At 69.4% G+C, this 56953-nt stretch carries 54 protein-coding genes, 1 tRNA gene and 1 riboswitch (2 of these 56 only partly in view); of the genes, 25 read left to right on the forward strand and 30 right to left on the reverse strand.

Annotated elements, in window-relative coordinates; all coding sequences use genetic code 11:
* The 9 genes from HCA44_RS16630 to HCA44_RS20795 form a co-directional block, all read right to left on the reverse strand.
* Window positions 1-548, reverse strand: the start of a protein-coding gene (locus HCA44_RS16630; RefSeq protein ID WP_169650372.1) for a hypothetical protein. Its footprint begins 847 nt before the window's first position; the window shows 548 of its 1395 coding nt (coding positions 1-548); its start codon is at window positions 546-548; its stop codon lies beyond the left edge, outside the window.
* Window positions 549-632: 84 nt separating this feature from the next.
* Complete coding sequence (locus tag HCA44_RS16635; protein ID WP_169650374.1) at window positions 633-1355, reverse strand: ESX secretion-associated protein EspG; 723 nt, start codon at window positions 1353-1355, stop codon at window positions 633-635.
* A 4-nt stretch (window positions 1356-1359) separates the two neighbouring features.
* Complete coding sequence (locus HCA44_RS16640; protein WP_206038264.1) at window positions 1360-2292, reverse strand: hypothetical protein; 933 nt, start codon at window positions 2290-2292, stop codon at window positions 1360-1362.
* 110 nt (window positions 2293-2402) lie between these two features.
* Window positions 2403-2891, reverse strand: a complete 489-nt coding sequence (locus tag HCA44_RS16645) for a hypothetical protein (protein WP_169650378.1) — start codon at window positions 2889-2891, stop codon at window positions 2403-2405.
* Between the two features lie 153 nt (window positions 2892-3044).
* The gene (locus tag HCA44_RS16650; protein ID WP_169650380.1) at window positions 3045-4037 is read right to left on the reverse strand and encodes an alpha/beta hydrolase; all 993 of its coding nucleotides are present in this window, start codon (window positions 4035-4037) and stop codon (window positions 3045-3047) included.
* Between the two features lie 177 nt (window positions 4038-4214).
* Window positions 4215-5042, reverse strand: a complete 828-nt coding sequence (locus HCA44_RS16655; protein ID WP_169650382.1) for an ABC transporter ATP-binding protein — start codon at window positions 5040-5042, stop codon at window positions 4215-4217.
* Window positions 5039-5848 (reverse strand): ABC transporter permease, encoded by an 810-nt coding sequence (locus HCA44_RS16660; RefSeq protein ID WP_169650384.1) that lies wholly within the window; start codon window positions 5846-5848, stop codon window positions 5039-5041. The genes HCA44_RS16655 and HCA44_RS16660 overlap by 4 nt, the downstream gene beginning before the upstream one ends.
* The gene (locus tag HCA44_RS16665) at window positions 5845-6807 is read right to left on the reverse strand and encodes an ABC transporter substrate-binding protein (protein WP_346764769.1); all 963 of its coding nucleotides are present in this window, start codon (window positions 6805-6807) and stop codon (window positions 5845-5847) included. Before HCA44_RS16665 ends, HCA44_RS16660 begins: the two co-directional genes overlap by 4 nt.
* Before the next feature lie 53 nt (window positions 6808-6860).
* Window positions 6861-7601 carry a TenA family protein gene (locus HCA44_RS20795; RefSeq protein WP_206038265.1) on the reverse strand — a complete coding sequence of 247 codons (741 nt, stop codon included), beginning with the start codon at window positions 7599-7601 and terminating at the stop codon, window positions 6861-6863.
* A riboswitch (TPP riboswitch) is annotated at window positions 7589-7683 on the reverse strand. Its footprint overlaps the gene before it by 13 nt.
* Window positions 7684-7813: 130 nt before the next feature.
* On the opposite strand from HCA44_RS20795, the gene HCA44_RS16670 reads away from it, so the two are divergent.
* Window positions 7814-9400 carry a carboxylesterase/lipase family protein gene (locus HCA44_RS16670; RefSeq protein ID WP_169650498.1) on the forward strand — a complete coding sequence of 529 codons (1587 nt, stop codon included), beginning with the start codon at window positions 7814-7816 and terminating at the stop codon, window positions 9398-9400.
* 327 nt (window positions 9401-9727) lie between these two features.
* On the forward strand, window positions 9728-10057 hold the full coding sequence (locus tag HCA44_RS16675; protein ID WP_169650388.1) for a hypothetical protein: 330 nt from the start codon (window positions 9728-9730) through the stop codon (window positions 10055-10057).
* On the opposite strand, the gene HCA44_RS16680 is transcribed toward HCA44_RS16675, so the two are convergent.
* Complete coding sequence (locus HCA44_RS16680) at window positions 9990-10703, reverse strand: Type 1 glutamine amidotransferase-like domain-containing protein (RefSeq protein ID WP_169650390.1); 714 nt, start codon at window positions 10701-10703, stop codon at window positions 9990-9992. The genes HCA44_RS16675 and HCA44_RS16680 overlap by 68 nt on opposite strands.
* Before the next feature lie 4 nt (window positions 10704-10707).
* On the reverse strand, window positions 10708-11547 hold the full coding sequence (locus HCA44_RS16685; RefSeq protein ID WP_169650392.1) for a maleylpyruvate isomerase family mycothiol-dependent enzyme: 840 nt from the start codon (window positions 11545-11547) through the stop codon (window positions 10708-10710).
* A gap of 164 nt (window positions 11548-11711) precedes the next feature.
* Between HCA44_RS16685 and HCA44_RS16690 the strand changes: the two genes are divergently transcribed.
* Window positions 11712-13244: an AMP-binding protein gene (locus HCA44_RS16690; RefSeq protein ID WP_169650394.1), complete on the forward strand. Its 1533-nt coding sequence runs from the start codon at window positions 11712-11714 to the stop codon at window positions 13242-13244.
* Between the two features lie 13 nt (window positions 13245-13257).
* Here the strand turns inward: HCA44_RS16690 and HCA44_RS16695 are convergent, their stop codons facing one another.
* Window positions 13258-13662, reverse strand: a complete 405-nt coding sequence (locus tag HCA44_RS16695) for a DUF488 family protein (RefSeq protein ID WP_169650396.1) — start codon at window positions 13660-13662, stop codon at window positions 13258-13260.
* Between the two features lie 45 nt (window positions 13663-13707).
* Here HCA44_RS16695 and HCA44_RS16700 point away from each other — a divergent pair, with 45 nt between their 5' ends.
* Window positions 13708-15102, forward strand: coding sequence for an FAD-linked oxidase C-terminal domain-containing protein (locus HCA44_RS16700; protein WP_346764765.1), 1395 nt, complete (start codon window positions 13708-13710; stop codon window positions 15100-15102).
* Window positions 15103-15105: 3 nt separating this feature from the next.
* Here HCA44_RS16700 and HCA44_RS16705 read toward each other — a convergent pair whose 3' ends face one another.
* Both HCA44_RS16705 and HCA44_RS16710 read right to left on the reverse strand, forming a co-directional pair.
* Entirely contained in the window at window positions 15106-15549 is a 444-nt protein-coding gene (locus HCA44_RS16705) for an HIT family protein (RefSeq protein ID WP_169650400.1), read from the reverse strand.
* Window positions 15546-16310 (reverse strand): NAD-dependent deacylase, encoded by a 765-nt coding sequence (locus HCA44_RS16710; protein WP_169650402.1) that lies wholly within the window; start codon window positions 16308-16310, stop codon window positions 15546-15548. The genes HCA44_RS16705 and HCA44_RS16710 overlap by 4 nt, the downstream gene beginning before the upstream one ends.
* Window positions 16311-16461: 151 nt before the next feature.
* Between HCA44_RS16710 and HCA44_RS16715 the strand changes: the two genes are divergently transcribed.
* Genes HCA44_RS16715 through HCA44_RS16725 form a run of 3 tightly spaced genes read left to right on the forward strand, consistent with a single transcriptional unit; the run spans window position 16462 to window position 19341 of the window.
* Window positions 16462-17583 (forward strand): NAD(P) transhydrogenase subunit alpha, encoded by a 1122-nt coding sequence (locus HCA44_RS16715; protein ID WP_169650404.1) that lies wholly within the window; start codon window positions 16462-16464, stop codon window positions 17581-17583.
* Between the two features lie 4 nt (window positions 17584-17587).
* A complete protein-coding gene (locus HCA44_RS16720; protein WP_169650406.1) occupies window positions 17588-17917 on the forward strand; it encodes an NAD(P) transhydrogenase subunit alpha in 330 nt (109 codons plus the stop codon).
* Entirely contained in the window at window positions 17914-19341 is a 1428-nt protein-coding gene (locus tag HCA44_RS16725) for an NAD(P)(+) transhydrogenase (Re/Si-specific) subunit beta (RefSeq protein ID WP_169650407.1), read from the forward strand. Before HCA44_RS16720 ends, HCA44_RS16725 begins: the two co-directional genes overlap by 4 nt.
* Window positions 19342-19437: 96 nt before the next feature.
* On the opposite strand, the gene HCA44_RS16730 is transcribed toward HCA44_RS16725, so the two are convergent.
* Together HCA44_RS16730 and HCA44_RS16735 are read right to left on the reverse strand one after the other, a co-directional pair.
* A complete protein-coding gene (locus HCA44_RS16730; RefSeq protein ID WP_169650408.1) occupies window positions 19438-20055 on the reverse strand; it encodes a hypothetical protein in 618 nt (205 codons plus the stop codon).
* A 58-nt stretch (window positions 20056-20113) separates the two neighbouring features.
* Window positions 20114-21286: an MFS transporter gene (locus HCA44_RS16735; protein ID WP_169650409.1), complete on the reverse strand. Its 1173-nt coding sequence runs from the start codon at window positions 21284-21286 to the stop codon at window positions 20114-20116.
* A gap of 114 nt (window positions 21287-21400) precedes the next feature.
* Here HCA44_RS16735 and HCA44_RS16740 point away from each other — a divergent pair, with 114 nt between their 5' ends.
* Window positions 21401-22429, forward strand: a complete 1029-nt coding sequence (locus HCA44_RS16740; RefSeq protein ID WP_169650410.1) for a phosphotransferase family protein — start codon at window positions 21401-21403, stop codon at window positions 22427-22429.
* Here HCA44_RS16740 and HCA44_RS16745 read toward each other — a convergent pair.
* Window positions 22414-23853, reverse strand: a complete 1440-nt coding sequence (locus HCA44_RS16745; RefSeq protein ID WP_169650411.1) for a malate:quinone oxidoreductase — start codon at window positions 23851-23853, stop codon at window positions 22414-22416. The two genes, HCA44_RS16740 and HCA44_RS16745, sit on opposite strands and share 16 nt — an antisense overlap.
* Window positions 23854-23949: 96 nt before the next feature.
* Here HCA44_RS16745 and HCA44_RS16750 point away from each other — a divergent pair, with 96 nt between their 5' ends.
* Window positions 23950-24849, forward strand: coding sequence for a LysR family transcriptional regulator (locus tag HCA44_RS16750; RefSeq protein ID WP_169650412.1), 900 nt, complete (start codon window positions 23950-23952; stop codon window positions 24847-24849).
* 3 nt (window positions 24850-24852) lie between these two features.
* Here the strand turns inward: HCA44_RS16750 and HCA44_RS16755 are convergent, their stop codons facing one another.
* Entirely contained in the window at window positions 24853-25329 is a 477-nt protein-coding gene (locus tag HCA44_RS16755) for a thioesterase family protein (RefSeq protein WP_169650413.1), read from the reverse strand.
* Window positions 25330-25438: 109 nt separating this feature from the next.
* Between HCA44_RS16755 and HCA44_RS16760 the strand changes: the two genes are divergently transcribed.
* Entirely contained in the window at window positions 25439-25960 is a 522-nt protein-coding gene (locus tag HCA44_RS16760; RefSeq protein ID WP_169650414.1) for an O-acetyl-ADP-ribose deacetylase, read from the forward strand.
* Here HCA44_RS16760 and HCA44_RS16765 read toward each other — a convergent pair.
* From HCA44_RS16765 to HCA44_RS16780, 4 genes are all read right to left on the reverse strand, one after another.
* Complete coding sequence (locus HCA44_RS16765; protein WP_169650501.1) at window positions 25945-26760, reverse strand: shikimate 5-dehydrogenase; 816 nt, start codon at window positions 26758-26760, stop codon at window positions 25945-25947. The genes HCA44_RS16760 and HCA44_RS16765 overlap by 16 nt on opposite strands.
* Before the next feature lie 74 nt (window positions 26761-26834).
* Window positions 26835-27575, reverse strand: a complete 741-nt coding sequence (locus tag HCA44_RS16770) for an HNH endonuclease family protein (RefSeq protein ID WP_169650415.1) — start codon at window positions 27573-27575, stop codon at window positions 26835-26837.
* Between the two features lie 99 nt (window positions 27576-27674).
* Window positions 27675-27992, reverse strand: a complete 318-nt coding sequence (locus HCA44_RS16775; RefSeq protein ID WP_169650416.1) for a hypothetical protein — start codon at window positions 27990-27992, stop codon at window positions 27675-27677.
* Window positions 27989-28939 (reverse strand): NADP-dependent oxidoreductase, encoded by a 951-nt coding sequence (locus HCA44_RS16780; protein ID WP_169650418.1) that lies wholly within the window; start codon window positions 28937-28939, stop codon window positions 27989-27991. The genes HCA44_RS16775 and HCA44_RS16780 overlap by 4 nt, the downstream gene beginning before the upstream one ends.
* 70 nt (window positions 28940-29009) lie before the next feature.
* Between HCA44_RS16780 and HCA44_RS16785 the strand changes: the two genes are divergently transcribed.
* The 8 genes from HCA44_RS16785 (at window position 29010) to HCA44_RS16820 (ending at window position 39378) form a co-directional block, all read left to right on the forward strand.
* On the forward strand, window positions 29010-31832 hold the full coding sequence (locus HCA44_RS16785) for a DEAD/DEAH box helicase (RefSeq protein WP_169650420.1): 2823 nt from the start codon (window positions 29010-29012) through the stop codon (window positions 31830-31832).
* 27 nt (window positions 31833-31859) lie between these two features.
* Window positions 31860-32645: an SWIM zinc finger family protein gene (locus HCA44_RS16790; RefSeq protein WP_169650422.1), complete on the forward strand. Its 786-nt coding sequence runs from the start codon at window positions 31860-31862 to the stop codon at window positions 32643-32645.
* A gap of 100 nt (window positions 32646-32745) precedes the next feature.
* Window positions 32746-34269, forward strand: coding sequence for a CoA-acylating methylmalonate-semialdehyde dehydrogenase (locus HCA44_RS16795; protein ID WP_169650423.1), 1524 nt, complete (start codon window positions 32746-32748; stop codon window positions 34267-34269).
* A gap of 7 nt (window positions 34270-34276) precedes the next feature.
* A complete protein-coding gene (locus HCA44_RS16800; RefSeq protein WP_169650425.1) occupies window positions 34277-35428 on the forward strand; it encodes an isobutyryl-CoA dehydrogenase in 1152 nt (383 codons plus the stop codon).
* On the forward strand, window positions 35425-36489 hold the full coding sequence (locus tag HCA44_RS16805) for an enoyl-CoA hydratase/isomerase family protein (RefSeq protein ID WP_169650427.1): 1065 nt from the start codon (window positions 35425-35427) through the stop codon (window positions 36487-36489). Before HCA44_RS16800 ends, HCA44_RS16805 begins: the two co-directional genes overlap by 4 nt.
* The gene (gene mmsB / locus HCA44_RS16810) at window positions 36486-37403 is read left to right on the forward strand and encodes a 3-hydroxyisobutyrate dehydrogenase (protein WP_240945586.1); all 918 of its coding nucleotides are present in this window, start codon (window positions 36486-36488) and stop codon (window positions 37401-37403) included. Before HCA44_RS16805 ends, mmsB begins: the two co-directional genes overlap by 4 nt.
* Window positions 37400-38176 carry an enoyl-CoA hydratase gene (locus tag HCA44_RS16815; RefSeq protein ID WP_169650431.1) on the forward strand — a complete coding sequence of 259 codons (777 nt, stop codon included), beginning with the start codon at window positions 37400-37402 and terminating at the stop codon, window positions 38174-38176. The genes mmsB and HCA44_RS16815 overlap by 4 nt, the downstream gene beginning before the upstream one ends.
* Before the next feature lie 80 nt (window positions 38177-38256).
* Window positions 38257-39378 carry a nitronate monooxygenase family protein gene (locus tag HCA44_RS16820; protein ID WP_169650433.1) on the forward strand — a complete coding sequence of 374 codons (1122 nt, stop codon included), beginning with the start codon at window positions 38257-38259 and terminating at the stop codon, window positions 39376-39378.
* Window positions 39379-39387: 9 nt separating this feature from the next.
* On the opposite strand, the gene HCA44_RS16825 is transcribed toward HCA44_RS16820, so the two are convergent.
* Window positions 39388-39897, reverse strand: a complete 510-nt coding sequence (locus tag HCA44_RS16825; RefSeq protein WP_169650434.1) for a MarR family transcriptional regulator — start codon at window positions 39895-39897, stop codon at window positions 39388-39390.
* 83 nt (window positions 39898-39980) lie between these two features.
* Between HCA44_RS16825 and HCA44_RS16830 the strand changes: the two genes are divergently transcribed.
* Entirely contained in the window at window positions 39981-40655 is a 675-nt protein-coding gene (locus HCA44_RS16830; RefSeq protein ID WP_169650436.1) for a universal stress protein, read from the forward strand.
* Window positions 40656-40667: 12 nt separating this feature from the next.
* On the opposite strand, the gene HCA44_RS16835 is transcribed toward HCA44_RS16830, so the two are convergent.
* The 5 genes from HCA44_RS16835 to HCA44_RS16855 form a co-directional block, all read right to left on the reverse strand.
* Window positions 40668-42722 carry a neutral/alkaline non-lysosomal ceramidase N-terminal domain-containing protein gene (locus tag HCA44_RS16835; RefSeq protein ID WP_169650438.1) on the reverse strand — a complete coding sequence of 685 codons (2055 nt, stop codon included), beginning with the start codon at window positions 42720-42722 and terminating at the stop codon, window positions 40668-40670.
* 121 nt (window positions 42723-42843) lie between these two features.
* Complete coding sequence (locus HCA44_RS16840; RefSeq protein ID WP_169650439.1) at window positions 42844-43995, reverse strand: sulfotransferase; 1152 nt, start codon at window positions 43993-43995, stop codon at window positions 42844-42846.
* A gap of 58 nt (window positions 43996-44053) precedes the next feature.
* On the reverse strand, window positions 44054-44854 hold the full coding sequence (locus HCA44_RS16845; protein WP_346764766.1) for an SDR family oxidoreductase: 801 nt from the start codon (window positions 44852-44854) through the stop codon (window positions 44054-44056).
* Window positions 44851-46014, reverse strand: coding sequence for a hypothetical protein (locus HCA44_RS16850; protein WP_169650440.1), 1164 nt, complete (start codon window positions 46012-46014; stop codon window positions 44851-44853). Before HCA44_RS16850 ends, HCA44_RS16845 begins: the two co-directional genes overlap by 4 nt.
* Before the next feature lie 290 nt (window positions 46015-46304).
* Window positions 46305-46377, reverse strand: a tRNA-Arg gene (locus tag HCA44_RS16855).
* 192 nt (window positions 46378-46569) lie between these two features.
* Here HCA44_RS16855 and HCA44_RS16860 point away from each other — a divergent pair.
* A complete protein-coding gene (locus tag HCA44_RS16860) occupies window positions 46570-48948 on the forward strand; it encodes a phosphoketolase family protein (protein ID WP_169650441.1) in 2379 nt (792 codons plus the stop codon).
* Between the two features lie 27 nt (window positions 48949-48975).
* On the opposite strand, the gene HCA44_RS16865 is transcribed toward HCA44_RS16860, so the two are convergent.
* Together HCA44_RS16865 and HCA44_RS16870 are read right to left on the reverse strand one after the other, a co-directional pair.
* Entirely contained in the window at window positions 48976-49707 is a 732-nt protein-coding gene (locus HCA44_RS16865) for a DUF305 domain-containing protein (protein ID WP_169650442.1), read from the reverse strand.
* 16 nt (window positions 49708-49723) lie between these two features.
* The gene (locus HCA44_RS16870; protein WP_169650443.1) at window positions 49724-50635 is read right to left on the reverse strand and encodes a DUF3105 domain-containing protein; all 912 of its coding nucleotides are present in this window, start codon (window positions 50633-50635) and stop codon (window positions 49724-49726) included.
* Between the two features lie 305 nt (window positions 50636-50940).
* On the opposite strand from HCA44_RS16870, the gene argS reads away from it, so the two are divergent.
* The 5 genes in view from argS to thrB are tightly spaced (at most 35 nt apart) and all read left to right on the forward strand, a layout consistent with a single transcriptional unit that may run on beyond the window.
* Window positions 50941-52593: an arginine--tRNA ligase gene (argS, locus tag HCA44_RS16875; protein WP_169650444.1), complete on the forward strand. Its 1653-nt coding sequence runs from the start codon at window positions 50941-50943 to the stop codon at window positions 52591-52593.
* The gene (gene lysA, locus HCA44_RS16880; RefSeq protein ID WP_169650446.1) at window positions 52590-54008 is read left to right on the forward strand and encodes a diaminopimelate decarboxylase; all 1419 of its coding nucleotides are present in this window, start codon (window positions 52590-52592) and stop codon (window positions 54006-54008) included. Before argS ends, lysA begins: the two co-directional genes overlap by 4 nt.
* Window positions 54008-55321, forward strand: a complete 1314-nt coding sequence (locus tag HCA44_RS16885; RefSeq protein WP_346764767.1) for a homoserine dehydrogenase — start codon at window positions 54008-54010, stop codon at window positions 55319-55321. The genes lysA and HCA44_RS16885 overlap by 1 nt, the downstream gene beginning before the upstream one ends.
* Window positions 55318-56400 carry a threonine synthase gene (gene thrC, locus HCA44_RS16890; RefSeq protein WP_169650448.1) on the forward strand — a complete coding sequence of 361 codons (1083 nt, stop codon included), beginning with the start codon at window positions 55318-55320 and terminating at the stop codon, window positions 56398-56400. The genes HCA44_RS16885 and thrC overlap by 4 nt, the downstream gene beginning before the upstream one ends.
* A 35-nt stretch (window positions 56401-56435) precedes the next feature.
* Window positions 56436-56953, forward strand: the 5' portion of a protein-coding gene (gene thrB / locus HCA44_RS16895; protein ID WP_169650450.1) for a homoserine kinase. Its footprint extends 424 nt past the window's final position; only the first 518 of its 942 coding nucleotides appear in the window; the start codon lies at window positions 56436-56438; the stop codon falls past the right edge of the window.

Genomic DNA, 56953 nt, shown 5'->3' on the forward strand with positions numbered 1-56953 from the left:
AGTTCGGGAACGGACGGGGGAGTGGACGAGTAGGTGAGCGGCACGGGGCTCTGACCGGTGGACTCGGCGCGCAGGAAAGACGGGTGCGCGACACCCCACACGTCGCGCAGCGCGGCGACCGCCATCGCTGCGAGCCGGTCCGAGCCGGTGCGTGGGCGGTCGACGAAGAACGCGGGCGACCCGTCGTCCGGCCGCTCGTGCGGTGTCCTCGTCGGCGGTAGCCAGCCCAGCTCGGTGAGCCGCCTTTCCGACACCCGCGTGAGCGTGCGCTGGGGATGCAGGAAATGGTTGGACGGCACCTCACATCGCACGATGCCGTCGCGCAACAGCATGAACTGCACACACGGGAGCAGCAGGCCCGTGCGATCCGCCTCGATGCTGTCGGCGAGGTCGTCGTAGCCGGGTGACAGGACCAGGACGTCGCCTGCGGTCATCGCCGCGATGTGGTCGGCGAGGCTGCGCTGGAACTGAACCCACGCGCGACTGACGGCACCGTCGAGGTCGAAACCGGGCACGTCGGATTCTCCCGGGGTGGGGGACTCCGACATCGACCCTGCCTTTCGTCTCGCTCGTCCGAGCTCTCGCCTATACCGTAGCGGTCGCCGGACCGTGGGGCGGCATTCTCCCGCCGCTCACCGTGCCTCGCCGACGTCGACGTGCCCGGTGATGCGGTGGAGCCCGGCCAGCAGATCCCACGAATCGCCGGGAACCACCGTGGCCGAGTCGCTTCCGTACACGAGGTAGCGGCCGTCGTCGGCGATGTCGCGCCACGCGATCCCGCCGAAGGTGGCCGGCCGGTGGCGCGGGCCGCGGATGACAGTGGCGACGCCCGAGCCCGACGCCGGCCGGTTGAGGGCGGCGACGAGGGCGCGGCGACGACGTTCGTCGGCGTGCGCGCCGCGCCGCGCCGTGACGGGGTGCAGCATGCCCGCTTCGACGAGTGGGAGTTGCGCGACCATCTGGCGGGCCAGATCGTAGGGCTCGCATCCGCGGATCGCGACGTCGCCGCCGATCTCGCTTGAGGGGCCCGCATGTTGGAGTGCGACGACACCGTGTCCGCGTGCCGCCGCACCGATCATGCGGATCGGCGTCGCATCCGATTCGACGTCGGGTGGGCCGCCGTGCCAGCCGAATACCTCGATGCGCCACTGTGGTTCGGCCAGGATCAGCACGGCCGCCTCGAGCAGCGCGTGCTCGGGCCGCGCGAACCGACTACGCAACGCGTGCTGTTCGGCGGCGAACGTGTCGGCGAACTCGTGGTCGCTCGACAGGCGGAACGGGAACGGCAAACGATCCTGACCGGTCGCCGCCCAGATCGCAGCGAACTCGGCGCTCGACAGCCCCCAGAAGCTCACGTGGTCACCGCTCGCCGATGACCGGCGGCGCGACCGGCGGAAGATCCCCCGTGAGCTGTGTTGTGTCGTCCATCTTTTCGAGAAAGACGGGTTCGACCGTCTCCGTGTCGTCGTCCTCCGGCTCGGCCGGGCGGGCGCTCGCGGCGGTGTCGGCGCGATGCGCCGCGACGACGCGCCGCCCGTACTGTGCTGCGAATCCGCCTGCCGCGCCTGCGAGTGCGCCCATTCCGGTGGCGGCGCCGCTGTCCATGGCCGGTGCCGCTGCGCTGGGCGAACCCGCGTGGTCCCCGGTGTCCTCGGGGACGCTGTGCGCCGCGTCGGCAGGGGTGACCGCACTCGCCGCCTCGTCGGCTGTGCCGCGCAGAGCCTCGTCGGCTGTGCCGCGCAGAGCCTCGTCGGCTACGCCGCGCAGGGCCTCTGCGGCATCGCGATGTGCGGGAGCGTACGTGTGGGTGAAGACGTCACGCGCTTCCTGCTCCGCGTTCGCCGCGTCGGCAGGTGCCTGCCAGTTCCACGGCAGCACCGAATTCCAGTCGAGCACCGGGTCCGGTGCGGGCGCCGCCTCGGGCATCGCGGCGACGACGGCCGACATCGCCGACCCGGCGTCGGCGACGATGCGCGCGATGCGCGCGATGCGGTGCGCGCCGTCGTCGAGAGCAGCGAGGGGGCCCGTGGTGTTCGACGACACCGCGGCGGCGCCGGTGCCGGTCCATCCCGCTCGCAGCGCCGCGTCGACCGACGCGCGGAAGCGTGCACTCGCGTCGTCGACATCGCGGGCGAGCGCGTCCCACTGTGCCGCCGTGTGTGCGGTGTCGGCGGGCGCGAGGGCCCGCGTGGCTTCCGCGAGACTATCGTGGTTCCACCGGTGATGGTGAAAGTTGGGGGTCGCACCCGAGCCCCCGGCCGCCCCGTCCGTATTCACACGCAATTCCGACACGCAGTACCTCCCATGCGACCGTTCGCACGGCGCGGTCGCCCTGCGAGCGCGGATCCCCCGATCCGGACCGGGGACACTCTACCGGCGCGCGGCGGTTCGGTCGGGTCGGCTCAACCCGCGCGCGTGGTGATCGGGGGAATCGTGATCGTCGGGGTCGTGGTCGTCGCGGGAGGCGTCGTGGTGGCGGCCGTGGCGGACGGGGGCGCCGGTGCGACGGTCGTGACGTCGACGTGCGTGGGCGGAGCCGATCCGGGATTGTCGGCGACCGGTTCGATCGTCCGCGGTGGTGCGGGTGGCACCGTCTGGGGTGTCGCCTGCGTGGTGGCCGGGCCCGTGGTGTCGGGGGTCGTCGTGCTCGAGCGGGGCGTGGTGGGCGCCGCGACCTGCCACGACGGCGACGGTGGGATCGACACCGTGTAGGCCACCGGTGTCGGACGGAAGCCGTCGGCGGTGTGCAGGCCGTCGCTCGCGAGAGGCGGGACGGGAACGTGTTGCGCCGGTCCCGCGAACACGCCGCCCGCGGCGCCGACCACGAAGCCGCCTGCCGAGAGCAGCGCGGCGAGAGCGAATGCGCCGGTCAGAACAGTCGTATCTTTCATGGGACCCGTCGTGTGCCGAATCGGTGCGCCGCGCGGTCGCGCGTGCGGGCACCCTGCCGGACCGGGAGACTACGCCACGACCAGCGGACGCGCCCCGCGAGCCCGGCGCGAAGCGCCTGCAGTGGCCTGTGCGTTCGAGGGCGGCCGGGCGACTCACGCCGTTGCGGCGCGCACGAATCGCGCGACCCGGCGTGTCGCGCGGCCACCCTCGGGGACGATGCCCGCGGCAGCCTGGAACACGTGCACCTGCTGTTCCCAGACCTCGAGCCGGCACTCGACGCCTGCCGAGGCGAGTCGTTCCGCCATCAGCACCGCGTCGGGGTACACCAACTCGTCGGACCCGACCTGGATCAGAGCGGGCGGCATGTCGGTGAGGCCGCCGTCGACGGGCGAGGCCGCCGGCTCGCTGCCGAACCGCGAGTCGGCCCGGTCCACGATGCCGCCCAGGGCCTCGAGCGCACGCCCCGGGAACATCGCGCATCGGTCCACATTCGGGTGCGCGAGCTTGCCCGCTGGATCGAGATCGGTGAGCGGCGACATCGCGATGTTCGCCGCCGGCCTGGGCAGGCCGGCGCGCATCGCGTCGAGAGTGACCGCGAACGTGAGGAATCCCCCGGCCGAGTCGCCCGCGATCACGATCCGCTCGGGCGGATAGCCGTGTGCGAGCAGCCAGCGGTAGCCGTCGAGGCCGTCGGCGACTGCCGACCGGATCGGCGCGTGCGGCAACATGCGGTAGGCGACGTTGAGCACGGTGGCATCGGCGCCGGCCGCGATGCGCGACACCAGATTGCGGTGCGAACGCAGCCCACAGCACAGGAACGCCCCGCCGTGGAGATAGAGCACCGCGCGCGGCGGCGACGCGGCGTACCCGGCGGGACGGAGGAGTTCTGCGGGTGCGTGGGGGAGTCGCACCGCGGTGCGGCGGACCGCGGCTACCCCGGGCAGGGAGTAGCCGAGCAGGTCTACCAGCCCGGCGGGCCACGGAAGGTCCGGATGCCGCGACCAGGCGTCGAGGAACGGCCGGACCGTGTGGCGCACCGTGTGCGACAGCAGTTGCGACTGCAGGCTCACTCCCGCGACCTCGACCGCGTCGACCGCGCGCGGTGCGGCTGCGTGGTTCGGCGCCCACTGTTCGGCTGTGCTCATCGCGTGCTCCGTGTGCGCATCGTTGCGCCCTCCTACCGGGCGTGGATGCGGTGGTGTTCCGGTGTGATCCACGCCACTGGAATCGACGCTACCCGCGAAATTCGGGACTCCAGGGGCGTGTGACGCGAAAGTGACGCACGGTGCACCGTCGGTGCAGGTAGGCCACCCGTGGTTTACCTATTCGATACGCGTGGCACGGGGCGGGGAGAGTGTCGCGCCGTGCAGTTCGCCGAGCAGGGAGCGCTCGAGGTCCGCGAACCGCGGGTCGGTGAGCACGTCGAGAGTGCGTGGCCTGCCGAGGTCGACGGTCACGACGCGCTGCACCCGCGCGGGTCGTGCCGACAACACGACCACGCGGTCGGCGAGGAACAGCGCCTCGCGTACGTCGTGCGTGATCATGACAGTGGTCCAATTGTGGCGTTGCCACACCGACTGCAGCCACGCGTGCATCTCCGAGCGGGTGAGCGAATCGAGTGCGCCGAACGGTTCGTCGAGCAGCAGCACCGGCCGATTCTGGACGACGGTGCGCAGCAGCGCCGCACGTTGCCGCATGCCACCCGAGAGCTGCCCCGGGCGGGCCGACTCGAAGCCCTCGAGGCCGAACACGGGGAAGAGGGCACGTGCCTGTTCGCGGGCGTCCCGGCGTGAGCTGCCGCGCACCTCGAGTGCCAGCGCGGCGTTGTCGAGGATCGTCCGCCACGGGAACAACAGATCGCGTTGCGGCATGTACGCCGCGCCGCCGGCGGTCGCGGGATGGCCGTCGACCGACACGGCCCCGTCGTCCGGTGTGTCCAGTCCCGCGATCAGGGACAGCAGCGTGCTCTTGCCGCACCCGCTGGGGCCGACGACCGCGACGAACTCGCCTGCCCGGCATTCGACATCGATGCCGTCCAGAACCCGGCGCGCAGAGTTGCCCGTGCCGAAGCTCTTGTGTACTGCGGCCACCGACACGCGCGGCGGGACGCGTGCTCCACCATGCGGTGTCTCGGTGCAGGATTCGGTCATCGCACACCCTCCTCGGAGATCCAGGGGGCCACCGCACGTTCGACTGCGAACGTCGACACGTAGAGCGCGACGCTGACGGCAGCCGTGACGGCGACGGCGGCGAGCACGAGATCGGTGCGGAACGAGTTCTTCTGGATCGACATGAAGATGCCGAGGCCCTCGGACGCGCCGACGTACTCGGCGAACACCGCGCCCACCACCGCGTAGGTGATGCCGATGCGCAAGGACGTGAAGAACCGAGGCAGTGCGGACGGCAACCGGACGTACCGGAACTGTTGCCACCGGGACGCACCCATGCTCCGCAGCAGCGCCGACGAGTCGCGAGGAGCCGAGGCGAACCCCTCGACCAGGCCGATCGCCATCGGGAAGAACGTGACCAGCGCGACGACGAGAACCTTGGGCAGCAACCCGAAGCCGAACCAGATGATCATCAGCGGGGCGATCGCGACGATCGGAAGTGTCTGAGACACCACGAACAGCGGGACGAACGCGGTGCGCAGGCGCGGCGAGAAGTCGACTGCGATCGCGAGTGCCCATGCGCACGCGAGAGACAGCGCGAAACCGACGAAGGTGACCTGCAGGGTGGCCCACGCATTGCTCGTGAGCGCGTCGCGGTACTGCCAGCCCTGCTCGACCACCCGGGCGGGCGACGGAAGCACCTGCGGGCGGACACCGCTCACCGCGACGTACATCTGCCATGTCGCCACGAGAGCCGCAGCCACCGCGACCGCGGGAACGGCACGCGAAATGGTGGTGCGGGCCGGGGGCGAGGCGTCGCGCGTGCGGTCGGCGCGGACCGGACTCATCGACCTGCCTCGCGATACTCGTCGGTGAAGTACGTGGACCAATCGGGTTCGGCGGCAAGCGGACCGCCGTCGGGACCCGCGAGAACGCCGCTACGGTAGAGGAATCCGGAGTATCCGGCCCACTGCTCGAGAGTCTGCGCGCCGACGTGCTCGGGCGGACCGAAGGCCCCTCGTTCGACGAGCATTCGCTGGCTCTCGTGCACCAGAGCCTCGTCGGTGAATGCGCCGGGATTCGCGTCCACGAGCATCTCCGCGGCGGCGTCCGGATTCTCGGCGGCGAACCGGTAGCCCCGCGCGAGCGCCTGCACGAACGCGCGAGCCTCGTCGGGACGGCTCGCCAGCCACTCGCGGTTGCCGTCGACGACGATCGCGTACGCGTCCGGGAAGCCGTAGTCGGCGTACTCGAAGTACCGCATGGGCGTGCCACGGTGCTCGGCTTCGATGCCCTCCCACGCGAGATACGAGACGGTGAAGTCGGCGTCCCCTGCGTACACCGCCTCGTAGGCGGACGTGCCGAGCGTGACGGTACGGAAATCGCCTGTGCCGCCGTCGTTGCGAATCACTTGTCGGAGGACCTCGACCTCGCCGGGGTCGCCGAAGCCTGCGTAGGTCTTCCCGTCCAGATCGCGTGGCCGCGTGATGTCGGTGCGGTCTGCGCGCACACCGATCCCGGTGGCCCAGTGCTGTAGCGGCGCCAGCACCGAGACATTTTGTGCACCGGCGGCTTTCGAGAACGTCGACGAGCCCTGGAAACTGATCCCGAACTCGGCATTGCCCGCATCGACCAGGGTGTCGGGTGACGTGTTGTTGTACGGCAGCACCGCGACGTCCAGCCCGGCTTCGGCGAACCAGCCCTGCTCGAGTGCGACGTACAGCCCCGTGTGGTTGGTGTTCGGTGTCCAGTCGAGCGCGAACCTGATCGTGTCGTCGCCGGACGCGCCCGCGCAGCCACCGCACACCGCGGCGACGAGGGCGAGGACGAACGAGACGATCAGTGGGCGCAGCGGCCGCGTCACGCGGGCCACGACTGCTGGTGCAGTGCGGAGTCGAAGAACATCGACTCGTACCTGCTCGCGACGACGAAGGCGTCGAGCATCGCGGAGCGTTCGGCAGGCGAGGCCGCCGCGGCGGCCTCGTCGACGAGAAGTCTTGCGCGCTCCACCGATTCGTGGAACTCGGGGTCGTCGTAGGTCGTGACCCATCGTGCGTACGGGTGCGTCGGATCGGCGCCGAGGACCTCGCGAGCCTCCGCGGCGAGCCGTCGGCCCACGTCGGCGTAGATCCAGAAGCACGGGAGCACGGCGGCCGCACCGACCGCATACGAGCGCGTCGCTGCCGTGGCCACGAGGAACGACACATAGCCCAGGCACGCGGGAGATTCGGTGGCGGGCGCGCCGGACGGCGGCAGGGTATCGAGCAGTTCGCGGTGCAGTGTGGCCTCGACCTCCGTTGCGGTGGCCGCGGACGTCGCCCAGAACGCACTCGCGTGCGGGTCGGGGGCAGCGGCGGCGACCAGCGCGAGCGCGCGGGCGTAGCCGGTGAGGTACAGGAAGTCCTGTTCGACGTAGAACCGGAAGACGTCGAGCGGTAGCGAGCCGTCGCCGAGGCGGCGCAGGAACTCGAGTTCGTCGATCCCGCGGCGGAGATCTGTTGTGTGCCGCCACAATTCGTCGGTGAACCGTGAGCGGTCGGTGGATCGGTGCAGTGCCGTGTCGTGCGCGGCACCCTCATGGACAGGCGTGTCGATCGCCATGACATCCCTTCGTCAGCATTACCTGAGCAGGTTCCCGGGTGTGATCTCAGCCCCGCCGTGCGGAGCACCCCGTGTCAGAACACCCGCGACGATAGCACCCCGTACGGCCGTTACGGCAGTACGGCAGTCGGCGGCTTGATAGTTTCGGGCGCAAGTCGGGTGAGTTCTGCACTGCCGGTCGGGCGAGTGAAGGAGTGCGCGTGAGCACCGCGATGTCGACGGACGCTCTGGTCGTCGTCACGTGTTCGGGCCGCGTCCGTGGCGACGGCACGTCGGGCCGTGGTCGCGGCTCTGCGACGGGTGAGGTGCGCGTGTGGCGTGGCATCCCGTATGCCGCGGCCCCCGTCGGCGCGCTGAGATTCCGGGCGCCGCAGCGGCGCGAGCCGTGGGACGGCATCCGGGAATGCGTCGAGTTCGGCCCGTCCGCTCCGCAGTCCGCGAGTCCGTCGGTGCCCGCCGACCTCGCGTCGGCGGCGGACGAGGACTGCCTGTCGGTCAACGTCTGGGCGCCGTGGCCGGGTCGCGGGGACGCTCGACCGCCGGACGACGCGTCGCGTCCGGTGATGGTGTGGATCCACGGCGGCGCATACTGCCTCGGCTCCTCGGCACAACCCGTGTACGACGGCGCCCGTCTCGCGTGGACGCACGGTGTCGTCGTCGTGTCGTTCAACTACCGGCTCGGTGCACTCGGTTTCACCGATCTGTCTTCGTTCGGTCCGGACTTCGACACCAACTGCGGCCTGCGGGACCAGATCGCCGCGCTGGAGTGGGTGCGGGACAACATCGCGGCCTTCGGTGGCGATCCGGCCTCGGTCACGGTCTTCGGCGAATCGTCGGGTGCCAGTGCGATCACCACGCTGATGACGGTGCCGTCGGCGCGTGGCCTGTTCCACCGGGCGATCGCGCAGAGCCCGCCCGCCACGTCCGTGTACGGGGCGCGGCGTGCGGGGTCGGTCGCACGGCGCTTCCTCGATGTGCTCGGAGTCGAGCCGGATCGTGCGGACGTGCTGCTGCGGGCGGTGCCCGTCGCCGACCTCGTGGCGGCGAGCGACACGGTCGTCGACGAGGTGCCGACGGGGACGCCCGGGACCCTCGCGATGGCGCCCGTCGTCGATCACACGCTCGTGCCGCGGTACCCGGTTGCGGCATTCCAGCAGGGTCTGTCTCACCCGGTTCCCCTGGTCATCGGTTCGAACCGGGACGAATCGTCGATCTTCAAGTTCATGAAGTCCCCGCTGCTCCCGGTGACCGGGGAGTCGGTCGACGCGATGCTCGCCGCGCTCGCCGACGACCATCCGGATCTTCCGCGGGAGCGGATCGTGCAGATCCTCGCCGCGTATCCGGGCGCGCCCGCGGCACGGCGTGCCCTCGGAGTCTCGCGGGATGCGGCGTTCCGGATGCCCGCACTGTGGGTCGCGGACGCCCACAGTGCGAGAGCACCGACGTGGATGTACCGCTTCGATCACGCGACGCCGATGCTTCGAGCGGCGCGGATCGGCGCGGGGCATGCCACCGAGGTCCCGTACGTGTTCGGCAACTTCGGCACGCTGCACGTCGACCCGACCTTCTGGCTCGGTGGACGCCGGTCGGCCGGCGAGGTGTCGCGTCGCGTGGGGAAGCGGTGGACGGCGTTCGCGAGGCGCGGAGTTCCCGCGTCGCTCGACGGCTCGAAGCACTGGGCGCGGTACGACTCGCGCGAGCGCGCGACGCTCGTGATCGACACACGCGATTCGATCGTGCGCGATCCGGATCGTGAGCTACGCGTCGCGTGGGGTGACCAGGCACTCGGATTCCAGTAATTCCCACTATGTGGGAGATGTGACGCGCTTCGCAGCGGCGCGGCGTGCTCGCCGCCCGGAACTCGCCCTGCTTGGTATCGGTGCACGTCGGCAGGCTGTTCGGCATCCGACTCGGCGCGATCGCCAGGTCACATCACCCACACGAGTCACTCTGTTACCGGATCGTGCCGGGTTAGCGCTGCCGAATCCCACCTTGCGGGGTTAGCGTTCCTCATCGCTGCACGAGAGCCGAGTGTTACAGCCTTCTCCGAGAAATCCCAGAATCTGAAAAAGATGCAGGAACTCGGAGCAGACGGCACCCGGTCTTCACCCGGAGGGACCGAACCGATGAACGCTCACACCGACCGGCTCACCGACTACGTCTCGGCGATGTTCGCGTACGACTTCCTCGAGGGCGGCCCGGACTACGACGCGATCGAACGCATCCACCGCGGCGAGGTCGGCGAGTGGACGACCGGGCTCGCATCGTCCGGCCTGTTCACGCGCGCAGAGATCGACCGTGCGCGCGCTGCGTGGCGCCGCAACCCGCGCGCTTTGTTCGACGCGCTCCTGGTCGAGGCGGACGAGGTGACGGTGCGTCGTTGCCACGTCAGCTGGGCTGCCCTCGACCGGGTGGCTCCGCTCGCGCACGCAGAGTCTCTCGCCCGACTGGGCTGACGAACTCCCAGCCGGCCCCGTGGGTGACGACGGCGTCGGCGTCGGTCAGGCGCACGTACGGCCTGCCCGCCGCACGGAGGGCGCTCGTCGCCGCCTCGATCTCCTCGTCCGTCGCGAGCGCCGGTGCGCCGGGCCGCGGGCAGTGCACCACGAGCGCGACGTCGACGAGTCCGAGGCCCTCCCACACCGCGGGTGCCCCCGTGAGGCGGCGCGCGTCGGTCGGATCGTCCGAGCTGTCGAGGCCTACCAGGGTCGGCGTCGCGACGCATGCCCCGGCGCTGTAACCGCCGTAGTCGAGCGCTCCGGTGGACACTGCCTCGTGCAGCGCGTGGTCGGCCCCGGTTCGCGCCAGCTGTGCCCGCAGCACGAATGTGTTGCCGCCGCGCACCCACACGTGGTCGTACCCGCGTAGCCGCGCGCGCAGCGCGTCCGGCCTGCCCACCAGCGGGCGCAGATCGAGTTCGTCGGCGTCGAAGCCCGCGGCGCGCAGCGGCCCGAGCTCGCTCGTGACGGCCGAGCGCCGCGCCGTTTCGGGCCACGCGTCGAGCGCAGCCGCGACGACCGCGACGCGACCGGTGCCGCCCCACACCCGCACGAGCTCGTCGACGCCGGGCCCGAAGCGGTACGACGACAGGAACGCGCGCACGTGCTCAGATCGTGAAGGCGAGATGGTCGACTGCGCGCCTGCCGAGGGCGTCGTCGCCGGAGACTGTGACCTCGCCTGGATGGTCTTCGGCTCGTGTGCGCCCACACGCGAGACGGGTGAACAGCCGCGAGTCGAGTTCGATCGTCGCCGTTGCGGGGGCGTCGAGTGCGTCGACGACCGCGCCGCGACCGCTCGGGACGCCCTGCGTACCCACCGCGACGTGCAGCGAGCGGGCCATGGGGCCGGTGAGCGCGAAGGTGACGGTCGCGCCGTCGGGCGCGCCGGCCTTCTTGCCCACGACGTAGCCGAGCGACGTCGTGATCTCGCCGAATGCGAGTTCGGCGCGTGGGCCCGACTCGTCGGTCGGCGCGCCGAGAGCGTCGCGTAGGTCGAGCTCGTGGATCCAGCAGTCGAAGAGCCGGATGCGCATGAACCGCAGGTAGGGTGCCCGGCCCGCCGGGGTGTCGACGATCTCGGCGAGGGCGTCGTCGGACATCGCGTCGAGAGACGCGCGACGTCGCGCCGTGATGTCGCGGAAGCGCGCCACCATGTCGTCGCCGGGCAGCGCGCGAAGTCCTTCGACCCACAGCTCGTTGCGTGCCCCGATCGGGTTGTGCACGTGGGGAAGGGCCGCGACGTCGACGTGGACGGTGGGCGGCTCGAGCCCCTCGAGCATCGATTCGGTGCCGATCAGATGGGCGGTGACGTCGTGCACCGTCCACCCGGGCAGCGGGGTAGCGGTGTGCCAGCGGTCCGCCGGGCCGACGTCCGCCAGCAGTGTCGTCAGCACGTCCCACTGGTCGTACAGCGCGGCGAGGATCGGTGTTCGCTCGAGATCGGTCATGAGGACTCCTTTCGTGGCGTGCGCCACATGCGCGAGCCCGAGCCTAGAACGTGCCCGCCGCGTCGGCGTGTCTCGAGGACACGCCGAGCGATCGATCGGGTAAGTGACGCACAGCACATGATTCCGTGGTAGACCCTAGGCACCCGCGCCGATGGAGGAGTCACATGTTCCCAGGGAATTTCGTTGCCACCGCTCCCGACAAGCCTGCCGCGATCCACGCGGCCACCGGCGAACGGCTGTCGTATCGTCGGCTCGACGAGCGCTCCACGCAGCTCGCGCGCTACCTCCGGTCGCTCGGACTCGGCGTCGGCGATCACCTGGCCGTCGTGTCCACCAACGATCTGCGGGTGTTCGAGGCGTACTGGGCGGCGTTGCGGTCGGGCATGTACGTCACCGTCGTCAACCGGCACCTCACGGCCGACGAGACCGCGTACATCGTCGACGACTGCGGCGCGCGTGTGCTCGTCGTGTCCGCGGACGCGCAGTCGGCCGTACCGACCGACCCGGCCGCTACGCCGCAGGTCGAACACCGACTCGTGTACGGCGGCGAGCTCGCGGGATTCGACGACTACGAGTACGCCCTCGCGGAGCAGTCCACGGAACCGCTCGCGCACCAGCCGCGCGGGCGCGACATGCTGTATTCGTCCGGAACCACCGGCAGGCCGAAGGGCATCAAGGGGCCTCTGCAGGACGGCGAGGTGACCGAAACCGTCGACGCGTACACCGCGACATTCGCGCCCGCCTACGGGTTCGACACGGACACCGTCTACCTGTGCCCTGCGCCGCTCTATCACGCGGCGCCGCTGCGGTTCTGCGGCTCGGTCCAATCGGTGGGCGGCACCGTCGTGGTGATGGACCGCTTCGACGCCGAGGAATCGCTGCGCCTCATCGAGCACTACCGAGTGACCCACAGCCAGTGGGTACCCACGATGTTCGTGCGGATGCTCAAGCTGCCCGACGACGTGCGCGACAAGTTCGACGTGTCGAGCATGAAGGCTGCGGTGCACGCAGCAGCGCCCTGTCCGCCCGAGGTCAAGAAGGCGATGATCGACTGGTGGGGGCCGGTGATCCACGAGTACTACGCGTCCACCGAGGGTGCGGGCGCCACGTTCATCGACAGCGCAGGCTCGCTCGCGCATCCCGGGTCCGTCGGCAGGGACGGCGTACTCGGCATCGTGCACATCTGCGACGACGACGGCAGCGAGTTGCCGAGCGGCGAGATCGGCACCGTGTACTGGGAACGCGACGAGCTGCCGTTCCGGTATCACAACGACCCCGAGAAGACCGCTGCCGCACAGCACCCGAACCACCCGACGTGGACGACGAGCGGCGACATCGGATATCTCGACGACGAGCGCTATCTGTATCTCACCGACCGCGCGTCGTTCATGATCATCTCCGGTGGGGTCAACATCTACCCGCAGGAGACCGAGAACGCGCTGACCCTGCACCCCAAGGTCCTCGACGTCGCAGTCATCGGCGTACCCGATCCGGAGATGGGCGAGTCGGTCAAGGCGATCGTGCAGCCGGCCGAGGGCATCGAGCCCGGTGACGCGCTTGCCGCCGAGTTGCTCGAGTTCGTCCGCAGCCGCGTCGCCCACTACAAGGCGCCGCGCAGTATCGACTTCGCCGAGTCGCTGCCGCGCACGCCCACCGGCAAGCTCGTCAAGCACAAGTTGCGCGCGCAGTACCGGTAGCCGGAGGGCTCGTTCAGCTGTCGAGGTGCCTGCGCAGATAGTCCGCGAGCACCTCGGCATTGCTGTGTTCGACGTCGCGGGTCGCGGTGAGGAGCACGAGCGGCCGCCCGTCCGCCAGATCCCGGATGCGATCGACCGAAGCCCGCGCCTGCTCGCCGGACAACTCGTCGAGATAGCGGGTGCGGAACTCGTCGAAGCGTGCGACGTCGTGTGCGTACCAGTGCCGCAGTTCGGTCGACGGGGCGAGGTTCTTCTCCCAGTCGTCGAAGTGGAACGCGTCCTTGCGCATGCCGCGGGGCCACAGCCGGTCGACGAAGACGCGGAACCCTTCGCCGGAACCCGACGGGTGGTCGTACACCCGCTCGATCGCGATCTCGGGATCGGTCGCGGCGCCGGTGTCGTTCTTCCTGGTCGCCATATGTCCGAAGGTAGTGGGTGCGTGCCCCCGGCGTACCCTGATCGGGTGAACGTCTCGGCACCCGCTTCTGCCCAGGAACTCCTCGACAGCCTGGCAGGCGAGGTGCCCCGGGAACGCGTCGTCACCGATCCTGACGTGCTCGAGTCCTACAGTCACGACGAGGCCGAGTGGGCGCCGTACGCGTTGCCGCTCGCACTCGTGCGCGCCGAGTCGGCGCGTGAGGTGCAAGCCGTCGTCCGTGCGTGCCGCGCTCGTGCGATCCCGGTTGTCGCCCGCGGCGCAGGCACCGGTCTGTCGGGCGGCGCCAATGCGGTGGACGGATGCGTCGTCGTGAGTCTCGAGGCGATGACCGCGATCAAGACGATCGACACGCTCGAGCGCCTCGCCGTCGTCGAGCCGGGCGTCGTGAACGACCACCTGCGCGCGGCGTGCGCGGAGCAGGGGCTGTGGTACCCGCCGGACCCCGCGAGCTCACCGTGGTCGACGATCGGTGGCAACGTCGCCACCAACGCGGGCGGACTGTGCTGCGTCAAGTACGGCGTCACGCGCGACTACGTGCTCGGTCTCGAAGTGGTCACCGGCACAGGCGAACTCGTCCAGCTCGGGCGGCGCACCGCGAAGGGAGTCGCGGGCTACGATCTCGCCGGCCTGATGGTCGGGTCCGAGGGCACGCTCGGCATCGTCACCGAGGTCACCGTGAAACTGCGCCCACTGCAGGCGCCGCAGCGCACCGTCGCCGGATACTTCGACTCCATCGTCGATGCCGGGCGCGCCGTGCGCGCCGTCGCGGAGGCGGGGCTCACGCCGTCGGCGCTCGAACTGGTCGACCGCACCTGCCTCGAAGCCGTCGACGCGTGGAAGAACATGGGTCTGTCGGCGGATGCGGACGTCCTGGTCCTCGGCCGCATCGACACCCCCGGCACTGTCGGCGACGACGAGGCGGCATGCATGATCCGGTGCTTCGACGGCGCGGGGGCGACGTGGGCGGCCGCGTCCACGGACGAGGCCGAAGCCGACGCCCTGTTCGCCGCGCGCCGACTGGCCTATCCCGCGCTCGAACGCCTCGGTCCCGTGCTCACCGAGGATGTGTGCGTACCGAAACGTCATGTGCCCGAGATGTTGTCGCGTATCGAGCAGATCGGTCGCGCGCACGACACCGTGATCGCCGATATCGCGCACGCAGGCGACGGCAATCTGCACCCTCTGCTCATCACGCCGCACGACGACGAGCCTGCCCGCGAGCGCGCGCAGGCGGCTTTCCACGACATCATCTCGGCCGCACTCGAGCTCGGCGGGACGGTCACGGGAGAACACGGGGTCGGCCTGCTCAAGATGCCGGGCCTGCGTCGCGAACTGTCGCCGGAGGTGCTCGCGATGCACGCCGCAGTCAAGTCGGCGCTCGACCCGGATCACATCCTCAACCCGGGCAAGATGTTCTGACCGTCATTTCTCGCCCTCTCGTCCCGGCTCGAGGCCTGCACGCACGTCGGCGCCGGTCTGCTGCGGGTCGTGCCTGCGACGAGTCGCGAGACCTGCGGCCAGTGAGACCTTGTCGCCTCGATGACGCGGGACCACGTGCATGTGCGCGTGGAAGACCGTCTGCATCGCTGCGCGACCGTCGTTGACCACGAGGTGCACCCCGTCCGCGGCCACGGGTCCGCGACGCATCGCGAGCGCGATCCGCTGCGCGACCGCGAACACCCGCGCGCCGTCGTCGACGGGGAGCGCTTCGAGGTTGGGGGAGTGACGCTTCGGGATCACGAGGGTGTGCCCTCGGCTGACCGGGCGGATGTCGAGGAAGGCGAGCGTGTGCTCGTCCTCGTGGATCCGGATGGCCGGGGACTCGGAGCGCACGATCGCGCAGAAGGGGCAGTCGTCGGTCGTCACGTACCCAACCCTAGGCGCTCGACGATCGCAGGCACGGCAGTCGCTGCGGTGGCCCGTACGACGTGATGCGCGACCGAACCGATCGGCGTGCGTTCGGGATTGACCTCCACAACGACCGCGCCCGCGTCGCGCGCGGCCTCGGGGAGTGCCGCGAACGGGTACACCACGCCCGACGTGCCGATCACGAGGACGACGTCTGCCGTCGTCGCGGCGGCGTCGGCGGCATTCCACTCGGTGCGGGGGAGCTCTTCGCCGAACCACACGACACCCGGCCGCACCGCACCGCCGCATCGCGCGCACCGGGGCGGCTCGAGCGAGGCCACCGGTTCGGTGGGGAGAACGCACTCGTCGTCGAAAACAGTGCTGCAGCGCGAGCATCGCGGCTGGAACAGACTGCCGTGCACATGTGCCGTGACGAGGCTGCCCGCGCGCTCGTGCAGGTCGTCGACATTCTGGGTCACCACCGACACGTGCGGAGTGAGCTGCTGCCACCGCGCGATCGCACGATGGCCCGCGTTGGGCTCCGATTTCCGTACCAGCGCAGCGCGCCACTGGTACCACGCCCACACGGTCGCGGGATCGCGCTGCCACGCCTCGGGTGTCGCGAGCGCTGCGGCGTCGAACTGTGCCCACAGCCCGGTCTGTGCATCCCGAAATGTGGGAATGCCGCTTTCGGCGGACATCCCGGCGCCCGTGAGGATCGCGACGGAACCCGCTGACCTGCAGACGTCGGCGACATCGCCGACCGAATCGGTGTTCATGGCCTCCATTGTGTGCACGCTCGGTGGCCGAAACGGGTTGTGCGTGTGGCTATGATGCCTGGACCCCGGACGGCATCAGTCACGATCGGCAGCTGCTCGGGTCCCGCCGCCACAGCGGTGTACTGCAATTCGACACGAAAAGAGTAGGGCTGTGACAGCACCAGAAGCGGATGCCGGATCCGCACGCGCCACCATCGGGGTGGTGCGCGAATCCGGCGACGGCGAGCGCCGGGTGGCGCGCGTGCCGAAGGTAGCGGCGACGTTGATCGGCAAGGGCGTCGACGTCGTCGTCGAGCCGGGGGCGGGCGCAGGAGCTTTGATCCCCGATGCGGCGTACGAGAGCGAAGGCGCGCGCCTCGGCGACGCGTGGTCGGCCGACGTCGTCGTCAAGGTGGCCCCGCCGTCCGGCGACGAGGTCGCGAAACTGCGCGCGGGGCAGACCGTCATCGGCTTCCTCGCACCGCGAAACGAAGGCAACCAGATCGCGGCGTTGAAGGACGCGGGGGTTCAGGCCTTTGCGATGGAAGCGATTCCGCGCATCTCGCGTGCTCAGGTGATGGACGCGCTGTCGTCGCAGGCGAACGTCTCCGGCTACAAGGCGACGCTGCTCGCGGCCACCGAGCTCACCCGGTTCTTCCCGATGCTCACCACGGCGGCCGGCACGGTCAAGCCCGCGTCGGTCCTCGTGCTCGGCGTCGGTGTCGCCGGCCTGCAGGCGCTCGCGACGGCCAAGCGGCTCGGGTCGCGCCCCACCGGCTACGACGTGCGCCCCGAGGTCGCCGACCAGGTGCGATCCGTCGGCGCGCAGTGGCTCGATCTCGGAATCGACGCGGCGGGCGAAGGCGGATACGCGCGTGAGCTCACCGACGACGAACGTGCCCAGCAGCAGCAGGCCCTGCAGGAGGCGATCGGCGGCTTCGATGTCGTCATCACCACCGCCCTCGTGCCGGGTCGTCCCGCACCCCGGCTGGTGACCGCGGCCGCGGTCGAGGCGATGAAGCCCGGCAGCGTCGTCGTCGACCTCGCGGGCGAGACCGGCGGCAACTGCGAACTGACGGTGCCGGGCGAGACGGTCGTGCGGCACGACGTCACGATCGCGTCGCCGCTCAATCTGCCTGCCACGATGCCCGAGCATTCGTCGGAGCTGTACGCGAAGAACGTCGCGGCGCTGCTGGGTCTCATGCTCGACGAGAACGGCGCGCTCGCACCGGATTTCTCCGACGAGGTGCTCTCCGCATCGTGCGTCACACGTGTCGCCGAGGAACAGGGGTAGAGGCATGTACACCGAACTGTTGTCCAACATCGCGATCCTGGTGCTGTCCGGGTTCGTCGGCTTCGCGGTCATCTCGAAGGTCCCCAACACCCTGCACACCCCGCTCATGTCGGGTACGAACGCGATCCACGGCATCGTCATGCTCGGTGCGCTCGTCGTGCTCGGCAAGGTCCACGACCCGTCGTGGGGTCTGCGCGTGATCCTGTTGGTGGCCTTGATCTTCGGCACCGTCAACGTGGTCGGCGGCTTCGTCGTCACCGACCGGATGCTCGCGATGTTCAAGACGAAGCCGGCCGACAAGGCCGGCAGCGCTGCGCAGGGGGATCACAAGTGACCTATCTCGTGAACGGCCTCTACATCGTGGCCTTCGCTCTGTTCATCTACGGCCTGATGGGTCTCACCGGCCCCAAGACGGCCGTGCGTGGCAACCAGATCGCCGCGGTCGGCATGCTCGTCGCGGTCGTCGCCACGCTCATCTCGATCCGTGACGCCGACTCGGCCAACTGGATCATCGTGGTCGTCGGCCTCGTCGTCGGCATCGCGCTTGGCGTCCCGCCCGCACTGCGGACCAAGATGACGGCGATGCCGCAGTTGGTGGCGCTGTTCAACGGCGTCGGTGGCGGCACGGTCGCGCTCATCGCGTGGTCCGAGTTCCTCGACTCGTCGGGCTTCACCAACTTCCATGGGGAACAGCCGGTCGCGCACATCGTCGTCGCGTCGCTGTTCGCGGCGATCATCGGCTCGGTGTCGTTCTGGGGCTCGGTCATCGCGTTCCTCAAGCTGCAGGAGACCCTGCCCGGAAAGCCGATCGGCATCGGCAGACTGCAGCAGCCGCTCAACGGTCTGCTGCTCGTCGGGGCAGTCGTGCTCGCGGTGGTCATCGGCGTCAAGGCGATCTCGCCGGAAGGCGCCACCAGCCAGTGGTGGATGGTCGGCGTCCTCGTGCTCGCGGGTGTGCTCGGTCTGATGGTGGTGCTGCCGATCGGCGGCGCGGACATGCCGGTCGTCATCTCGCTCCTGAACGCACTGACCGGCCTGTCGGCAGCGGCGGCGGGCCTCGCGCTCGACAATCAGGCGATGATCGTGGCGGGCATGATCGTCGGCGCGTCCGGCTCGATCCTGACCAACCTCATGGCCAAGGCGATGAACCGTTCGATCCCGGCGATCGTCGCGGGCGGCTTCGGTGGCGGCGCGGGTCCGGCCGCCGCGGCGGGCGACGAGAACCGCACCGTCACGTCGACCTCGGCGGCCGATGCGGCGATCCAGATGGCGTACGCCAACCAGGTGATCATCGTGCCCGGCTACGGGCTCGCGGTGGCGCAGGCGCAGCATTCGGTCAAGGACATGGCGAAACTGCTCGAGAGCAAGGGCGTCACCGTCAAGTACGCGATCCACCCGGTCGCAGGCCGCATGCCCGGTCACATGAACGTGCTGCTCGCCGAGGCCGACGTCGAGTACGACGCGATGAAGGAAATGGACGACATCAACGACGAGTTCGCGCGCACCGACGTCACGCTCGTCATCGGCGCCAACGACGTCACCAACCCGGCCGCCCGCGAGGACCCGTCGTCGCCGATCTACGGCATGCCGGTGCTCAACGTCGACCAGTCGAAGTCGGTGATCGTGCTCAAGCGGTCGATGTCGTCCGGCTTCGCGGGGATCGACAATCCGCTGTTCTACGCGCCCAACACGTCGATGCTGTTCGGCGATGCCAAGAAGATGGTGGGCGAGGTCATCGAGGAGCTCAAGGCCCTCTGAGCCCGTTCGACGAAAAAGGACGCAAGTTCGCCCGTGCGCATTCGATGCGCGCGGGCGAACTTGCGTCCGGGGTGGATGTGGGAACGGGGGTGACCGTCAGCGGTGCCGCACGAGGGCCATCGCGGCGGGGTCGGGACGCTGACGCTCGCGTTCGGCGGCGATCGGCGAGTACACCATGATGATCGACGCGACGGCCCACCAGATGGCGGTGATGGTGCCTGCGGCCGCGATGCCGGGCAGGCCCACCGGCTCGCTCGCGAGCGAGGCCGCGACGACGGCCAGGACCACGACGGCACCGAGGCCGGACACGACCGGCTTGAAGCGCGGCGACGCCACGAGCAGTCCGGTGCTGTAGACGGCCATCGCGGCGACGACATGTCCGCTCGGGAGGATCGCCTCGGGAGCGCCGTCGGCCCACACGCGCACGAGCGCCGAGCCCAGGTTGGCGCCGACCGTGAGGGTGAGGACCGCCGCGACGCCGTAGGAAAGGCGCCGGATCATGGCAACGACCGAAAGCACGACGGTGGCTGCCATCACGGTGGTGACGTCCACCGCGGTCAGGACAGGTTCGGCCATAGTTCGGATCTGTTCGGGAAACTGCATCGCAGTCGAATCGGGGCGCAGGAGATACAGCGCCACGAGTGCGATCGCACCGGTAGCGGCAAGGGAGAGAAGGCGGACGCTGCGCTGCGTCCGACGGGCCGAATCTGTCACGCTGACCAGGATGCCAAAGACGCCTGGCCTCCCGAAATCGCGTTTTGTGTGATCTTGGTCAAAGTGCCCTGCGAGGCCGGACAATTCGGGCGCCGGCGCTCGCCGCGAGGACGCAGAACAGTGGAATGACCATGGCGAGCGTGAGTGGAATAACATGCGCGGACCACCCGATCAAAGCGGGACCCGCGAGAAGTCCGACGTAACCCATCCCGACGACACGCGACATGTCGGTGCCCGGTGCGCCGTCCTGAAGGTTGCCTGCGGCGGTGAAGATCTGCGGGATGCCGCCCGAGAGCCCCAGCCCGAACAGTGCCCACCCGGCGAGCGTGAGCGGCAGTGTCAGGCCCGTGGCGACGAGCGCGATACCGACCGCCGCGAGCGCGCAGCCGTAGCGCACGACCGCGACCGGCCCGAGGGTGTGGCTCACGCGGTCCGCGGCGAACCGGCCGAGCGTCATCGTCGTCGAGAACGCGCCGAATGCGAAGGCGGCGGTCGCATCGCTCGCGCCGAATTCCTCCTTCACCTGCAACGTGCTCCAGTCGTTCGCCGCGCCCTCGGCGAGGAGCAAGCCGAAGGCGAGGGCGCCGAGGGCGACGACCCTTCCCGACGGGCGGCGGCGCCGGGGGCCGGGCGGAGGCGTGTCGGCGTGATGTCGTGGGGACGGCAACAGGCTGGGCGTCGCGCACGCGACGACGACGAACCCGGCCGCGCCGCCGGCCCCCAGTGTGGCGGCCGGTGCGAGCGCGCCGCCGAGCGCCGCGGCCCCGGCGAGTGAACCCGCGACGCCACCGATCGAGAACAAGGCGTGGAAGGCCGACATGATCGGCCTTCCGTAGCGGCGCTCCGCGAGTACGGCCTGCGCGTTCATCGACACGTCGAGCGCCCCGTTTCCGAAGCCGAACAAGGCGAGCGCGAGGCCCAGCTGCCAGGCGTTCGACGCGAGAGCGGGCCCGACCGCCGCCGCGGCCAGGATCGTGCCCGCGGCGGCGACCATCCGGGCGCTGCCGATCCGGTCGGCGAGCGGACCGCTCAACTGCATGCCCGCGATCGCGCCGAGGGCGAGGACGAGCAGCAGGCTGCCGAGCGTCGGGTGGCTCACACCCGTGCGCTCCTGCACCGTCGGGATGTGTACGACCCACAGTCCCATCAGGAAACCGTTGGTCGCGAACACGGCGAAGATCGCTACGCGTGCTCGACGTGTGCGTTGCACCTCGTTTTCGCTCCCGTCCATGCCGTGGGAAACCGTCCCCGACCACTGTCGCAGCACCGGCCGTGGAGCGCCGGGCTTCGCGTGCGGCGCCCGCGGCGTCCCGAAGCGACGGTGCCAGGCGTTAGTCTCTTGCGCGTGAATGCTGTAGGGATCGACGAAGATGCCGTGTCCGCCTGGATTGCCGGACTGGGCGTCGGGGCCGTGGCTCCGCTCGCCTTCGAGCGGATCGGAAACGGCCAGTCCAATCTCACCTACTCGGTGACCGATGCGGGCGGCGGGCGCTGGGTACTGCGCCGTCCCCCGCTGGGCACGTTGCTGTCGTCGGCACACGATGTCGTCCGTGAGCACCGCATCCTGTCTGCGCTGCAGTTCTCGAAGGTGCCGGTCCCCAAGATCCTCGGCCTCACCGAGGACCCCGCGATCACCGACGCACCGCTCGTGCTCATGAGCTATGTCGCGGGCACCGTCGTCGACAGCGTCAACGCCGCCGAGACGCTCACGCCGGAGCAGCGCGCCGCGATCGGTGCCTCGATGCCGCGCACGCTCGCGCGGATCCACGCCGTCGACCTCGAGGACACGGGTCTGGCCGACCTCGCGAGCCACGCTCCGTACGCGCCACGTCAGATCAAGCGCTGGAAAGCGCAGTGGGAGAAGTCGAAGACGCGCGAGGTCGCGGCGGTCGACGAACTCGCCGACCTGCTCGAACGCAATGCGCCCGAGCAGACCGAGGTCACGCTCGTGCACGGCGACTTCCACCTCAACAACGTCATCGTCGACCCGGAGAGCGGCGACATCCTGTCGGTCCTCGACTGGGAACTCGCGACGCTCGGCGACCCGCTCGCGGATGTCGGAGCGCTGCTCGCCTACTGGTCGCAGGCCGACGACAAGGTCGCCGGGCCGTTCATGGCGTCCACGCTCGAGGGCTTCCCGACGCGCGACGAACTCGCCGCGCTGTACGCCGAGCGCACCGGTCGCGACGTCGCAGCCGTGGGTTACTGGCACGCGCTCGCGTTGTGGAAGCTCGCGATCATCGCCGAGGGGGTACTGCGCCGCATCGTCGACGACCCCCGCAACCGTGCCGACTCGGGTGCTCCCACTGCGGCGCTGGTCGACGGCATCATCGACCGCGCGGTGGAAACCGCTCGCGCTCAGGGGCTTTCGTAGGATCCGCTCGTCGGCGCCTCGGGCAGGCGGGGTGCCGACGAGGGTTTCGTCTGCGGAAAGCACTCCCGCACAAGGTCCTCCATGGCGGGCACCGCGACGGATGCGCCGGGGGATGCGCCCAGCAGACCGGCGATCGACCGGTCTTCGGACATCACGAGTTCGGTTCCCGAGCGTAGTGCGCCGCCACGGTCCGGATCGGGTGTCACCAGTTGCGCGCGTTGCCCGGCCGCGAAGAACTCCCAGTGATCCCGATCGGCTTCGGGGTAGAAGCGGCGCAACTGCGCGAACTTCCTCCGGTCGGATGCGAGGAGCTGTCCGATCAGGTATCGGACGAGACCGAGGTTGTCGCGGAGGGCGGCGGCGAGCACGGGCAGGTTGTGCCACTGCAGCGTCGCGAAGAAGTCGACGAGGCTGCCGTGCTTCAGCAGGCGCGTGCTGAACATCGCGTACGGGCCGAACATCACGTGCCCTCTGCCGTCGACCATGCGTTTGTCGAGGTGAGGAACCGACATCGGTGGCGCGCCCACGTCCGCCTGGCCGTACACCTTGCCCTCGTGGTGCTCGACGACCTCTGCTCGGGAGCACCGGAAGAAGCCCGCGCCCACCGGTAGGACGCCGTAGCCTCTCACCTCGGGCACGCCTCCCTGCTGCAACAGGCGCAGCGCCCGCCCTCCCGCCCCGACGAAGACGAATGCGGCGTGGATGCGAAAGGCTCCACCGTCCTTCGTGTTCTTTCCGGTGACGGTCCATCCACCTTCGGCTCGGCGGTACAGGCGGCGAACCTCGTGTGAGGTGGCGATCGTTCCTCCCGACCGTGCGACCAGCTCGCCGAGCGTGCGAGTGAGAGCGCCGAAGTCGATGTCGGTGCCGTGCCGGTGGCGGGTTGCCGCCATGGGTTCCGGGGCGTGTCTGCCCCGCATCGTGAGGGGAGCCCACTGTGCGATGACGTCGGGATCCTCCGTGTACTCCATGTCGCGGAAGCGCGGGTCGCGGACGAGCGTGGCGAAGCGCCGTCGCAGGTACTCCACGTCTCGGTTGCCGAATACGAGATCGATGTGCGGTGTCGGGTGGAGGAAGTCGGCGGTGTCGAGAAGCCCGCGGCGTTCGAGCGCGGACCACCAGTCGCGCGTCCTCGCGTAGAGGTCGGCCACGGCCTGTGGTCCACGAGGATCTTCCGGGTCGGGCATGTAATTGAGTTCGCAGTAGCCGGAGTGACCGGTTCCGGCATTGTTCCACGCCGACGAGCTTTCGGCTGCCAGTGAGCCGGCACGCTCGACCAGCGTGATCCGTCGTGTCGGCTCGTCGAGAGCGAGCATCGCTGCGAGCGTGGTCGACATGATGCCGCCGCCGATGAGCAGGATGTCGGTCTCGGACGTGACTGTCGTGGCCCCCCGCCGGATCGTCGGCGTTCGTCGAACTGTCATGTGCCGCTGTCCTTTCGGGATCGGATTCGTCGCTCCCCACTCTGCTCGACCGAATACGTTCCGTCCAATGAATGATCGGGTATATATAATCCGCGAATGGATGAATTGATGGCCAGGCTCGCACCGCACCTGAGCGCGCTGAACGCACTTGCCGTGCAGGACGGGCACATGACTCGTGCGGCGCAGGCCCTGGGCATTCCGCAGTCGTCGATGAGTCGGCGTATTCATCTCCTCGAACGCGAGCTCGGCACACCGCTCCTGGTGCCGCGCGGCCGCACCGTCACCCTCACGCCTGCCGCCGAACGACTTGCCCGCCGTGTCCGCGGCCCACTGCGCGAAATGGCCGACGCCCTCGACGATCTCGCCGGCGAGGCGGATGCCGACCACGGCACGGTGCGCTTCGGCTTTCCGCTGACGATGGGATCCGGCCGGGTGCCGGCTCTGCTCGCTGCATTCCACCGCGAGGTTCCGGGGGTGCACCTGCACCTCGAGCAGGCGCACGGATCCGACCTCGCCTCGAGGCTCCGGGAAGGAGAAGTGGATGTCGCGGTGGTGATTCCGCCGCCCGAGGGTATCGAGCACGTGATCGTCGACGTGCAGACGATCACGGCCGTGTTGCCGTCCGGACACTCTCTCGCGCACCAGCCGCGACTCGGATTGGCGGACCTACGGCACGATCCGTTCGTGGCGAATCCGTCCACCTACAACCTGCGTCGGTCGACCGACTCGTGGTGCCGTGCCGCCGGCTTCACGCCGGACATCACGATCGAGGTCACCGAGTTCGCGACTATGCGCGAGTTGGTCGGCCGTGGTCTCGGTGTCGCCTTGTTGCCGCACGCCGACCGAACGGCATCCGGGACCGTGGAGATTCCGCTCGAGCCGGACACGTGCAGACGCGACGTGGCGCTCGCGTGGGGACCGACCGGCCGCACTCCCGTTGCGCAACGTCTGCGTCGATACATGCTCGAACACTGGCGGATGCCTGTGGGCAGCTGAGAACTATCCCGCGTTGCGGTCGTCGACCACGATCGTGGCGGCGGCAGTCCGGATCGCTTCGGGGATCGCCACCGGGGTGCGGGTGTCGCGGTCGACGTAGACGTGGACGAACCGTGCGGTCGCGGCGGGAACGAGAGCGTCTCCCTCCACGCGGAAAACGGCGAGCGAGTACACGATGCTGCGGGTGCCGAGTCGCTCGACGGCGATACCCACCTGCAGCGCATCGGGGAAGCTCAGTTCGCGCAGGTAACGGCAGGACGTCTCGGCGACGATGCCGATCGCGGGCAAGTCCCGGATGTCGGTGTCCGTCGACGACATCAGCCAGGCGTTGACCGCGGTGTCGAGGTAGGCGTAGTACGTGACGTTGTTGACGTGACCGTAGTGATCGTTGTCGGCCCACCTGGTCGGCACCGGCCACAGCACCGGATACGACTGGGGGTCGGGCAGCGACTGTGCATGCGGCTGGTCGGAAGTGCTCACGGGCGCCGAGCCTATCGAGTCCGCTCGACGGCCTCACGGCGAGCAGTCGTCGGGAGCGACTGCGCGGTAACCCGGCACGCCGCGACCGTACCCGTCGACAATGAGCGTCATGAGCGAGATCAGTGTCGTCCAGGGAGACATCACGGCGCTCGAGGTGGACGCCGTCGTCAACGCCGCCAACTCGTCGCTGCTGGGCGGCGGGGGAGTGGACGGCGCGATCCACCGCGCAGGTGGGCCGGAGATCCTCGACGAGACGCGCGCATTGCGGGAATCGACGCTGCCGGACGGCCTCCCGGCAGGCCGGGCAGTCGCGACGACCGCGGGAAAACTGCCGGCACGGTGGGTGATCCACACGGTCGGTCCCGTGTACGCGAAGAACGAGGACCGGTCGGCGACGCTGCGCAGCGCGTACACCGCGAGCCTCGACGTCGCCCGCGAACTCGGTGCCCGCTCCGTCGCCTTCCCGATCATCTCGTCGGGGGTCTACGGGTGGCCCGCCGACGACGCGGTGCGCCAGGCGGTGCGGGCGATCGAGTCGTCGGACGCGCAGATCGCGCAGGTCGTGCTCGTCGCATACGACGACGCGATGGCCGCACGGTTACGTGAGGCGCTCGCTCACTCGCGTGAGTAGACCGAGGCGGCGGCGATCAGATCGTCGGCGGGGCGCACGCCCGTGTAGAGGACGAACTGCTCGGCAGCCTGCAGCGCGATGACCTGGGCGCCCGTCACGACGGGCGTGCCCGCGTCGGTGGCGGCCCGCACCAGCGGGGTGTCCGGCGGCGACGCGACGACGTCGAACACCAGCGACGCGCGATCGACGGCCTCCCGAGTGAAGGCGAGCGTGTCCGCGTCCGGCCCGCCCGCCATGCCGATCGGCGTGGCGTTGATCAGCACGTCCGGCGAACGGTCGGCGAGGTCGGGCGCCCACGTGAAGCCGTAGCGCTCGGCGAGCGCACGCCCGGTGCGTTCGTTGCGGGCGGCGACCACGCACTCGGTGACGCCCGCGGCGCGCACCGCGGCGACCACGGCCTTCGCCATGCCGCCACTGCCCGCGACGGCCGCGGTGTGGTTACCCGACACGCTGTGCTCGGCGAGCAACCGGGCGACCGCCTGGTAGTCGGTGTTGTAGGCGTGCAGCACGCCGTCGTCGTTGACGATCGTGTTGACCGAGTCGATGGCGGCGGCCGAGTCGTGCACGACGTCGACCAGTCCGAGGACGTCCTCCTTGAACGGCATCGAGACGCCGCACCCGCGGATGCCGAGCGCTCGGATGCCGGTGACCGCGCCCGCGATGTCGTCGGTGGTCATGGCCTTGTACACGAAATTCATGCCGAGCGCGGCATACAGATAGTTGTGGAACCGGGTGCCGATGTTGCTGGGCCTGCCGGACAGCGAGATGCACAGTCGAGTGTCCCGATTCAGGACGTTCATGGTGGCCGGGACATGGGGTGTGCCCGGCGCGTCGGTCGGATCCGGTACCTGCACGGTGTGGACTCTACCGACCGTCAGCATCGGTCGGCTATGCGTGCGAGCACGGCGTGGTCGGCCTCGGTGACCGGCAGATCGTAGGCGAGCGCGACCGTGAGGTACTTGCCCGCGTAGAAACAGTGCATCGACGGAGCGGGCGGCAGCCAGTCGGACGGCGTGCCGTCGCCCTTGTCCTGGTTGTCGCGAGCGCCCACCGCGAGGAGGTTGACCGCGACGTCGTTCGCGAACCGCATCCGCCGGTCGAGCGGCCACTGCGACGCGCCCAGATCCCACGCCGCCGCGAGCGGGAACACGTGATCGATCTGCACGGCTCGCGCCTCCGAGCGGTCGAACTCGCGGGTGGTGCCCGAGTACGGATCGGCGAGCACGCCCCTGTCGACTATGCAGTCGCCGGTGCCGGAGCGGAACGAGACGTCGGTGAGCGTCTGCGCGAGAACGTTGTTGCGGGTGTCGCACCCGTCGTGCCCGCCAGGCGCGTCCTGCGCATCCGACCACGCGGGCCCGAACACGCAGCCTTCGCCCGAGCCGCACCCCCGCGAATAGCCGCCCGGCCGCGGGCGTGCCGCGACGACGTCGACCGACGCGAGCAACATGCGGACGTGCTCCGCGGTCGGGCTGCCCGGGGCAGGTGCCACCGTGGCCTGGTCGACGAGCCAGCCGCCCGCGAGCGCCGCCACGACCCCGGCCGCAGCCGCCACGAAGACGGTGCGCACCGACACCCGGTTGCGCCGCAACCACACCCGATCGACTCTCCCCATGCGTCCCCCCGGCGCTCGAAGTCGATCGGACAGTACCCGGCCCCGCCGACATGCGCCGGTCGACCGCCGACGAACACAGGTGTCGGACGAACGGCAGTGTCAGACGAACGGCAGGGGCGACGCCGCGATCGAGCTCATGTCGCGGCCGTCGTGGCCGATGAGCCACATACCGCCTTCCGCGCGGCAGTCGGCGACCGTTTCGAGGATGCGGAGCAGAAAGAAGACCGCGTCGCTCGGCTCCCGCGTGAGCGCGACCTGGTGAGACTCGCCGGGCCGCGGCCCGTCGAGCCACACACCGCGCCTGCCGTCGAGTCGCGCGGTGACCACGCTGTCGGCGTCGACGAACGCGTATTTCCGTTCCTCCCAGGGGGTTTCCGCGGCGTACTCCTGGTCGAGCACCTGGATCACGATGTTCACGTCCTTGGCCTTCCACTCGATTCCGTCGGGAGCCGCTCGTCGGCGCGCACGTCGAGCACGACCTTGCCCGCCGCGTGCCCGGACTCGACCGACGCGAGCGCCGCGCCGGCTTCGGCGAACGGGAAGACCCGTGTGACATGAGCGTCCAGGTCGCCGGACGCGACCAGCTGCGCGATCTCGCCGAACACCTGGCTCGTGCGCCTGCGGGTGACGCCACCACCGCCCAGCGCGGCCGCCTGCGCGGGATCGGCGACGCTGACCACGCGCGCACCGCTCGCCGCGTCCGCCACGTCGGCGAGTACGTCTCCTCCCACGAGATCGAACACCGCGTCGACCGCCGTGCCGACTCGGCTCCCGGCGCCGGCTCCGGATTCGACCCATCTCGCCCCGGTCGAGGTGACGAAGCGTTCCTTCGCCGGGCTCGCGATTCCGATCGCGTTCAGCCCGCGCAGCCGCGCGAGCGAGAGCGCTGCGCTGCCGACTCCGCCCCCGGCACCGATCACCAGGAGGGTCGAGCCTGCAGGCAGTGCGAGTCGGTCGAGGGCGTCGTACGCCGTGCCGAGCGCGACCGGGATCGTCGCGGCGTCCGTGAACGCGACTGTCGCGGGTTTGTGCGCCGTGGACGCGGAGTTGACGACGGTCGACTGTGCGTAGCCGCCGAACCCGGCGGCGGTCGACCCGAGGACCTCGTCGCCCACCGAGAAGCGCGTCTCGTCCTCACCGACCGCCGTGACGACTCCCGCCACCTCGCGGCCCAGCACGGCGGGCAGTGCGACGGGCACGCTGTCCCTGCGCAGACCCGACCGGACCTTCCAGTCGGCAGGGTTGACCCCGGCGGCGACGACCGCGACCTGCACCTGGCCGGGCCCGGGCGTGGCCACCGGAAGGTCGAGGAACTGTTGCGTCTCGGGACCGCCGTACTCGGTGAAGCCGTATGCAAGGGCCATGCCGACACTGTGCCACTCCCGCGGCGCCTGCCCACGAGCTTCGGTCGGTACCTGCTGGAAGAATGGGGGGATGCTGCACGGCCTCTGGATTCCCGGCTCGGGTCTGCTCGTGTGGGAGGACGACGTCGCCGTGCACACGCCGCCCGCAGCGCCGAGTGTCGTCGACGAGGTCCTGGCCCGTCGCAAGCGGCACACGGCCAAGGTTCCGCTGCCCACGGCGGACGGCTGGGAGTGGACGACGCAGCCCGCGGTCGCGTTCGCGCCACCGGACGCGGCGGCGTTGCTGCTCGCGATGCCGGTCGGCGACGCGCGAGTGTCCGGCGACCTGCGCTATCTGGCGCACGTCGTGCGCGGCGTCGCGGAGTGGGTTCGGGCGGGCCGCGTCGTACCCGCGGTCGACCGCGGGTACGACGCGTGGTGGCCCCGGTGGCGGCTCGTGGGAGGTGAGGCGCAGCGCGCGTGGTCGAGCGAGCTGCTCGCGTCGATGCCGCCTGTGCAGCGTGTCGACGCTGTGCCGCGCGCGGTGCTCGACGACCTGCTGGGCGAACTCACCGACCCGGTCGTCCGGCTGTCTTTTCCGGCGCGCACCGGTACGCATCCGTTCGTGCGCGCGCTCGACGACGCCACCGACTACCCCGACTCGACACCGAGCACGGCCGAGGCGTTCGCCACGTGGCGCGCGAGCCTCACCGCGGGCGAGCCCGCACTGGTGCTGCGGCTGGCCGAACCCGACGACCTCGGAGACACCGACTCCGCGGACGACACGCTGTGGCGCCTCGAGGTGTGCCTGCGGCCGGAAGGCGAGGCGCCGCAGCCGATCGAGTTGCACCGCACCGACCGTGCGCAACTCGAGTTCGGGGTCCGCAAGTTGCAGGACGCGCTGCACGCATATCCGCGCCTGCGGGACGTGCCGAGCGATCCCGGCAGCCTCGATCTGTTGCTGCCCACCGCCGTGGTGGTCGACCTGGTCTCGCACGGCGTCCAGGTGTTGCAGGACGCGGGCATCGCGGTGCTGCTGCCGCGCGCGTGGACCACTGCGTCGCCGTCGCTGCGCCTGCGGGTGAGTTCGCCGTCCTCGCCTGCGACGGCGGAGGGACAGGGCCTCGGCACCTCGCAGATCGTCGACTACCACTGGGAACTCGCGCTGGGCGATGTCGTCCTCACCGCCGACGAGATGCACCGTCTCGCGTCGGCGCAGGGCGACCTCGTTCGTCTGCGCGGCGAGTGGGTCCGCGCCGACGCCGACGTGCTTGCGCGCGCCGCACGGTATGTCACCGAGCGTCACGCGAGCGGCGACCGCGCGGTCGTGGATCTGCTCGCGGAACTGCTCGAGGACGACGCGCGCGGCCTGCCGGTCGACGAGATCACGGCGACCGGATGGGCATCGGCGCTGCTCGAGCCCGGGCGCTCGCCGGACCCGGTGCCGTCGCCCCCCGGGGTGCACGCGACTTTGCGGCCGTATCAGCAGCGAGGCCTCGACTGGCTCGCGTTCATGAGCGCGCGTGGCCTCGGCGCGGTGCTCGCCGACGACATGGGGCTCGGCAAGACGTTGCAGGTCCTCGCGCTGATCGCGCACGAACGGGCCGTGTCGTCAGGGCCGGTGCCGCCCACCCTGCTCGTGTGCCCGATGTCCGTGGTGGGCAACTGGCAGCGCGAAGCAGCACGGTTCGTGCCGGATCTGCGGGTGCTGGTACACCACGGCACGTCGCGCGCGGAGGGCGACGCACTCGCCGCGGCGGTCGCGGGGTCCGATCTGGTGCTCACGACGTACGCGCTGCTCGCCCGCGACATCGCGGATCTGAAGGAGCAGCCATGGCGACGCATCGTTCTGGACGAAGCGCAGCACGTCAAGAATCCACGCACCGCCGCGGCACGGGCCGCGCGTGCGGTGCCCGCCGAGCACCGGCTCGCTCTCACCGGCACGCCCGTGGAGAACCGCCTGTCCGAACTCCGGTCGATCCTCGACTTCGCCAACCGTGGCGTTCTGGGCTCGGAGGCGTTGTTCCGCAGCAGGTTCGAGATTCCCATCGAGCGCGAGCAGGACGCGGCCGCGGCGGCACGGTTGCGGTCGGTCACCGCGCCGTTCGTGTTGCGGCGCGTCAAAACCGATCCCGCCGTCATCTCGGACCTGCCGGACAAGCTCGAGTTGACCGTGCGCGCCAATCTCACCACCGAGCAGGCGTCGCTGTACCGAGCGGTGGTCGACGACATGCTGACGCAGATCGAGGACAGCAAGGGCATGGGCCGTAAAGGCCTCGTGTTGTCGACGCTCGCGAAGCTCAAGCAGGTGTGCAACCACCCCGCACATTTCGCGAAGGACGGCTCGGCGCTGGTCCGTCGTGGCACGCACCGGTCGGGCAAGCTCGCCCTCGTCGACGACATCCTCGAGTCGGTTCTCGCCGACGACGAGAAAGCGTTGCTGTTCACCCAGTTCCGCGAGTTCGGCGACATGCTCGCGCCGTACCTCGCGGCGCGCTTCGGCGCCGAGGTCCCGTTCCTGCACGGCGGCGTGTCCAAGCCCAGGCGCGATCGCATGGTCGAGGAGTTCCAGGATTCCGGTGGCCCGCCGATCATGCTGCTCTCGCTCAAGGCGGGCGGCACGGGCCTCAACCTGACGGCCGCCAATCACGTCGTGCACCTCGACCGGTGGTGGAACCCAGCAGTCGAGAACCAGGCCACCGACCGCGCGTTTCGCATCGGCCAGCGCAAGGACGTGCAGGTGCGCAAGCTCGTGTGCGTCGGCACGCTCGAGGAGCGGATCGACCAGATGATCGCCGGCAAGCAGGAACTCGCCGATCTCACGGTCGGTGCGGGGGAGAACTGGATCACCGAGATGAGCAGCGACGAGCTCAACGATCTGCTCGCGCTCGGCGACGATGCGGTAGGCGAGTGAGTAATGGCAGGTGAGTGAGGTGAACGGATGACTCCCAGGCGATCCGGCGGTTTCGCCGAGTACGGCACACGCCGTCCGGTCAAGGGCGGTGTCACCGCGCGCAGCAAGCGCGGCGGGTTCGGTACGACGGCGGTGGGCCGCGCGTTCGCGGACGTCGTCGAGCGGGTGGGGGAGCGGGGCCGCATGTCCCGCGGCCGCAGCTACGCCCGCAGCGGGCAGGTCGTGGCGTTGCGGATCGAGCCGGGCGCGGTCGTGGGCGAGGTGCAGGGCAGCCAGCTCGAGCCCTTCACCGCGGTCGTGTCGGTGCGGCCGTTCGACGCCGACACGATCGACGACCTCGTGCGTCGCGTACGCCGCGAACCGGGCAGCCTCGCCGTGCTCGCCTCGGGCGCATTCCCCGAGTCGTTCCTCGTCGCGGCCTTGCCCGACGACAGCGCCGACATCGCCTTCGATTGCACGTGCCCGGACGACGGGTGGCCGTGCAAGCACGCGGCGGCACTCGCCTACCTCGCGGCCGAACGCATCGACACCGACCCACTCCAGTTGCTCGCATTGCGGGGTCTGCCGCTCGACGACCTGATCGCCGCGGTCGACGCGCGCAGCGCAGGTATCGACGACGGCACCGACGCGTCCGACGACTGGTTCGGCGACCGCGTGACGCTGCCCCCGCTGCCCGCGCCGCGCGCGGTGGCCGCGCCCGACGACCTCGATCCGCTGTTGCTGCGCGGCGCGCTGCGCACGTTCTGCGTGGACGAGCGCGAGGTCGATGCGGTGATGGACGAACTCGCGCTGCGGTACGAGCATCTCGGCTGAGTGCCGCCGGAACCTGTCGATGTGACCCGTAGACATACTTGGGCTTCCAACTATAGGATGGGCGACAGAATTCGCCTGGTTCGACGAGAGGAAGCATCCGATGGTTGCCGAGTTGTCGCATTTCGTAGCAGGAAAACGTATTCCGGGCACATCCGGCCGCTTCGCCGACGTGTACGACCCGTCGACCGGCGCGGTCACCTCGCGTGTCCCGCTCGCCGCCGCGGCAGAGACGGATGCGGTGCTCGCCGACGCCGAGCGCGCGCAGCGCGAGTGGGCCGCGGTCAACCCGCAGCGTCGGGCGCGCGTGCTGATGAAGTTCCTGCAGCTCGTCCAGGACGAGATGGAGCCGCTCGCGCGGCTGCTGGCGTCCGAGCACGGCAAGACCGTCGCCGACGCGAAGGGCGACATCCAGCGCGGACTCGAGGTGATCGAGTTCGCGGTCGGCATTCCGCATCTGCTCAAGGGCGAGTACACCGAGAGCGCGGGCACCGGTATCGACGTGTACTCGATGCGCCAGCCGCTCGGCGTCGTCGCGGGTATCACGCCCTTCAACTTCCCGGCGATGATCCCGCTGTGGAAGGCCGGTCCCGCCATCGCGTGCGGAAATGCGTTCGTGCTCAAGCCGTCCGAGCGCGACCCGTCCGTGCCGCTGCGCCTCGCCGAACTGTTCGTCGAAGCGGGCCTGCCGCCCGGCGTGTTCAACGTCGTCAACGGCGACAAGGAGGTGGTCGACCTCCTGCTCACCGACGAGCGGGTCAAGGCCGTCGGCTTCGTCGGCTCGACGCCCATCGCGCAGTACATCTACGAGACCGCGGCTGCGAACGGCAAGCGCGCGCAGTGTTTCGGTGGCGCCAAGAACCACGCGATCGTGATGCCCGACGCCGATCTCGACGAGGTCGCCGACGCGGTGGTCGGCGCGGGCTACGGTTCGGCGGGCGAGCGGTGCATGGCGATCTCGGTGGTCGTCCCGGTGGGCGAGGAGACCGCCGACGCGCTCGTCGAGAAGATCTCCGAGCGTGTGCGGGCACTCACGATCGGCCCGAGCGACGATCCGGCGAGCGACTACGGCCCCCTCGTCGGCCGCGACGGCGTCGAGCGCGTGAACGGCTACGTCGACCTCGGTGTCGAGGAGGGGGCCGACCTCGTGATCGACGGACGCGGGTTCACTCTCCCCGGCCACGAGAACGGATTCTTCGTGGGCGCCAGCCTGTTCGACCGGGTGACCGCGGACATGCGCATCTACCAGGAGGAGATCTTCGGCCCCGTGCTGCTCGTCGCGCGCGCGGCCGATTACGAAGAGGCGCTGCGGCTTCCGTCCGATCATGCCTACGGCAACGGTGTCGCGATCTTCACGCGTGACGGCGACACCGCCCGCGATTTCACCGCCCGGGTCCAGGTGGGAATGGTGGGCGTCAACGTCCCGATCCCGGTGCCCATCGCCTACCACACCTTCGGCGGCTGGAAGCGGTCCGGATTCGGCGATCTCAACCAGCACGGGCCCGACTCGATCCGCTTCTACACCAAGACCAAGACCGTGACCCAGCGGTGGCCGTCGGGTCTGCGTGAGGTCGCGGGCACGACCACCGAGCGGGGCGACCACTTCGTCATCCCGACCATGAAGTGAGCGAGCGATGTTCACGATGACCGACGACGAGCGGGCGATCCGTGACACCGCCCGTCAGTTCGCCGACGAGTATCTCGCGCCGCACGCCGTCGAATGGGACCAGAGCAAGCACTTTCCCGTCGACGTCCTCCGCAAGGCCGCGAGCCTCGGGATGGGCGGTGTGTACGTGCGCGAGGACGTCGGCGGGTCGGGCCTGACCCGGCTCGACGCCGCACGAATCTTCGAAGCCCTCGCGACGGGTTGCCCGTCGATCGCGGCGTACACGTCCATCCACAACATGGTGACGTGGATGATCGACCGATTCGGCGACGACGACCAGCGCCGCCGGTGGGTGCCACGGTTGTGCACGATGGACCTGCTCGGCAGCTACTGCCTCACCGAACCCGGTGCGGGCTCGGACGCGGCGGCGCTCTCGACACGCGCGGTCGCCGACGGCGACGAGTACGTGCTCGACGGCGTCAAGCAGTTCATCTCCGGTGCGGGCACGTCCGATGTGTACATCGTGATGGCCCGCACCGGCGAGGCGGGGCCGCGCGGCATCTCGGCATTCGTGGTCGAGAAGGACACGCCCGGGCTGTCGTTCGGGGCCGACGAGATCAAGATGGGCTGGAACGCGCAGCCCACCCGCCAGGTGATTCTGGAGGGCGTTCGTGTTCCCGCGAGCCACCGGCTCGGCAGCGAAGGCGACGGCTTCCGCATCGCGATGAACGGCATCAACGGCGGCCGACTGAACATCGCCGCGTGCTCGGTCGGCGGCGCGCAGTCGGCCCTCGACCGCGCGCTCGCGTACCTGCGCGACAGGTCGGCTTTCGGCGCGCCGCTCGTGCAGTCGCAAGCACTGCAGTTCCAGCTCGCCGACATGCGTACCGGGCTCGAGGCGTCCCGCACCCTGCTGTGGCGTGCGGCAGCCGCGCTCGACGCCGACGAGCCCGATCGGGTCGAGTTGTGCGCGATGGCGAAACGGTTCTGCACCGACACCGGATTCGACGTCGCCAACACCGCACTCCAGCTGCACGGCGGCTACGGCTATCTTGCGGAGTACGGAATCGAGAAGATCGTCCGGGATCTCCGAGTGCATCAGATCCTGGAAGGCAGCAACGAGATCATGCGCGTGGTCGTGTCGCGCAGCATGATCGCGAACACGCAAGGAGCCGCATGAGCGAGCCGGAAGTTCTCATCGACGTTCAGGACGGCGTGGGCCGTATCGTCCTCAACCGCCCGAAGTCGATCAATGCGCTGAACCACGCCATGGTCCAGCAGATGGCGTCGGCGTTGCTCGAATGGTCCGACGACGACAGGGTGCGCTGCGTCGTGCTCACCGGTGCGGGTGAGAGAGGCCTGTGTGCGGGCGGCGACATCGTGTCGATCCACCGCGACGCCGTCAGCGGTGGCACCGGCTCGCTCGACTTCTGGCGCGACGAGTACGTCCTCAACGCCGCGATCGCGTCGTACCGCAAGCCGTACGTCGCGATCATGGACGGCATCGTGATGGGCGGCGGCGTCGGCGTCTCGGCGCACGGCAGCGTCCGGATCGTCACCGAACGGTCGACCGTGGGCATGCCCGAGACCGGAATCGGCTTCGTACCCGATGTCGGCGGCACCTACCTGCTCTCCCGCGCTCCGGGCGAACTCGGCACGCACGTCGCGCTCACCACGAGCCGGCTCAGTGCGGGCGACGCGATCGCGTGCGGTTTCGCCGACCACTTCGTGCCGTCCGAACGCCTCGACGAGTTCGTCGCGGCCCTCGCGACCGAGTCGGTCGAGGCCGCCCTGGCCCGGTTCGCCGAACCCGCCCCGGAGTCGGAGTTGCTCGCGCAGCGCGACTGGATCGATGCCGCGTACTCGGCGGGCTCGGTGGGCGAGATCGTCGACCGCCTGCAGGCCGACGGCGGCGAGGCAGCGGCCAAGGCCGCCGAGCAGATTCTCGCGAAATCGCCCCTCGCGCTGTCGGTCACACTCGAATCGCTGCGCCGTGCGGCCGCCGCGCCGAGTCTCGAGGACGTGCTCGACGAGGAGTTCCGGGTGTCCACGGCGTGCCTGCGTTCGCACGATCTCGCGGAAGGCATCCGCGCACAGGTGATCGACAAGGACCGCAACCCGCAGTGGTCGCCCGCGACGCTCGAGGACGTCTCACGCGGCGACGTCGCGGCGTTCTTCGCACCGCTCGGCGACCACGAGCTCGGCCTCGCACCACACCAACCGACGAAAGGACTGTCATGAAGATCGCTTTCCTCGGGCTCGGCCACATGGGTGGCCCGATGGCCGCCAATCTGGTCGCCGCCGGCCACCATGTCACCGGCTACGACCCGGTGTCCGCAGCGCAGGAGCAGGCGCGCACGGACGGGCTGGCGGTCGCCGACTCGCCGACCGACGCGGTGCGTGAGGCCGACGTCGTCTTCACGATGCTGCCCAGCGGCAAGCACGTGCTCGATCTGTACGACGACATCCTCGCGGCCGCACCGGCGGACACGCTGTTCGTCGACAGCTCCACGATCGACGTCGCGGATGCGCGTGCGGCGCACGAGAAGGCGCACGCCGCGGGGCACCGCAACCTCGACGCGCCGGTGTCCGGCGGTGTCGTCGGTGCGGCGGCCGGCACCCTGGCATTCATGGTCGGCGGCTCCGACGACGACTTCGCCACCGCAGAACCGTTGCTCGGCGTGATGGGCCGCAAGGTGGTGCACTGTGGCGGAGCAGGCAACGGCCAGGCCGCGAAGATCTGCAACAACATGATCCTCGGTGCGTCGATGATCGCGGTGAGCGAGGCGTTCGTGCTCGGCGAGAAGCTCGGGCTGACCAACCAGGCACTGTTCGACGTCGCGTCCAATGCGTCGGGCCAGTGCTGGGCGCTCACCACCAACTGCCCGGTGCCGGGGCCGGTGCCCACGAGCCCGGCGAACAACGACTATCGGCCAGGTTTCTCCGCGGCGCTCATGGACAAGGATCTCGGGCTCGCGGCGAACGCCGTGCGCAGCAACGGCGTCGACGCCAAGCTCGGGCTCGCGGCCGCAGACATCTACCATGCGTACAACGCCGCTGGCGGGGGAGTCAACGACTTCTCGGCCATCGTCGAGGACATCCGTTCGCACAGCGGCTCCGCAACCGATACCGACACGAAGGACACTGCACGGTGACCGAATTCGAGACCATCCGCGTCGAACGCCGCGGTCGCGTCGCACTGCTCACGCTCGACCGTCCCCAGGCGCTCAACGCGCTCAACTCCACCGTCATGCGCGAAGTCGTCTCGGCTGCCGAGGAGCTGGACCGCGACCGGGGAATCGGCGCGATCGTGATCACCGGATCGGAGAAGGCCTTCGCCGCGGGTGCCGACATCAAGGAGATGTCGTCGAAGTCGTACATGGATGTGTACCTCGACGACTTCTTCGCGGCATGGGACCGCCTCGCGGCGGTGCGCACGCCCACCATCGCGGCAGTGTCGGGCTACGCACTCGGCGGCGGGTGCGAACTCGCGATGATCTGCGACATCCTCCTCGCCGCGGAGAACGCGCAGTTCGGCCAGCCCGAGATCAAGCTCGGTGTCATCCCCGGAATCGGTGGTTCGCAGCGGCTCACCCGAGCGGTCGGCAAGGCCAAGGCCATGGACATGGTGCTCACCGGCCGCAACATGGGTGCCGAGGAGGCCGAACGGGCCGGTCTGGTCGCCCGCGTCGTGCCGACGGCGGGTCTGCTCGAGGAAGCGCTGCACACCGCGGAAGTGATTGCGGGTATGTCCCTTCCGGTCGCGATGATGGCGAAGGAGGCCGTCGCGGCCGCGTTCGAGACCACCCTCGCGGAGGGTGTGCGCTTCGAGCGCCGCGTCTTCCACGCGACGTTCGCCACCGCCGACCAGAAGGAAGGCATGGCGGCGTTCGTCGACAAGCGCTCGCCGGAGTTCGTCCACGGCTGAGGGCGCCCTTGACTCCACCCGGTGCGTCGGTCAGATTTAGAACACGTTCTATCTCTGACCGACGCACCGAAGGAGTCCGTATGCACACCCCGATCTGCGATGAGCTCGGCATCGAGTTCCCGATCTTCGCGTTCACCCACTGTCGCGACGTCGTCGTCGCGGTCTCCAAGGCGGGCGGATTCGGCGTGCTCGGTGCGGTGGGCTTCACGCCGGAACAGCTCGAGATCGAGCTGCAGTGGATCGACGAACACATCGGCGACCACCCCTACGGTGTCGACATCGTGATCCCGAACAAGTACGAGGGCATGGACACCGACATGTCGGCAGAAGAGCTGACCACGCTGCTGCAGTCGATGGTCCCGGCCGAGACGCTCGACTTCGGACGCAAGCTCCTCGTCGATCACGGCGTGCCGCTCAGCGAGGACGACGACAACTCGTTGCAGCTGCTCGGCTGGACCGAGGCCACTGCCACGCCGCAGGTCGAGATCGCGCTGCAGCACCCCAAGGTGAGCCTGATCGCCAACGCCCTCGGAACGCCGCCGGAGGACATGATCGACAAGATCCACGCCTCGGGGCGCAAGGTGGCTGCGCTGTGCGGCTCCCCCGAGCAGGCCCGCAAGCATGCCGATGCAGACGGCGACATCATCATCGCGCAGGGCGGAGAAGGCGGCGGCCACTGCGGCGAGGTCGGCTCGATCGTGCTGTGGCCTCAAGTCGTCAAGGCGGTCGCGCCTCGCCCCGTGCTTGCGGCGGGCGGCATCGGCAGCGGTCAGCAGGTCGCCGCTGCGCTCGCCCTCGGCGCTCAGGGCGCGTGGAGCGGATCGCAGTGGCTCATGGTCGAGGAAGCCGAGAACACGCCGGTGCAGCAGGCCGCCTACGTCGACGCGGGAAGCCGCGACACGGTGCGCAGCCGTTCGTTCACCGGAAAGCCCTGTCGCATGCTGCGCAACGACTGGACCGAGGCGTGGGAAGACGAGAACAATCCCGACCCGCTCGGAATGCCGTTGCAGTACATGGTCTCCGGTATGGCCGTCGCCGCCACCCACAAGTACCCGGACCAGACCGTCGATGTCGCGTTCAATCCCGTCGGCCAGGTGGTCGGCCAGTTCGAGAAGGTCGAAAAGACCTCGGCAGTCATCGAGCGGTGGGTCGCGGAATACATCGATGCGACCGGCAACCTGGAAAGCCTCGCCGACGCGTGAGGCGAGGCGCTACTCGAAGTCGCCCGCGTTGCGTCGCAACTCGGTGAGGATGTCGACGAGCGCCCGCTGACCCTGGCCGGTGAGGCCTGGATTGGCGAATACCGCGTCGTTGAGTGTGTGCGTCGCATCGACCGCGATCGAACGGCCCTCGTCGGTGATCTCGACGAGGGTCGTTCGGCGGTCTGTGGGGTGCGGCACGCGCCGCACCAGCCCGGCCTTCTCGAGCCGGTCGACGGCATTCGTGACGCTCGTGGGATGCACCTGAAGCCGGGCACTGGCTTTCGCCATCGGGAGCGCGCCCGAGCGGGTGAACGTGAGCAGCGTCAGCAACTCGTAGCGCGCGAAGGTGAGTCCGTAGGGCCGGAGCACCTCCTCGACGCGGGCCATCATGATCTGGTGCGCGCGCATGACCGACGTGACCGCGGCCATGCCGTCGGCGACCGGACCCCAGCCGTGCGCGGTCCACTGTCGGTGGGCCTCCTCGATCGGGTCGAGGGGGAGCGGAGACGGTGCAGCCATGTACCGATTGTTTCATGCCCCCGCACGTCGGGGTATCCGTCGCAGGTTCGCGATCGGGACCGGTGCGAGAACGGGGAGACGTGATGACTGAGCGAATGCTCGTGTGCGTGAACTACGGACACAACGGGACACGGCTGATCCGTCGTGCGCTCGAGCTCGCGGGCGCCTCGGGTGCGCAATTGCACGTCCTGGTGTTCGACTCGCAGCACGACGCGTTCGCCAACGACCGCGCCGTCGACATCGCGCGGTTCCAATCGCTCGCGGAGGGCAGCGGCGCCACCTTCGCGCACGTGCGCGGCAGATCGCACGACATCATCGGCACCGTCCGCGACGCGGCGCGCGAGCGGAATGCGACGCAGATCGTGATCGGGCAACGATCGGAAAGCCTGTGGTCCTCGCTCGTGGGCGGCTCGATCGTCGACGTGCTGCTCGACGACGTGCCCGCGGCCGACCTGCACGTCGTGCCGTGGGAGCGGGCCGACGAGCCCGACGAATGGGAATACGAAGGCGGCACGCGGGCGGTGCTGCATCGGCGTTCGGACACCGAGTTCGCGCTGGTCTTCGAGGGCGATCCCGGCGCAGGGGATGTCGACGGCGTGTTCTTCAAGGAGGTGCAGACCGATTTCGACCACGGCATCTTCGTCTTCCCCTACGGAGGGGGCGTACGCGAGGTGACGGTGGCCGACGGCCTCGTGCTCGCCGAGGATCTCGAGTCCGCGCTGCGGGCAGGCCCGTCCCGCACCGCGTGGGGGGACTGAGCCTGCCCGCGGTCAGTGGACGTCGAACTCCGCCGACCCGGTGTACGGCGTGAGCGTTCCCGCCGCGTCACGCGCCACCCCGTAGTGCTCGATGCGATAGCGGCCGCCGTCCGTGCCCGCCGGGATCTGCCACGTGATCCGGATGGTCGAACGGTCCATGCTGCCCGCGGGCCGCTCCCAGTGCAGTGTCGTCTCGTAGGTGTTGTCGTCGGCGACACGGCGCCAGGTGCCGTCGTCGAGCCGCTGCACCTCGAGGTACGTGGATCTCCGCTTGAGGTCGTTGTTCGGGTGAGCGCCCGCGAACTCGACCGTGACGGTGTCGTCGCTCCCGTACGACGGCGCGGGCGCGAGTGTCACCGCGCCGAACGGCAGCCCGGGCGCGGGCGCGTCCGGTGGGACGGGCGCCAACAGGTCGGGCTGGAAGCCGGACTTGTCGAGCGGGGCCGGGCCACGCGGGGCGGCGACGCCGTCGCGCATCGACGCCGCCAGCGCGGTGAGCCCCTGCACGTATGCGGGAAGGGTCCAGCGCCCGTACAGCGTCTCGCCGCCTTCGTACTGTTGCGCGTCGTACTCCTCGGGCGTGGTGATGTACTGCGAGTAGCTGTTGGCGTATCCGTGCGCGAGGACGTTCTCGAGCGGGACCGCGAGTTCGTTCGCGACTGCGCGCCGAATGCGAAGTCCGGCAACGATCGTGGCCTCGGCGGGCAGGCCGACGAGCACCAGATCGCCGATGCGCATGATCTGCAGCGGCAGAACGTGCGGCACCCACGGAGCCGGCGGCATCAGACCGAGTGGGAACAGATGCAACTTGGGCAGTTGCGCGTCGACGATCGACCTCGACACCGGCACCTCGGTGCCGCCGAATGCGGTGACGACCGGATTGAGCATGCCCTCTTCGAGGAACGCCAGCTGGCTGAACCAGTTGTCCTCCATGCTGGTTGCCGCCGCGGCGGCGCCCATCACCGCGGGCGTCGTGTACCCGGGCACGCCGTCGTGTGTGAACCGTCCGTCGACCTGCTGATTCGACATGTCGATGTACCGGAACACCGAATCGACGCCACCGGAAGACATCGACGCCGCCGAGTCGAATGCGGATTTGCCTGCGTCGTACTGTCGTTCGCCGATGATCCGCGCGTTGGTGGGGTTGTCGTCGGTGGGCCCGCCCGGTTGCATCTTGCGGACGAACAGGTTCGGCGTCATGTCGCCTGCATTGGTCTGAGAGAACGCGGCAACGAACGATGCGGGCCCGTCGAGGTGGCGTACGCCCTTCTCCTCGTGTTCCCACAGATAACTCGCGTAGCCCTTGTTGTCGGGGCTGATGTAGCGGTTCTTGTCGGTGAGCGACGTGCCGTGCGTCGCGAACCACGTGATCGCACCGATGTCGCGGCCGCCCTGGCGGAATCGCAGCACGGTGACCGCGGGATCGATCTTGTCGGGGAAGTGCGCCTTGTCGTCTTCCGGGTTGCGATCGAAGGCCTCCGCGGAACGATTGGCACTCGCGTCGTGCAGCTCGCTGCGGCCGAGGGAGACGGTGCCGGGTGCGAGCGAGTCGTGCGCGGCGACGATGGCCTCGACGACGCCGTCGACCTCGGCCTCGAAGCTGTTGCGGCGGAATCCGCTCGACGCGAGCGTGTACGCGAAGTCCCACGCCGTGCCACCGCACGAGTTGTGGTTGTGGGTCGCGGTGAGCATGACATTGCGCTCGGTGTAGAGGTCGCCGTAGAGCTCGGCGAGCCGTTTCAGCACGGTCAGATGGATCGAGTCGAACACGCACGCGATGTCGGCGTTCACGTACGCGACCCGTGAACCCGAGCCCGCGTCGACCACCACGAACGCACGCGCGAACACTCGCTGGCGCAGGCCTTCCGCGATCTGGTCGGCTTCGGAGTAGCCCATCATGCCCTGGCCCGCGATCGCGCCGGTCATGTCGGACATGCCCGCGCCGACGAGATAGCCGTCGGTCGCCGCGGGGGCGGCGCCCGCGGCCGCGGGCCGGCCGACGGCGAGGGCCGCTGCGGTGGACGTGGCGGCGAACGCGGTGAGTGCCTGCCTGCGGGAGAGTTGCATACTGCCTCCGGAAGATCGGCGGCCGAGCGGCGACGGTCTGGCCTTCTTGGTCGAGTGTCCAGATCGTATGTGGTCGGCGCCGAGAAGACCAGAGGGGACGACCGATTCGGCCGGCCTTCCGTCACACGGGGCGGGCGACGCTCCCGAACCGCGCGTCGACGTCGGCCGTCGTGAGCCCGAATTCTTCGAGGGTGTAGCGATGCGCCGGTTTACGTTCGCCCGTGCGGCTCTCGTCGTGCAGGGCTTCCATCGCGACCGTGGCCGACGGCCCGAGCGGCAGATCGAAGTGGTGGTAGACCTCCGCGGCGGTGCCGAGCGGATCGGCGACGAAATCCTGATAGTCCACGTCGAGGAACTGCGCGGGATCGTATGCGCGGCGCGCCTGCTCGAACGTCTCCAGCCCACGAGCCCACAACTCGAGCTGGTCGCGGCCGATGACGTCGCCGCGGAAGCGTTCGGACCAGCCGTCGGTGGCATGTGCCGCGAGGCTGCACACCGACGGCACGATCGTGCGGGGGTCGCGGTGCGTCTGCACCACGAGCGCATCCGGATAGACGGCCATCAACTCGTCGAGTGCGAACAGATGACTCGGATTCTTGAGTACCCACCGGCGTTCGCGATCGTGGAGACCGATGAGTTGCAGGTTCTTGCGGTGCCGGGCGTAGGCGCCCGTCCAGTCGACGCCCTCGAGCCAACGCGAGTACGACGGCAGGTGGCCCAGGCATTCGTAGGAGACCGACGTGAACGACTGCCGCAGCAGCTGCCAGCATTCCTCGACCTCGGACGCGGACATGTAGTGCACGCCCATGAATTCGGGATGCTCGACGTGGTGCTTCTCGAATCCTGCCTGGATGCCCTGGAAGACGGGATCGTCCGCCCACTGCTCGCGCGGCGGGCGCGGCTGCGGCATCTCCGCGAGCCACATCTCGAGGCCCTGATTGGCGGGGTCGGCGGTGAGCAGACGGTGCAGCGCGGTCGTGCCGGTGCGCGGCAAGCCGGTGACGAAGATCGGACGCTCGATCGACACGTCGGTGTGTTCGGGATGGCGCTGCCACGCGGATTCGCTGAGCAGTCGCGCGACGAGCGCCCCTCGGAGGAAGTATCGCGACATCTTGCTGCCGAGCGGAGTCAGCTTCTCGTCGCGTGCGTACGACTCGAGCAGGACCTGCAGCGCCTCGGTGTAGTCGTCGGTGCCGAAGTCGTCGAGCCCGGTCAGCCGGGTCGCGGACGCGTGGAGGTCTTCGACGGTGCCGACGGTGGTCCGTTCGGTCATGGTGCTCCTTTCGCACGCGGGGTGGTCGCGCGCAGTGCCCGCCGTACTCGCGGGGAGTTCAGTGGTGGTATTCGCCGCAGTTGACGTCCAGGCACTGCCCGGTGACCCCGCTCGCATGATCGGACGCGAGGAACAGGATCGCGTCGGAGACCTCGTCCATCGTGGGAAGGCGGCGCAGATCGGTGCCCGCCGCGGTGTGGTCGTAGATCTGTTCGACGGTGGTGCCGTACTTGTCGGCCTGGTGTGCGAAGTAAGCCTGCAGGGTATCGCCCCAGATGTAGCCCGGTGCAACCGAATTGACCCTGATTCCGCGTGGTCCGAGTTCGGTGGCGAGTGACTGCGACGCCGCGAGCAGCGCCGACTTGGCGATCTTGTAGCTGCCGTAGCGTTCCTGGGAATGCCGCAGCACCATCGAGTTGACGTTGACGACCGATCCCTTCGCGTCGGCGAGGGCGTCGGTGCACAGGTGCGTGAGCCGCAGCGCGCCGAGGACGGTGAGCTCGAATGCATCACGGATGCCCTCGAAACCGGTGCGGGCCAAAGGTTTCATCGACGGCACGGCAAAGGCGTTGTTGACGAGCGTGTCGATCCGGCCGAACCTGGTGAGTGCGGCGTCGACGAGAGCGTGCGCGGCGCTGTCGTCGGTGATGTCGGTGGCCACCGCGAGCGCCCCGCGGCCGAGGCCCTCGACCTCCGCGGCGACCGCGTCGAGCCGCTCCTGCGTACGCGACGCGAGTACGACGTCGGCGCCCGCGCCTGCGCAGCGCAGCGCGAGTGTGCGGCCCAGGCCCGGGCCGACGCCGGACACCACGACCACCTTGCCTGCCAACGGGGTCCACGCCTGCTCGCCCGCGGTCACGAGAGCATCCTCGACGCGATGCCGAGCCGTCTCGCCGCGATGCGCTCGGTGAACGACTGCGCGTCGATCGTGTTCGAGTCGTAGTACGGCAGGTGCGCGGGCACGTCGTCGAGGTCGACGACCTCGAGTTGCGGGCCGTCGGCCGCGGTGAGCTCGCGCGCGAGTCGCTGCCATCGGAACTGGAGGTAGCCGCGCAGATGCCCCGTGGTCTCGATCCAGTTCGCGACACCGGGATTGCGTTCCGCGACGACGAGCCGGATCATCCCGTCGGGGTCCGTCTGCGCCTGCGCGGACGTGAGCGACGTCTGGTGGTTGACGTAGTCGAGCGAGATATACCACATGCTGCCGAGCTGGAAACCCTGGTAGGGCGCATCCGATTTCGGCACCGTGATCACGATCGCCTGGCGGTCGGTGATGTCGTAGTGCCCGACGGACGAATACTGTGTTGCCAGGCCTCCCGGCGTCAGCCGTGGTTCGGTGAGCGAGTTGACGGGCAGGTTGAGGTAGAACCACTCGGGAAACTGCAGCCACGTCTTGACGCGCGTCACGAGCGCTTCGCCCGCCCGCTCCCACTTGCGTTCGACGGCTTCGTGGGTGAGCGGCTTGGGCAACGATCCGTTGTCGGCGCGCGCGATCGTGAGCGTGCCCCGGCGCTGGGTCCAGTCGTTGTACACCTCGCGTGCCACGAGCTGCGTGGCGCCGGCGGGAAGCTGAACGTAATTGCGGCGACCGTCGCCGGATTCCGGACCGAAGCGCACCTCGAAGGTGCCGTCGGGCTCGATCTCGAGAGCGCGGTCGTCGAACGCGGTGCCACCTTCCGGGACGTTCGAATCGGTGTAGTTGCCGCTCAAGACCTGGAAGCTGAGATCGGTGGTGGTTCCGCGGATGCCGCGCACCACGTACTCGACGTCGTCGGAGATGCGTGCGCCGAAGTAGAGGGTGTCCGGGTTGTCGAGGCCCATCTTGGTGTGCGGCCCGGTGCCGGACAGGAATTCGGGTTGCGCACGGTCCATCGCCCACGTCGACTGCGTCGTCGCGACGATCCCGCCTGCGAGATATCGGTAGCCGTCGAGCAGGTCCTGCTCGGTGCGAATGTGGGGAGCTGCCGCGACGAGCCGCTCGGCTTCGCCGACGGCGCGTGTGAAGGGATCTGTCAGCACTCCTGCACGATAGAACGTGTTCTAGTTGCGGTCAATGGAGCCGAAGGGCGCGAATCTCCGCAGGTCCGAGGGTTCTTCGGCTACGGGCCGACTCATGTGGATTCGCGCACCCTGTGTCGAGTGCGGAGGCAGCCGGCGCGAGCAAGGACCGGCGCGAGCAGGAGAACGGAACGCTACCGCGTATGCCACTGTGCTGGGTTCGGAGATCCGCTCGATCACTGCCTCGGAACCGGCGGACAACGGCTGAATGCGCATGGCACCGGACTTCGGATGGAGAATCGAAGAAACGGTGCCCCCGGCAGGATTCGAACCTGCGACCTTTCGCTCCGGAGGCGAACGCTCTATCCCCTGAGCTACGGGGGCGTACCGGAACGATGCCGGTAAGCCGGTCGGGCGGGATCAGCCTAGCGCATCGACTACCGGGCACCGCAAATCGGGCCCGCGCCGGTGTCGGTCGACGCCCCGTCCGGGCGTCCGCGGAAACCGCCCGAGCCCGACGAGTCGAGCATAGGCTCAGGCGCACGGACCCGTACGTGAGCTCAGGAGACGTCGTAGATGACCGATCAGCAGCAGTACTCCGATGCCGATCTCGCACTCGACCTCGAATGGTGGGCAGCGGCCAACTACCTGACCGTCGCGCAGATCTATCTGCAGGACAACACGTTGCTGCGCGAACCGCTCGCGCCGGAGCACATCAAGCCGCGACTGCTCGGGCACTGGGGGACGAGCCCCGGCTTGTCGATGATCTACACGCTGCTCAACCGGCACATTCGCAACACCGGCACCGAGTGGATCTACATCGCCGGCCCCGGCCACGGTGGTCCGGCGATCGTGGCGTCGACCTACCTGGAAGGCACGTACTCGGAGATCTACCCCGGCGTGTCCACCGATGCCGCGGGGTTGTCGCGACTGTGCCGCCAGTTCTCCACCCCCGGTGGGATCCCGAGCCACGTGAGCGTCGAGACTCCCGGCAGCATCCACGAGGGTGGCGAACTCGGTTACGCACTCGTGCACGCGGCGGGCGCCGCATTCGACCACCCGGATCTCGTCGTCGCGTGCGTCATCGGCGACGGCGAGTCCGAGACCGGCCCGCTGTCGGGCTCGTGGAAGCTGCCGCCCTTCCTCAATCCCGCGCGCGACGGGGCCGTCCTGCCGATCCTGCATCTCAACGGAGCCAAGATCTCGGGGCCCACCGTGCCCGGCCGCACCGTCGACACCGACATCGACGCGTATCTGTCGGGGCAGGGTTGGGATCCCGTTCTCGTCGAGGGCGACGACCCGCCCGCGGTCTTCCGCGCGCTCGACCGCGCGCTCGTCGACGCCCACGAGAAGATCGCGGCGATTCAACACGCGGCGCGCCAGGGCGACCCGATGCAGGGCGTCACGTGGCCCGCGATCGTATTGCGCACCCCGAAGGGCTGGACGGGGCCGCGCGAGGTGGACGGCAAGCGCGTCGAAGGCACCTTCCGCGCACACCAGGTGCCGTTGTCGGGGGTGCGCACCAACCCGGAGCATCTCGCACAACTCGAACGGTGGATGCGGTCGTATCGCCCCGACGAACTGTTCGACGAACGCGGCACGCTGGTCGAGCGCTTGCGGGCACTCGCGCCTGCTGGCGACAAGAGGATGAGCGCGTCGCCCTACACCAACGGTGGGCGGTTGCGCACCGAGCTGCCGATCCCGCCGCTCGAGAACTACGCACTCGACGTGCCGGCGCCCGGCACGACATTCCACGAGACGACGCGTGTACTCGGCGAGCTGATGCGTGACATCTACCGTGCCACCACCACACCCGACGGAGGCGGAACGTTCCGGTTGTTCTCACCCGACGAGACGAACAGCAACCGCCTCGGCGCCGTGTTCGAGGCCACCGACCGGTGCTGGCAGTTGCCGGTCGAGTCGTACGACGAGAACGAATCGTCGACCGGCCGCGTCATGGAGGTCCTCAGCGAGCACATGTGCGAAGGCTGGCTCGAGGGCTACCTGCTGACCGGCAGGCACGGGCTGTTCGCGAGCTACGAGGCGTTCACGATGGTGTGTGCGTCGATGATCATCCAGCACACGAAGTGGCTGCAGCACGCGCAGGAACTCCCGTGGCGCGCTCCGGTGTCGTCGCTCAACATCCTGTTGACGAGCACGTGCTGGCGCAACGACCACAACGGCTTCAGTCACCAGGGCCCCGGCATGATCGATGCGGTGAGCCCGCTCTCACCCGAGGTGGTGCGCATCTGGCTGCCGCCGGACTCGAACACGCTCCTGTCGATCGCGGACCACTGCTTCCGCAGCGTCGACCACGTGAACCTGATCGTCGTCGACAAGCAGCCCCACCTGCAGTACCTCACCCTCGACGAGGCCGACGAGCACTGTGCCGCCGGGGCGTCGGTCTGGCGCTGGGCGAGCACCGAACGAGAAGGGGGCAGGCGTCCCGACATCGTGCTGGCGTCGGCGGGCGACGTGCCGACGCAGGAGTTGCTCGCGGCGGCCCAGCTGCTCCGCGATCACACGCCGGACCTGGTCACCCGCGTCGTCAACGTCGTCGACCTCATGGCGCTGCTGCCCCCGGACGACCACCCGCACGGATTCTCCGACGAGAAGTTCGAGGCGCTGTTCACGAACGACGTGCACTGCATCTTCGCGTTCCACGGGTATTCGCGGGCGGTGCACGAGTTGCTGCACGGCCGCCCCGACGCCGACCGCTTCCACGTTCGCGGGTTCATGGAACAGGGCACGACGACCACGCCGTTCGACATGGTCGTGCTCAACCGGATGAGCCGGTACCACCTGGCGCTCGAAGCGCTGCGCCGTGCGACATGGCGCCCGGCAGGCGCCGACGAACTGGCGGAGTACTGCCGGTCGCAGCTCGAACGGCACCGCCATTACGTGGTCGAGCACCTCGAAGACATGCCGGAAGTCCGCGACTGGACGTGGTCCTGACCAAGCGGTCCAGAGCCCGCGGGCGGGTCAGTTCACGGGCAGCGGCTGCGCACCGCGTTGCGCGAGCATGTCGGTCATCAGACGCGACTCGCCCTCCTGCGTGTCGACCATCGTCTGCGCGAGGTCGCGGACGTCGCCGACGGAGGCGTACTGCGCGCCGTACTGCATCATCGGCAGCCCGCCCTCGTGGTGGCGCAGCATCAGTTGAAGGAACAGCACGTCGGCCTCGGTGCCCGTGGCCTGACGCAGTGCCGCCATGTCCGCCGACGATGCCATGCCCGGCATCGAGTCGGTCGGTCCCGAGTGGTGCATGTCGCCGGAGTCGTGCGCGTCACCGTGACCCGAATGGGCGTCGCCGGACGGCTCGGTCATCCACGCCATGTAACCGCCCGAGGGCATACCCGGCTGGCCCCACAGCGACAGCCACGCCTGCATGCGGCCCAGCTGCTCCTGCTGCGTCGTGAGGATGTCGTACGCGAGCGAGCGCACACCCGGATCGGACGTGCCGGTGAGCGCGATGGCCGACATCTCGACCGCCTGGCTGTGGTGCACGCTCATGTCCTGTGCGAAACCGACGTCGACCGAGTCCGCCGCAGGCGTCGCGGGAGCGTCGTCGCGCAGTGGCAGCGCGAGCAGCAGACCGACGGCCGCGCCGAGAACGAGGAGGCCGATCGCGCCGATCACGAGCAGCGCCGGGCGCTGACTGCGCCGCCCGGTGGCGGTCGGTGTGTCGTTCGAGGCGTCGGCGTCGTCGGTCATCACTGCTCCTGTCGTGTTACTGGCCGGCCGGTGCCTGGAGGTCGGCGGGCAGTTGGGCATCCGCCGGCAGCTGGGCGCCGGCGGGCAACTGCATGCCGCCCGAGGTCTCCGACGCGTCCGGGGTGATGCCGCCGCCGTCCATGGGGACGGCGTCCGGTCCGGGTGCCGACGCGTCGAACGCAGGCGGGTTGTCGGGGTCGAAGCCCGAACCCGGGACGCTCGAGCAGCTCGCGCCCACCTCGGGATAGGTGTTCTGGTTGGTGCGCAGAGCGGTGACGAACTGGTCGATTCGCTCGTCGTCCGCGCCGTCCAGCTTGAGCTGGTGGCCCCACGACTGCAGCGAGACGGGCGAGTCGAGGCCCGGGTACGGCGACATCATCATGTACGTCTTGCCCTCGACCTTCGACGCGAGCGTGTCGACGTCCTCCTGCGACAGCGCGTCCGGGTTGTAGGTGATCCAGATGGCGCCGTGTTCGAGCGAGTGCACGGCGTTCTCGGTGCGGATCGCGTCCGAGTAGACGACGCCGGTGCAGGTCGCCCACACGCCGTCGTGCGGGCCGCCGAACGGCGGGGTCTGGTCGTACGCGACACGCTGGTCCGCCGTCACGTGGATACCTGCCGGGTAGTCGACCTTGACGACACCGTCGATCGAATCCGACGGGTCGGGATTCTCGGCGGTCGGCGCGTAGCGCTCGGCCTCCTGCTTCGCCTGGTACTTGGGCACCAGGTTGATCGCGAGTACCGCGATGAGGGCCACCACGACGGCACCCGCGCCGATCGTGAGCCACGGAATGTTGCGGGGACCGCGCGTCGCGGAGCCGCCGCGCTGGCCGCCACCGTTCTTTTTCGCAGCCTGCTTCTGGGCAGCTTTGATGGCCTTCGACGATTTGGCGCCGGACTTGCCGGGGCCGACCGAACCGCTGGGCATGAAGTCAGTACTTTCGCTGTCGGGGACCGGGGTACTCGCCCCGAGCCAGGTGTCCACTCGCGAGGGTGTCGCGCGCACGCCGACCCCGTGTGCAGGGCACACCGCGGTGCGACCCGGTCTCGGGCCGACCCCACTCTACGTTCCCGACCTGAGGAAGGGCTGGGAGAGGGCACCGGTGCGGGTGCGCCGCGTCACGTTGCCGCGACGGGCGTTCATCTGCGGTGATCGCCGTCCGGGTCCGGTCACGCCCGCCCTGGCGAAGTCCGGTCACGCCTGCTGTCGGCGAACCAATAGGATGGATACCTGTGACTCCCGCTGATCTTGCCGAACTGCTGCACGCGACCACCGCGAAGGTGCTCGCGGAGCGCGGCCTCGACGCGTCCGTGCTGCCCGAGACGCTCACCGTCGAGCGCCCGCGCAATCCCGAGCACGGCGACTACGCCACGAATGTCGCGATGCAGGTGGCGAAGAAGGCGGGCACCGCTCCTCGGGATCTCGCGGGCTGGCTCGCGACGGCCCTCGCCGAAACCGACGGCATCGACAGTGCCGACGTCGCCGGACCGGGCTTTCTCAACATCCGGCTCGCCGCGGACGCGCAGGGGCAGATCGTCGCCGACGTCCTCGCCGGGGGCACGGCCTACGGCAACGCGGGCACGCTCGCGGGCACGCGCATCAACCTCGAATTCGTGTCGGCCAATCCCACCGGCCCGATCCACCTCGGCGGCACCCGCTGGGCGGCCGTCGGCGACGCGCTCGGCCGCATTCTCACGACGCAGGGCGCCGAGGTCACCCGCGAGTACTACTTCAACGACCACGGCGAGCAGATCGACCGGTTCGCACGCTCGCTGGTGGCGTCCGCGCTCGGCGAACCCACGCCCGAGAACGGCTACGCGGGGGCCTACATCGTCGAGATCGCGAACCAGGTGATCGAACGCCGTCCCGACGTGCTCACGCTGCCCGCAGCCGAACGCCAGGAGGTGTTCCGGTCGATCGGCGTCGACCTGATGTTCGCGCACATCAAGCGCACCCTGCACGAGTTCGGCGTCGACTTCGACGTGTACTTCCACGAGAACTCGCTGTTCGAGTCGGGCGCCGTCGAACGCGCTGTCGAGACGCTCAAGGCGTCCGGCAATCTGTACCCGAAGGACGGCGCGTGGTGGCTCGAGAGCACCCGCTTCGGCGACGACAAGGACCGCGTCGTCATCAAGAGCGACGGCAACGCCGCGTACATCGCGGGTGACATCGCGTACTTCCAGGACAAGCGTGGTCGCGGGTTCGACCTCAACATCTACATGCTCGGTGCCGACCACCACGGCTACATCGGCCGGCTCAAGGCGGCCGCGGCAGCATTCGACGACGACCCCGACACCGTCGAGGTGCTGATCGGGCAGATGGTCAACCTCGTGCGCGACGGCAAGGCCGTCAAGATGAGCAAGCGGGCGGGCACCGTCGTCACCCTCGACGACCTCGTCGAGATGATCGGTGTCGACGCCGCGCGCTACTCGCTCGTGCGTTCGTCCGTCGACACGAGCATCGACATCGATCTCGAACTGTGGGCGAGCGAAGGCAACGAGAATCCCGTGTACTACGTGCAGTACGCGCACGCACGCCTCTCGTCCATCCTGCGTTCGGCCCGCGATCTCGCGGTGCCCACCGCCGATCCCGACTTCGCGTTGCTCACGTCGGACCAGGAGGGTGACCTGATCCGCACGCTCGGCGAGTACCCGCGTGTCGTCGCGAGCGCGGCGAGCCTGCGCGAACCGCACCGCATCGCGCGTTACCTCGAAGAGCTCGCAGGTGCCTATCACCGCTTCTACGGCGCCAACCGGGTGCTGCCGCAGGGCGACGAGGATCCGGCACCGATCCACACGGCGCGTCTCGCACTGTGCCGGGCGAGCCGTCAGGTTCTCGCGAACGGCCTCGGCCTGCTCGGCGTCAGCGCACCGGAGCAGATGTGAACGCGCACCCCGCCGGGCCCAAGCACGCGGAACTCGTGCACGCGCCCGGGCTGCCCGAACGACCGGCCGACGCCGGCGAGATGAACGCGCTCGCACCCGCGGTCTGGCCGCGCGGCGCCGAACGCGGCGACGACGGCGAGATGCGGATCGCGGGTGTGCCCGTCACGGCCCTCGCGGCCGAGTACGGCACGCCGCTGTTCGTGATCGACGAGGACGACTTCCGGTCGCGCTGCCGCGACATGGTCTCGGCGTTCGGCCCGGACGCACGCGTGCACTACGCGTCGAAGGCGTTCCTGTGCAGCGAGATTGCCCGCTGGGTGGCGCAGGAGGGGCTCTCTCTCGATGTCGCGTCGGGCGGCGAGCTCGCCGTCGCGCTGCACGCGGGCTTTCCCGCCGAGCGGATCGCGATGCACGGCAACAACAAGTCGGTGGCCGAGCTTCGGGCGGGGGTCGAGGCGGGCGTCGGACACGTCGTGCTCGACTCGACCTGGGAGATCGATCGCCTCGACGTGGTCGCGCGCGACGCAGGAGTCGTACAGGACGTCCTGATCCGGGTCACGGTCGGCGTCGAAGCCCACACACACGAGTTCATCTCGACCGCGCACGAGGACCAGAAGTTCGGCTTCTCCCTCGCAGGCGGCGACGCGATGGCCGCCGTACGACAGGTGTTCGCGGCCGAGAACCTGCGGCTGGTGGGTCTGCACAGCCACATCGGCTCGCAGATCTTCGACGTCGACGGCTTCGAAGCGGCGGCGCACCGCGTCATCGGCCTGCTGCGCGACGTCGTCGCCGAGTTCGGCGTCGAGAAGACGAGCCAGATCTCGCTGATCGACCTGGGCGGCGGCATGGGCATCTCGTACATCCCGTCCGACGACCCGCCGCCGATCGCCGAACTCGCCGCCAAGCTGCGCGACATCGTGCGCCACGAGTCCGCGCTCGCGGGTCTGCCCGAACCGGTGCTCGCCGTCGAACCCGGTCGCGCGATCGCCGGACCGGGCACCGTTACTCTCTACGAGGTCGGCACGATCAAGGACGTGCAGGTCGACGCGCACGCGTCGCGCCGGTACGTCAGCGTCGACGGCGGCATGAGCGACAACATCCGCACCGCCCTCTACCAGGCCGAGTACGAGTGCAAGCTCGTGTCGAGGGCGAGCGAATCGGCACCCGTCGTCGCGCGTGTCGTCGGCAAGCACTGCGAGAGCGGCGACATCGTGATCCGCGACATGTGGATGCCGGGCGATGTCGTACCCGGCGACCTGCTGGCGGTCGCTGCCACCGGTGCATACTGCTATTCGATGTCGAGCCGCTACAACATGCTCGGCAGGCCTGCGGTCGTCGCGGTCCGCGACGGCCATTCGCGTGTCGTGCTGCGACGCGAAACACTGGACGATCTGATCGCTTTGGAGGTGTCGTAGTGGTGAATGCGCGGGAGCACCGGGCAATCGGTGTCGCCGTTCTCGGGTTCGGCAATGTCGGCAGCGAGGTGGTGCGCATCATCCGTGACCAGGCCGCGGATCTCGAGCAGCGCGTGGGCGCGCGACTCGAGCTGCGGGGCATCGCGGTACGGGACACCTCGAGGGATCGCGGTCTCGATCCGGCACTGTTCACGTCCGATGCCGAAGCGCTCGTCGCCCGCGAGGACGTCGACATCGTCGTCGAGGTGATCGGTGGTATCGACTACGCGCGACGGCTGATCCTGTCGGCCCTCGGGTCGGGCAAGTCGGTCGTCACGGCCAACAAGGCGCTGCTCGCCGAGCACACGGGCGAGCTCGCCGAAGCGGCCGAATCGAAGAACGTCGACCTGTACTTCGAGGCGTCGGTGGCGGGCGCGATCCCGGTCATCCGGCCTCTCACGCAGTCGCTCGCAGGCGACCGCGTGAACCAGGTTGCCGGAATCGTCAACGGCACAACGAATTTCATTCTGTCGGCCATGGACGACACGGGTGCGGACTACGCCGAGACGCTTGCGGAGGCGGGGCGGCTCGGGTACGCCGAAGCCGATCCCACCGCGGACGTCGAAGGCTACGACGCCGCGGCCAAGGCCGCGATCCTCGCGTCGATCGCCTTCCACAGCCGCGTCACCGCCGCGGACGTCCACCGCGAGGGCATCTCGACCATCACGCCCGCCGACTTCGAGTCGGCGCGCGCACTCGACTGCACGATCAAGCTGCTGTCGATCTGCGAGCGGGTCCGTTCGGCCGACGGCAGGGAGCGGGTGTCGGCGCGCGTGTACCCCGCGCTGGTGCCGCTGTCGCATCCGCTCGCCTCGGTGGGCGGCGCGTTCAACGCGGTCGTCGTCGAGGCGGAGAACGCAGGACGGCTGATGTTCTACGGGCAGGGTGCGGGCGGCGCCCCCACCGCGTCGGCCGTGATGGGCGATCTCGTGATGGCCGCACGCAACAAGGTCAACGGCGGTCGCGGGCCGCGCGAATCGCGGTACGCGAACCTCGAGGTCGCGCCCATGCGCGACATCACGACGCGCTACTTCGTCAACATGCAGGTCACCGACAAGGCGGGCGTACTGTCGGCGGTGGCTGCGGAGTTCGCGGCGCATGGGGTTAGCATTTCGACGGTGCGCCAGGAGGGTGCAGGCGACGGCGCCCGGCTCGTCGTAGTCACGCACACTGCCACCGACGCGGCTCTCTCCGACACCGTGGAAGCTCTCGGCAAACTCGAATTCGTCACTGCAGTCACCAGCGTGCTGCGATTGGAAGGCACCCAACAATGACCGGCACCTCGTCCGCCGTCCACACTCCCTGGCCCGGGCTCATCGAAGCGTATCGGGACCGGCTGGCCATCGGCCCGGACTGGAAGCCCGTCACCTTGCGTGAGGGTGGCACGCCGCTCATCCCGGCGGCGCACCTGTCCGAACTCACGGGCTGCGACGTCCATCTCAAGGTCGAGGGCCTCAATCCCACCGGGTCGTTCAAGGATCGCGGCATGACGATGGCCGTCACCGACGCGCTCGCGCGCGGCCAGCGCGCCGTGCTGTGCGCGTCCACCGGCAACACGTCCGCGTCGGCGGCCGCGTACGCGGCGCGCGCGGGTATGACGTGCGCGGTGCTGGTGCCGCAGGGCAAGATCGCGATGGGCAAGCTCGCGCAGGCGGTCATGCACGGCGCCAAGATCATCCAGGTCGAGGGCAACTTCGACGACTGCCTCGAGCTCGCACGCAAGACCACCGCCGAGTTCCCGACGATCGCCCTCGTCAACTCGGTCAATCCGGTGCGCATCGAGGGGCAGAAGACGGCGGCGTTCGAGATCTGCGACGCCCTCGGCAAGGCCCCCGACGTCCACGCACTCCCGGTCGGCAATGCCGGCAACATCACCGCCTACTGGCGTGGCTACTCCGAGTACTTCGCGGACGGAGTCACCACGGTCAAGCCCCGCATGCTCGGCGTGCAGGCCGCGGGTGCCGCACCGCTCGTGCACGGCGCCCCCGTCAAGGACCCCGAGACCGTCGCCACCGCGATCCGCATCGGTTCGCCCGCGTCGTGGCACGGCGCAGTCGACGCGAAGGAGGAATCGGGCGGCGCATTCCGTGCTGCCACCGACGACGAGATCCTCGAGGCGTACCGGCTGATCGCCGCCACCGAAGGCGTTTTCGTCGAGCCCGCGTCGGCTGCGAGTGTCGCCGGTCTGCTCGCGGCGCGCAAGGAGGGCTGGCTCGATTCGGGCCTCACAGTGGTGTGCACGGTCACCGGTAACGGGCTCAAGGATCCGGACACCGCGCTCGCGGGAATGCCCCACGTCGAACCGATTCCGGTCGACCCGGTCGCGGTCGCGTCGGCACTCGAGCTGGCATAGTGCCACGCTCTGCGGCAACACACGAGCAGCCTCCGATGACCACCACCCTGCCGACCGGCCTCACCGTCACCGCCCGCGTTCCCGCGTCGAGCGCCAACCTGGGCCCGGGTTTCGACTCGCTCGGCCTCGCGCTCGGTTTGTACGACGAGATCACCGTGACGACAACGGCTTCAGGGCTCACCGTCACCGTCGAGGGGGAGGGGGCCGACGACGTCCCGTGCAATCCGTCGCACCTCGTGGTGCGCGCCGTCGAGCGTGGCCTCGAAGCGGCGGGCGTGTGGGCGGCGGGTCTCGACGTGTTGTGCCGCAACGTGATCCCGCATTCGCGTGGCCTCGGGTCGTCGGCGTCCGCCGCAGTCGGCGGACTCGCCGCGGCGAACGGACTGGTACGCAAGCTCGACGGATTCGCCGGACTCACCGACGAACAACTCGTGCAGCTGTCGTCGGAGTTCGAAGGGCATCCCGACAACGCGTCGGCGAGTGTGCTCGGCGGTGCGGTCGTGTCGTGGAGCGTCACTCCCGAGCCGGGTGAGCCGTCCGCGTCCGCGCGGGA

This window comes from Rhodococcus sp. HNM0569 (assembly GCF_012726205.1).
Classification (GTDB): domain Bacteria; phylum Actinomycetota; class Actinomycetes; order Mycobacteriales; family Mycobacteriaceae; genus Rhodococcus_F.

What these genes read in the sequence shown, in the direction of transcription:
- HCA44_RS16825 (WP_169650434.1), bottom strand. Translation starts at nt 39,897, where the DNA reads ATGGCTGCACCGTCTCCGCTCCCCCTCGACCCGATCGAGGAGGCCCAC.
- HCA44_RS16770 (WP_169650415.1), bottom strand. Translation starts at nt 27,575, where the DNA reads ATGGGGAGAGTCGATCGGGTGTGGTTGCGGCGCAACCGGGTGTCGGTG.
- HCA44_RS16765 (WP_169650501.1), bottom strand. Translation starts at nt 26,760, where the DNA reads ATGAACGTCCTGAATCGGGACACTCGACTGTGCATCTCGCTGTCCGGC.
- HCA44_RS16645 (WP_169650378.1), bottom strand. Translation starts at nt 2,891, where the DNA reads ATGAAAGATACGACTGTTCTGACCGGCGCATTCGCTCTCGCCGCGCTG.
- HCA44_RS16675 (WP_169650388.1), top strand. Translation starts at nt 9,728, where the DNA reads ATGAACGCTCACACCGACCGGCTCACCGACTACGTCTCGGCGATGTTC.
- HCA44_RS16790 (WP_169650422.1), top strand. Translation starts at nt 31,860, where the DNA reads ATGACTCCCAGGCGATCCGGCGGTTTCGCCGAGTACGGCACACGCCGT.
- HCA44_RS16860 (WP_169650441.1), top strand. Translation starts at nt 46,570, where the DNA reads ATGACCGATCAGCAGCAGTACTCCGATGCCGATCTCGCACTCGACCTC.
- HCA44_RS16655 (WP_169650382.1), bottom strand. Translation starts at nt 5,042, where the DNA reads ATGACCGAATCCTGCACCGAGACACCGCATGGTGGAGCACGCGTCCCG.
- HCA44_RS16780 (WP_169650418.1), bottom strand. Translation starts at nt 28,939, where the DNA reads ATGGCCCTTGCATACGGCTTCACCGAGTACGGCGGTCCCGAGACGCAA.
- HCA44_RS20795 (WP_206038265.1), bottom strand. Translation starts at nt 7,601, where the DNA reads ATGGCGATCGACACGCCTGTCCATGAGGGTGCCGCGCACGACACGGCA.
- HCA44_RS16720 (WP_169650406.1), top strand. Translation starts at nt 17,588, where the DNA reads ATGTACACCGAACTGTTGTCCAACATCGCGATCCTGGTGCTGTCCGGG.
- HCA44_RS16685 (WP_169650392.1), bottom strand. Translation starts at nt 11,547, where the DNA reads ATGACCGATCTCGAGCGAACACCGATCCTCGCCGCGCTGTACGACCAG.
- HCA44_RS16795 (WP_169650423.1), top strand. Translation starts at nt 32,746, where the DNA reads ATGGTTGCCGAGTTGTCGCATTTCGTAGCAGGAAAACGTATTCCGGGC.
- HCA44_RS16650 (WP_169650380.1), bottom strand. Translation starts at nt 4,037, where the DNA reads ATGAGCACAGCCGAACAGTGGGCGCCGAACCACGCAGCCGCACCGCGC.
- HCA44_RS16805 (WP_169650427.1), top strand. Translation starts at nt 35,425, where the DNA reads ATGAGCGAGCCGGAAGTTCTCATCGACGTTCAGGACGGCGTGGGCCGT.
- HCA44_RS16800 (WP_169650425.1), top strand. Translation starts at nt 34,277, where the DNA reads ATGTTCACGATGACCGACGACGAGCGGGCGATCCGTGACACCGCCCGT.
- HCA44_RS16835 (WP_169650438.1), bottom strand. Translation starts at nt 42,722, where the DNA reads ATGCAACTCTCCCGCAGGCAGGCACTCACCGCGTTCGCCGCCACGTCC.
- HCA44_RS16760 (WP_169650414.1), top strand. Translation starts at nt 25,439, where the DNA reads ATGAGCGAGATCAGTGTCGTCCAGGGAGACATCACGGCGCTCGAGGTG.
- HCA44_RS16785 (WP_169650420.1), top strand. Translation starts at nt 29,010, where the DNA reads ATGCTGCACGGCCTCTGGATTCCCGGCTCGGGTCTGCTCGTGTGGGAG.
- mmsB (WP_240945586.1), top strand. Translation starts at nt 36,486, where the DNA reads ATGAAGATCGCTTTCCTCGGGCTCGGCCACATGGGTGGCCCGATGGCC.
- HCA44_RS16690 (WP_169650394.1), top strand. Translation starts at nt 11,712, where the DNA reads ATGTTCCCAGGGAATTTCGTTGCCACCGCTCCCGACAAGCCTGCCGCG.
- HCA44_RS16735 (WP_169650409.1), bottom strand. Translation starts at nt 21,286, where the DNA reads ATGGACGGGAGCGAAAACGAGGTGCAACGCACACGTCGAGCACGCGTA.
- HCA44_RS16660 (WP_169650384.1), bottom strand. Translation starts at nt 5,848, where the DNA reads ATGAGTCCGGTCCGCGCCGACCGCACGCGCGACGCCTCGCCCCCGGCC.
- HCA44_RS16865 (WP_169650442.1), bottom strand. Translation starts at nt 49,707, where the DNA reads ATGACCGACGACGCCGACGCCTCGAACGACACACCGACCGCCACCGGG.
- HCA44_RS16750 (WP_169650412.1), top strand. Translation starts at nt 23,950, where the DNA reads ATGGATGAATTGATGGCCAGGCTCGCACCGCACCTGAGCGCGCTGAAC.
- HCA44_RS16870 (WP_169650443.1), bottom strand. Translation starts at nt 50,635, where the DNA reads ATGCCCAGCGGTTCGGTCGGCCCCGGCAAGTCCGGCGCCAAATCGTCG.
- HCA44_RS16695 (WP_169650396.1), bottom strand. Translation starts at nt 13,662, where the DNA reads ATGGCGACCAGGAAGAACGACACCGGCGCCGCGACCGATCCCGAGATC.
- HCA44_RS16840 (WP_169650439.1), bottom strand. Translation starts at nt 43,995, where the DNA reads ATGACCGAACGGACCACCGTCGGCACCGTCGAAGACCTCCACGCGTCC.
- HCA44_RS16710 (WP_169650402.1), bottom strand. Translation starts at nt 16,310, where the DNA reads ATGAACACCGATTCGGTCGGCGATGTCGCCGACGTCTGCAGGTCAGCG.
- thrC (WP_169650448.1), top strand. Translation starts at nt 55,318, where the DNA reads ATGACCGGCACCTCGTCCGCCGTCCACACTCCCTGGCCCGGGCTCATC.
- HCA44_RS16830 (WP_169650436.1), top strand. Translation starts at nt 39,981, where the DNA reads ATGACTGAGCGAATGCTCGTGTGCGTGAACTACGGACACAACGGGACA.
- HCA44_RS16745 (WP_169650411.1), bottom strand. Translation starts at nt 23,853, where the DNA reads ATGACAGTTCGACGAACGCCGACGATCCGGCGGGGGGCCACGACAGTC.
- HCA44_RS16820 (WP_169650433.1), top strand. Translation starts at nt 38,257, where the DNA reads ATGCACACCCCGATCTGCGATGAGCTCGGCATCGAGTTCCCGATCTTC.
- HCA44_RS16670 (WP_169650498.1), top strand. Translation starts at nt 7,814, where the DNA reads ATGTCGACGGACGCTCTGGTCGTCGTCACGTGTTCGGGCCGCGTCCGT.